The sequence below is a fragment of the Empedobacter sp. ULE_I140 genome, assembly GCF_053482575.1.
Genome location: NZ_JBQMTX010000001.1, coordinates 576,713 through 634,383, shown reverse-complemented (window position 1 = coordinate 634,383; position 57,671 = coordinate 576,713). Strand labels below are relative to the sequence as shown.

Annotated in this window: 59 protein-coding genes, 6 tRNA genes, 1 pseudogene and 1 riboswitch (2 of these 67 running past the window's edge); of the genes and pseudogenes, 26 read left to right on the top strand and 40 right to left on the bottom strand. The window is 31.6% G+C overall.

The features are described 5' to 3' along the window. The 6 genes from ACTS9J_RS03015 to ACTS9J_RS02990 all read left to right on the top strand — a co-directional run. On the top strand, positions 1–173 hold the 3' end of the coding sequence (locus ACTS9J_RS03015) for a Rossmann-like and DUF2520 domain-containing protein (protein ID WP_291096015.1). Its footprint begins 592 nt before the window's first position; 173 of the gene's 765 nt are visible here — the last part of the coding sequence; its start codon lies off the left edge, out of view; it ends in the stop codon at positions 171–173. Continuing rightward, on the top strand, positions 170–694 hold the full coding sequence (locus ACTS9J_RS03010; RefSeq protein WP_114998734.1) for a KdsC family phosphatase: 525 nt from the start codon (positions 170–172) through the stop codon (positions 692–694). Before ACTS9J_RS03015 ends, ACTS9J_RS03010 begins: the two co-directional genes overlap by 4 nt. 11 nt (positions 695–705) lie before the next feature. After that, positions 706–1,290, top strand: coding sequence for a Maf family nucleotide pyrophosphatase (locus ACTS9J_RS03005; RefSeq protein WP_038336384.1), 585 nt, complete (start codon positions 706–708; stop codon positions 1,288–1,290). Positions 1,291–1,365: 75 nt separating this feature from the next. Then, positions 1,366–1,932, top strand: coding sequence for a nicotinate (nicotinamide) nucleotide adenylyltransferase (nadD, locus tag ACTS9J_RS03000; RefSeq protein ID WP_286495146.1), 567 nt, complete (start codon positions 1,366–1,368; stop codon positions 1,930–1,932). A 63-nt stretch (positions 1,933–1,995) separates the two neighbouring features. Then, a complete protein-coding gene (locus tag ACTS9J_RS02995) occupies positions 1,996–2,499 on the top strand; it encodes a hypothetical protein (RefSeq protein WP_291077323.1) in 504 nt (167 codons plus the stop codon). Beyond that, positions 2,474–2,914, top strand: a complete 441-nt coding sequence (locus ACTS9J_RS02990; protein ID WP_286495147.1) for a GNAT family N-acetyltransferase — start codon at positions 2,474–2,476, stop codon at positions 2,912–2,914. The genes ACTS9J_RS02995 and ACTS9J_RS02990 overlap by 26 nt, the downstream gene beginning before the upstream one ends. On the opposite strand, the gene ACTS9J_RS02985 is transcribed toward ACTS9J_RS02990, so the two are convergent. The 3 genes from ACTS9J_RS02985 to pth are packed head-to-tail and all read right to left on the bottom strand — an operon-like array spanning position 2,911 to position 4,110. Continuing rightward, positions 2,911–3,141, bottom strand: coding sequence for a DUF3820 family protein (locus tag ACTS9J_RS02985; RefSeq protein ID WP_038336390.1), 231 nt, complete (start codon positions 3,139–3,141; stop codon positions 2,911–2,913). The two genes, ACTS9J_RS02990 and ACTS9J_RS02985, sit on opposite strands and share 4 nt — an antisense overlap. Continuing rightward, positions 3,141–3,554, bottom strand: coding sequence for a rhodanese-like domain-containing protein (locus tag ACTS9J_RS02980; RefSeq protein WP_291053088.1), 414 nt, complete (start codon positions 3,552–3,554; stop codon positions 3,141–3,143). The genes ACTS9J_RS02985 and ACTS9J_RS02980 overlap by 1 nt, the downstream gene beginning before the upstream one ends. Further along, complete coding sequence (gene pth / locus ACTS9J_RS02975) at positions 3,544–4,110, bottom strand: aminoacyl-tRNA hydrolase (RefSeq protein WP_038336392.1); 567 nt, start codon at positions 4,108–4,110, stop codon at positions 3,544–3,546. Before pth ends, ACTS9J_RS02980 begins: the two co-directional genes overlap by 11 nt. 112 nt (positions 4,111–4,222) lie before the next feature. Between pth and ACTS9J_RS02970 the strand changes: the two genes are divergently transcribed. The 3 genes from ACTS9J_RS02970 to ACTS9J_RS02960 all read left to right on the top strand — a co-directional run bounded on the left by ACTS9J_RS02970 (position 4,223) and on the right by ACTS9J_RS02960 (position 7,906). Further along, entirely contained in the window at positions 4,223–4,738 is a 516-nt protein-coding gene (locus ACTS9J_RS02970) for a TlpA family protein disulfide reductase (protein WP_221855624.1), read from the top strand. Between the two features lie 184 nt (positions 4,739–4,922). Next, the gene (gshB, locus tag ACTS9J_RS02965; RefSeq protein WP_291063595.1) at positions 4,923–5,903 is read left to right on the top strand and encodes a glutathione synthase; all 981 of its coding nucleotides are present in this window, start codon (positions 4,923–4,925) and stop codon (positions 5,901–5,903) included. Beyond that, complete coding sequence (locus tag ACTS9J_RS02960) at positions 5,900–7,906, top strand: flavohemoglobin expression-modulating QEGLA motif protein (RefSeq protein WP_291096019.1); 2,007 nt, start codon at positions 5,900–5,902, stop codon at positions 7,904–7,906. Before gshB ends, ACTS9J_RS02960 begins: the two co-directional genes overlap by 4 nt. A gap of 38 nt (positions 7,907–7,944) precedes the next feature. Here the strand turns inward: ACTS9J_RS02960 and ACTS9J_RS02955 are convergent, their stop codons facing one another. From ACTS9J_RS02955 to ACTS9J_RS02935, 5 genes are all read right to left on the bottom strand, one after another. After that, positions 7,945–9,231, bottom strand: a complete 1,287-nt coding sequence (locus ACTS9J_RS02955) for an APC family permease (protein ID WP_219033802.1) — start codon at positions 9,229–9,231, stop codon at positions 7,945–7,947. 69 nt (positions 9,232–9,300) lie between these two features. Further along, complete coding sequence (locus ACTS9J_RS02950; protein WP_448352829.1) at positions 9,301–11,688, bottom strand: TonB-dependent receptor plug domain-containing protein; 2,388 nt, start codon at positions 11,686–11,688, stop codon at positions 9,301–9,303. A 53-nt stretch (positions 11,689–11,741) separates the two neighbouring features. Beyond that, a riboswitch (SAM riboswitch) is annotated at positions 11,742–11,845 on the bottom strand. Positions 11,846–11,903: 58 nt separating this feature from the next. Then, positions 11,904–12,503: an aminotransferase class IV gene (locus ACTS9J_RS02945; protein ID WP_114998715.1), complete on the bottom strand. Its 600-nt coding sequence runs from the start codon at positions 12,501–12,503 to the stop codon at positions 11,904–11,906. After that, on the bottom strand, positions 12,487–13,446 hold the full coding sequence (locus ACTS9J_RS02940) for an aminodeoxychorismate synthase component I (RefSeq protein WP_221855634.1): 960 nt from the start codon (positions 13,444–13,446) through the stop codon (positions 12,487–12,489). The genes ACTS9J_RS02945 and ACTS9J_RS02940 overlap by 17 nt, the downstream gene beginning before the upstream one ends. A gap of 15 nt (positions 13,447–13,461) precedes the next feature. Next, positions 13,462–14,223, bottom strand: a complete 762-nt coding sequence (locus tag ACTS9J_RS02935) for a hypothetical protein (RefSeq protein WP_291047797.1) — start codon at positions 14,221–14,223, stop codon at positions 13,462–13,464. 72 nt (positions 14,224–14,295) lie between these two features. On the opposite strand from ACTS9J_RS02935, the gene ACTS9J_RS02930 reads away from it, so the two are divergent. Together ACTS9J_RS02930 and ACTS9J_RS02925 are read left to right on the top strand one after the other, a co-directional pair. Then, entirely contained in the window at positions 14,296–14,868 is a 573-nt protein-coding gene (locus tag ACTS9J_RS02930; protein WP_291047799.1) for a nitroreductase family protein, read from the top strand. 109 nt (positions 14,869–14,977) lie between these two features. Then, positions 14,978–15,811, top strand: a complete 834-nt coding sequence (locus tag ACTS9J_RS02925; protein ID WP_448352828.1) for an alpha/beta hydrolase — start codon at positions 14,978–14,980, stop codon at positions 15,809–15,811. Between the two features lie 50 nt (positions 15,812–15,861). On the opposite strand, the gene ACTS9J_RS02920 is transcribed toward ACTS9J_RS02925, so the two are convergent. Both ACTS9J_RS02920 and ACTS9J_RS02915 read right to left on the bottom strand, forming a co-directional pair. Further along, a complete protein-coding gene (locus tag ACTS9J_RS02920) occupies positions 15,862–16,359 on the bottom strand; it encodes a GNAT family N-acetyltransferase (RefSeq protein WP_171622578.1) in 498 nt (165 codons plus the stop codon). Positions 16,360–16,391: 32 nt separating this feature from the next. Then, entirely contained in the window at positions 16,392–16,853 is a 462-nt protein-coding gene (locus tag ACTS9J_RS02915) for a DinB family protein (protein WP_038336414.1), read from the bottom strand. Between the two features lie 134 nt (positions 16,854–16,987). Here ACTS9J_RS02915 and ACTS9J_RS02910 point away from each other — a divergent pair, with 134 nt between their 5' ends. From ACTS9J_RS02910 to ACTS9J_RS02900, 3 genes are all read left to right on the top strand, one after another. Further along, positions 16,988–18,088 (top strand): Mrp/NBP35 family ATP-binding protein, encoded by a 1,101-nt coding sequence (locus tag ACTS9J_RS02910; RefSeq protein WP_114998705.1) that lies wholly within the window; start codon positions 16,988–16,990, stop codon positions 18,086–18,088. A gap of 15 nt (positions 18,089–18,103) precedes the next feature. Then, positions 18,104–18,394 (top strand): NifU family protein, encoded by a 291-nt coding sequence (locus ACTS9J_RS02905; protein WP_114998704.1) that lies wholly within the window; start codon positions 18,104–18,106, stop codon positions 18,392–18,394. 109 nt (positions 18,395–18,503) lie between these two features. After that, positions 18,504–19,274 carry a DUF3108 domain-containing protein gene (locus tag ACTS9J_RS02900; protein WP_286495162.1) on the top strand — a complete coding sequence of 257 codons (771 nt, stop codon included), beginning with the start codon at positions 18,504–18,506 and terminating at the stop codon, positions 19,272–19,274. A gap of 53 nt (positions 19,275–19,327) precedes the next feature. On the opposite strand, the gene aat is transcribed toward ACTS9J_RS02900, so the two are convergent. Further along, the gene (gene aat, locus ACTS9J_RS02895; RefSeq protein ID WP_448352827.1) at positions 19,328–19,960 is read right to left on the bottom strand and encodes a leucyl/phenylalanyl-tRNA--protein transferase; all 633 of its coding nucleotides are present in this window, start codon (positions 19,958–19,960) and stop codon (positions 19,328–19,330) included. Between the two features lie 82 nt (positions 19,961–20,042). Further along, positions 20,043–20,414, bottom strand: a complete 372-nt coding sequence (locus ACTS9J_RS02890; protein WP_291063575.1) for a DUF3127 domain-containing protein — start codon at positions 20,412–20,414, stop codon at positions 20,043–20,045. Between the two features lie 117 nt (positions 20,415–20,531). Between ACTS9J_RS02890 and ACTS9J_RS02885 the strand changes: the two genes are divergently transcribed. Continuing rightward, a tRNA-Leu gene (locus tag ACTS9J_RS02885) sits at positions 20,532–20,613 on the top strand. Positions 20,614–21,030: 417 nt separating this feature from the next. Here the strand turns inward: ACTS9J_RS02885 and ACTS9J_RS02880 are convergent. The 15 genes from ACTS9J_RS02880 to ACTS9J_RS02810 all read right to left on the bottom strand — a co-directional run bounded on the left by ACTS9J_RS02880 (position 21,031) and on the right by ACTS9J_RS02810 (position 38,083). Continuing rightward, positions 21,031–22,155 carry a GNAT family N-acetyltransferase gene (locus ACTS9J_RS02880; RefSeq protein ID WP_286495690.1) on the bottom strand — a complete coding sequence of 375 codons (1,125 nt, stop codon included), beginning with the start codon at positions 22,153–22,155 and terminating at the stop codon, positions 21,031–21,033. Positions 22,156–22,201: 46 nt separating this feature from the next. Beyond that, entirely contained in the window at positions 22,202–22,723 is a 522-nt protein-coding gene (locus tag ACTS9J_RS02875; RefSeq protein ID WP_291074965.1) for a DUF4833 domain-containing protein, read from the bottom strand. A gap of 48 nt (positions 22,724–22,771) precedes the next feature. Next, positions 22,772–23,371, bottom strand: coding sequence for a hypothetical protein (locus ACTS9J_RS02870; protein ID WP_448352826.1), 600 nt, complete (start codon positions 23,369–23,371; stop codon positions 22,772–22,774). Then, positions 23,371–24,015 (bottom strand): DedA family protein, encoded by a 645-nt coding sequence (locus ACTS9J_RS02865; protein ID WP_448352825.1) that lies wholly within the window; start codon positions 24,013–24,015, stop codon positions 23,371–23,373. The genes ACTS9J_RS02870 and ACTS9J_RS02865 overlap by 1 nt, the downstream gene beginning before the upstream one ends. Before the next feature lie 44 nt (positions 24,016–24,059). Next, positions 24,060–24,737, bottom strand: coding sequence for a DedA family protein (locus tag ACTS9J_RS02860; protein WP_448352824.1), 678 nt, complete (start codon positions 24,735–24,737; stop codon positions 24,060–24,062). A gap of 9 nt (positions 24,738–24,746) precedes the next feature. Continuing rightward, a complete protein-coding gene (locus tag ACTS9J_RS02855; protein ID WP_448352823.1) occupies positions 24,747–25,112 on the bottom strand; it encodes a YraN family protein in 366 nt (121 codons plus the stop codon). A 9-nt stretch (positions 25,113–25,121) separates the two neighbouring features. Next, a complete protein-coding gene (upp, locus tag ACTS9J_RS02850) occupies positions 25,122–25,757 on the bottom strand; it encodes a uracil phosphoribosyltransferase (RefSeq protein ID WP_448352822.1) in 636 nt (211 codons plus the stop codon). Further along, entirely contained in the window at positions 25,744–26,700 is a 957-nt protein-coding gene (locus ACTS9J_RS02845) for a S66 peptidase family protein (RefSeq protein WP_448352821.1), read from the bottom strand. Before ACTS9J_RS02845 ends, upp begins: the two co-directional genes overlap by 14 nt. Positions 26,701–26,787: 87 nt before the next feature. Beyond that, on the bottom strand, positions 26,788–29,304 hold the full coding sequence (locus ACTS9J_RS02840) for a TonB-dependent receptor (protein WP_448352820.1): 2,517 nt from the start codon (positions 29,302–29,304) through the stop codon (positions 26,788–26,790). Positions 29,305–29,728: 424 nt separating this feature from the next. Then, positions 29,729–32,164: a TonB-dependent receptor gene (locus tag ACTS9J_RS02835; protein WP_448352819.1), complete on the bottom strand. Its 2,436-nt coding sequence runs from the start codon at positions 32,162–32,164 to the stop codon at positions 29,729–29,731. Between the two features lie 465 nt (positions 32,165–32,629). After that, a complete protein-coding gene (gene nadC / locus ACTS9J_RS02830) occupies positions 32,630–33,493 on the bottom strand; it encodes a carboxylating nicotinate-nucleotide diphosphorylase (protein WP_291047819.1) in 864 nt (287 codons plus the stop codon). Continuing rightward, entirely contained in the window at positions 33,493–34,383 is an 891-nt protein-coding gene (locus ACTS9J_RS02825) for a hypothetical protein (protein ID WP_291096036.1), read from the bottom strand. Before ACTS9J_RS02825 ends, nadC begins: the two co-directional genes overlap by 1 nt. Further along, a complete protein-coding gene (gene nadB / locus ACTS9J_RS02820) occupies positions 34,383–35,948 on the bottom strand; it encodes an L-aspartate oxidase (protein ID WP_291063558.1) in 1,566 nt (521 codons plus the stop codon). Before nadB ends, ACTS9J_RS02825 begins: the two co-directional genes overlap by 1 nt. Continuing rightward, on the bottom strand, positions 35,948–36,952 hold the full coding sequence (gene nadA, locus ACTS9J_RS02815; protein ID WP_286495703.1) for a quinolinate synthase NadA: 1,005 nt from the start codon (positions 36,950–36,952) through the stop codon (positions 35,948–35,950). The genes nadB and nadA overlap by 1 nt, the downstream gene beginning before the upstream one ends. A gap of 12 nt (positions 36,953–36,964) precedes the next feature. Next, complete coding sequence (locus tag ACTS9J_RS02810) at positions 36,965–38,083, bottom strand: C1 family peptidase (RefSeq protein WP_448352818.1); 1,119 nt, start codon at positions 38,081–38,083, stop codon at positions 36,965–36,967. Positions 38,084–38,209: 126 nt separating this feature from the next. Between ACTS9J_RS02810 and ACTS9J_RS02805 the strand changes: the two genes are divergently transcribed. Together ACTS9J_RS02805 and ACTS9J_RS02800 are read left to right on the top strand one after the other, a co-directional pair. Then, positions 38,210–38,674 (top strand): hypothetical protein, encoded by a 465-nt coding sequence (locus ACTS9J_RS02805; protein WP_286495705.1) that lies wholly within the window; start codon positions 38,210–38,212, stop codon positions 38,672–38,674. A gap of 159 nt (positions 38,675–38,833) precedes the next feature. After that, positions 38,834–40,189 (top strand): orotate phosphoribosyltransferase, encoded by a 1,356-nt coding sequence (locus tag ACTS9J_RS02800; protein ID WP_448352817.1) that lies wholly within the window; start codon positions 38,834–38,836, stop codon positions 40,187–40,189. A 73-nt stretch (positions 40,190–40,262) separates the two neighbouring features. Here ACTS9J_RS02800 and ACTS9J_RS02795 read toward each other — a convergent pair whose 3' ends face one another. Further along, positions 40,263–41,714: a M20/M25/M40 family metallo-hydrolase gene (locus ACTS9J_RS02795; protein WP_312208200.1), complete on the bottom strand. Its 1,452-nt coding sequence runs from the start codon at positions 41,712–41,714 to the stop codon at positions 40,263–40,265. Positions 41,715–41,808: 94 nt separating this feature from the next. Then, positions 41,809–42,486 carry a tRNA (guanosine(46)-N7)-methyltransferase TrmB gene (trmB, locus tag ACTS9J_RS02790; RefSeq protein WP_219033815.1) on the bottom strand — a complete coding sequence of 226 codons (678 nt, stop codon included), beginning with the start codon at positions 42,484–42,486 and terminating at the stop codon, positions 41,809–41,811. 135 nt (positions 42,487–42,621) lie between these two features. Here trmB and ACTS9J_RS02785 point away from each other — a divergent pair, with 135 nt between their 5' ends. Then, complete coding sequence (locus ACTS9J_RS02785; protein WP_114998669.1) at positions 42,622–43,050, top strand: hypothetical protein; 429 nt, start codon at positions 42,622–42,624, stop codon at positions 43,048–43,050. 179 nt (positions 43,051–43,229) lie between these two features. Continuing rightward, positions 43,230–43,703: a DUF6702 family protein gene (locus ACTS9J_RS02780; protein ID WP_114998668.1), complete on the top strand. Its 474-nt coding sequence runs from the start codon at positions 43,230–43,232 to the stop codon at positions 43,701–43,703. A 49-nt stretch (positions 43,704–43,752) separates the two neighbouring features. Here ACTS9J_RS02780 and ACTS9J_RS02775 read toward each other — a convergent pair whose 3' ends face one another. Both ACTS9J_RS02775 and ACTS9J_RS02770 read right to left on the bottom strand, forming a co-directional pair. Next, positions 43,753–45,009 (bottom strand): D-alanyl-D-alanine carboxypeptidase, encoded by a 1,257-nt coding sequence (locus ACTS9J_RS02775; RefSeq protein WP_219033816.1) that lies wholly within the window; start codon positions 45,007–45,009, stop codon positions 43,753–43,755. Next, the gene (locus ACTS9J_RS02770; protein ID WP_221856081.1) at positions 45,009–45,911 is read right to left on the bottom strand and encodes a mechanosensitive ion channel family protein; all 903 of its coding nucleotides are present in this window, start codon (positions 45,909–45,911) and stop codon (positions 45,009–45,011) included. Before ACTS9J_RS02770 ends, ACTS9J_RS02775 begins: the two co-directional genes overlap by 1 nt. A 178-nt stretch (positions 45,912–46,089) precedes the next feature. Between ACTS9J_RS02770 and ACTS9J_RS02765 the strand changes: the two genes are divergently transcribed. The 4 genes from ACTS9J_RS02765 (at position 46,090) to ACTS9J_RS02750 (ending at position 51,158) form a co-directional block, all read left to right on the top strand. Then, a complete protein-coding gene (locus ACTS9J_RS02765) occupies positions 46,090–47,391 on the top strand; it encodes a DUF937 domain-containing protein (protein WP_448352816.1) in 1,302 nt (433 codons plus the stop codon). Positions 47,392–47,502: 111 nt separating this feature from the next. After that, the gene (tgt, locus tag ACTS9J_RS02760; protein ID WP_291047836.1) at positions 47,503–48,633 is read left to right on the top strand and encodes a tRNA guanosine(34) transglycosylase Tgt; all 1,131 of its coding nucleotides are present in this window, start codon (positions 47,503–47,505) and stop codon (positions 48,631–48,633) included. A gap of 1 nt (position 48,634) precedes the next feature. Continuing rightward, positions 48,635–49,729, top strand: coding sequence for an LptF/LptG family permease (locus tag ACTS9J_RS02755; RefSeq protein ID WP_291047838.1), 1,095 nt, complete (start codon positions 48,635–48,637; stop codon positions 49,727–49,729). A gap of 178 nt (positions 49,730–49,907) precedes the next feature. After that, on the top strand, positions 49,908–51,158 hold the full coding sequence (locus tag ACTS9J_RS02750; RefSeq protein ID WP_448352815.1) for an endonuclease/exonuclease/phosphatase family protein: 1,251 nt from the start codon (positions 49,908–49,910) through the stop codon (positions 51,156–51,158). A 239-nt stretch (positions 51,159–51,397) separates the two neighbouring features. Here the strand turns inward: ACTS9J_RS02750 and ACTS9J_RS02745 are convergent. After that, positions 51,398–52,278: pseudogene (locus tag ACTS9J_RS02745) on the bottom strand (IS982 family transposase). Between the two features lie 227 nt (positions 52,279–52,505). Next, positions 52,506–53,483, bottom strand: a complete 978-nt coding sequence (locus tag ACTS9J_RS02740) for an IS110 family transposase (protein WP_038337380.1) — start codon at positions 53,481–53,483, stop codon at positions 52,506–52,508. Positions 53,484–53,711: 228 nt separating this feature from the next. On the opposite strand from ACTS9J_RS02740, the gene ACTS9J_RS02735 reads away from it, so the two are divergent. The 3 genes from ACTS9J_RS02735 (at position 53,712) to ACTS9J_RS02725 (ending at position 55,617) form a co-directional block, all read left to right on the top strand. Then, positions 53,712–54,140 carry a hypothetical protein gene (locus ACTS9J_RS02735; RefSeq protein ID WP_448352814.1) on the top strand — a complete coding sequence of 143 codons (429 nt, stop codon included), beginning with the start codon at positions 53,712–53,714 and terminating at the stop codon, positions 54,138–54,140. After that, on the top strand, positions 54,137–54,625 hold the full coding sequence (locus tag ACTS9J_RS02730) for a hypothetical protein (protein WP_448352813.1): 489 nt from the start codon (positions 54,137–54,139) through the stop codon (positions 54,623–54,625). Before ACTS9J_RS02735 ends, ACTS9J_RS02730 begins: the two co-directional genes overlap by 4 nt. An 89-nt stretch (positions 54,626–54,714) precedes the next feature. Next, the gene (locus ACTS9J_RS02725) at positions 54,715–55,617 is read left to right on the top strand and encodes a ketopantoate reductase family protein (protein WP_125349990.1); all 903 of its coding nucleotides are present in this window, start codon (positions 54,715–54,717) and stop codon (positions 55,615–55,617) included. Between the two features lie 36 nt (positions 55,618–55,653). Here ACTS9J_RS02725 and ACTS9J_RS02720 read toward each other — a convergent pair whose 3' ends face one another. The 7 genes from ACTS9J_RS02720 to trpB form a co-directional block, all read right to left on the bottom strand. After that, positions 55,654–56,568, bottom strand: a complete 915-nt coding sequence (locus tag ACTS9J_RS02720; RefSeq protein WP_125349989.1) for a hypothetical protein — start codon at positions 56,566–56,568, stop codon at positions 55,654–55,656. Positions 56,569–56,615: 47 nt separating this feature from the next. Next, a tRNA-Pro gene (locus ACTS9J_RS02715) sits at positions 56,616–56,690 on the bottom strand. Positions 56,691–56,712: 22 nt separating this feature from the next. Further along, a tRNA-Ser gene (locus ACTS9J_RS02710) sits at positions 56,713–56,796 on the bottom strand. Positions 56,797–56,815: 19 nt separating this feature from the next. Continuing rightward, positions 56,816–56,889, bottom strand: a tRNA-Arg gene (locus ACTS9J_RS02705). Positions 56,890–56,913: 24 nt separating this feature from the next. Next, positions 56,914–56,988 (bottom strand) — tRNA-Pro (locus tag ACTS9J_RS02700). A gap of 51 nt (positions 56,989–57,039) precedes the next feature. After that, positions 57,040–57,114: transfer RNA gene (locus ACTS9J_RS02695), tRNA-Pro, on the bottom strand. A 60-nt stretch (positions 57,115–57,174) separates the two neighbouring features. Next, on the bottom strand, positions 57,175–57,671 hold the 3' end of the coding sequence (gene trpB, locus ACTS9J_RS02690; protein WP_125349944.1) for a tryptophan synthase subunit beta. It continues 688 nt past the right edge of the window; 497 of the gene's 1,185 nt are visible here — the last part of the coding sequence; the start codon falls outside the window, past its right edge — the gene reads right to left on this strand; the stop codon is at positions 57,175–57,177.

Genomic DNA, 57,671 nt, shown 5'->3' with positions numbered 1-57,671 from the left:
AAACTGCCAACAAAGTAATTGAAATGAATCCAAAAGATGCACAAACTGGACCAGCAAAACGCGGAGATCAAGTCATTATTGATCGTCATTTAGAGGCCTTACAAGATGATTCGAGATTATTACAGATTTACCAAATATTGACAGATTCAATCAAACGAGTTTACGAAAAATGATAAGTTATAAAGAAAAACTAAATAACATTAAAACCGTTATTTTAGATGTAGATGGAGTTTTGACAGATGGAAATTTAATTTTATTACCAACTGGCGAAATGGTGAGAACAATGAATACGCGTGATGGTTATGCGATGCAATTAGCCATCAAACAAGGAATTCGTATTGCGGTGATTACAGGCGGAAGAGATGAAGCTGTTGTAAATCGTTTAAAATATTTAGGCTTAACTGATATTTATGTAAACAAACGTGATAAAGTAGAAGCTTTCGAAGATTTACTTTTTTCTTATGGATTAGATCCTGATGAAATTGCTTATATGGGCGATGATTATCCAGATTTAGCTGTGATGAATTTAGTTGGATTATCAGCTTGTCCTAACGATGCTTGTATGGATGTACGCAAAGCTTCAGAATATATTTCGCCAGAAAATGGAGGGAAAGGTTGCGTTCGCGATTTATTAGAACAAATTTTGAAAGTTCAAAACAAGTGGTATAATGCAGAAGAAATTGCTTCTGTATAAAAGAATTTGAAATGTTATTAACAGAAAAACTAAAAGATACCAATATCATTTTGGCATCACAATCGCCAAGAAGAAAAGAACTTTTAGCTGGATTAGGATTGCAATTTTCGACAATTTCATTGGATATTGACGAAACATTTGATCGCAACGAATTCAAGAAAGAACAAATCACCGAATATCTTTCCGCTAAAAAAGCAAAAGCTTATACAGATATTCAACCAAATGATTTGATTATTACGTCGGATACAACTGTTTGGGTGGATGATGATTCGTTAGAAAAAGCTTCGAATAGAGAAGAAGCGTACGAAATGATTAAAAAATTAAGCGGAAAAACACATTCTGTTTATACATCAGTTACAATTCGTTCTTTAGAAAAAGAAGTTACTTTTTCAGACGAAACGCAAGTTACTTTCGCAGATTTAACAGATGAAGAAATTTATTTCTACATTGATAATTACAAACCTTTCGATAAAGCGGGCGCTTATGGAGTTCAGGAATGGATTGGTTACATTGGTGTGGAGAATATGAATGGAAGTTATTTCAATGTAATGGGACTTCCAACGCACAAACTATATAAAGAATTAGTAAAATTCTAAACATATAATCCAGCTCCGGCTGGATTTTTTTATTCTACAATTATCGTATTTTTGTTTTTCTAAAAAATCAATTTTATGAAGGTCGGTTTATATTTTGGATCATTCAATCCTATTCATGTCGGACATTTAATTATTGCCAATCATTTTCAACAATTCACCGATTTAGATCAGGTTTGGTTTGTGGTTTCGCCTCAAAATCCATTGAAGAAAAAAAGTTCTTTAGCAAATGAATATGATCGATTAGAAATGGTAGAATTAGCGATTAAAGATTATCCTAATCTTCGTGCTTCTAACATCGAATTTACGTTACCGAAACCTTCTTACACGATTGATACCTTAATTCATCTGAACGAAAAATTTCCTGAGCATGACTTTGCGTTGATTATGGGTTCTGATAATTTGGATGGAATTTCGAAATGGAAAAACGCTGAGATTTTAATGCGCGATTATCAATTGTATGTTTATCCGCGTCCTGGTTATTCGCAAAAAGAAAATTTGGATAATGTAGAAATGGTTGAAGCGCCTTTGATGGAAATTTCTTCTACATTTATTCGAAATGCAATAAAAGATGAAAAAAATATAAAACCTATGTTACCTCCAAAAGTTTGGGAATATTTGGATGGAAGTAATTTGTATGGATGATTTTAATTTGGAAATTTGAAGATTATGATTTGGATTAATTTTAGTAATTTGGTATAAAACTATATGTCTAAATTCATTTCGATTTTATTACTCATATTTTTATCATCTTGTCAAACTCAAGATAAATTATATTATAATTTTTATAAACTCAATACAAATTCATTTGAAAAAAACGCATCAAGTAAATATCAAAATATAATTTATATTCGTTCATTTTATAATAATGTAGTTAAAAAAAAGGTAAATGGATTTAAAAGTCTTACCTATAATTATTCAACAAAAGAAAAAACATACATTAAAACAGAAAAATATAATCGAAAAAAATTTGAAACTTCTAATATTGAATTAACAAATTTCAAAGAATTTGACTTCATATTAGAAAATTATTTAAATGGGAATATTGAATATTTGCAATCTTTACAAGATTCTTTTATTAGTGCTGAGATGGGATCTTACTTCTATATTTTTGATTTTGGAAATAAAAAAGTCTTCAAAATAAATGCAATAATTTTTGACTCCAACAATAATTTAATTCAACACCATGACAAAACAAGCTACTATAAATAATTTAGAAGAATTAGTTCATTTATTTGATGCGTATCGTCAATTTTATGATAAGGAATCTGATGTAAAAGCAGCGGAAAAATTTCTAGAAGCAAGAATTGTAAATGACGAATCGGTTATCTTTTTAGCTTATAACAAAGACGAAAAAGCAGTTGGTTTCGTACAATTATTTCCTTCATTTTCATCTACTCGAATGAAACGTTTCTGGATTTTGAATGATTTATTTGTTTCACCAGAATTTCGCGGACAAGGTTTTTCAAGAGAATTGATAGAAGAAGCAAAAAATCTGTGTCGCAAAACAGATGCTTGTGCAATGTTGTTAGAAACAAGTGTTACGAATGATATTGGAAATTCATTATATCCAAGTGCTGGATTTCAATTGCGTGATGATGCAAATTTTTATGAATGGGAAGTTTAACCAAATTGACGTTTCAATTCGTAGATAATATCTTCTAAACCATTTAATTTTATTTCATAAACAGTGGATAAAAGAATTCCTAATTTCCCTTTCGGAAAACCACCTTTACCAACAAACCATTCCAAATAAGAAACAGGTAAATCGCACAACAATCGCCCTTCGTATTTACCGAAAGGCATTTTAGTTGTGACAATTTCTTTTAATATTTCGGGACGAAATCCTTCCATTATTTTGTTACAGTTCCTTTGTACGTTGACATTCCATCTTTGAAATTCTTGGCATTTTTGAAACCTTTTTCTTGCATTTTTTCTGTTGCTAATTTTGCTCTAACACCAGATTTGCAATAAATGAAATAATTCTTTTTTGTATCTAATTTCTGAATTTCTTCTTCGAAATTTGGATTTTTCACGTCTATATTTACCGCTCCAGGAACATGACCTTCAGCAAACTCTTTAGGTGTACGAACGTCTAACAAAACATTCTTTTTACTCTTGAAATTAATTTCATTTACATTATCTAATGTCGAAGTTATTTCTTCTATTTTCGCTTCTTTTCCTTCTAAACTTGACGAATTGCTTGCACAAGAACCTAAAAAAAGTGTTCCTGCAATCATTGCAACTCCTAAAATTTTATTTACCATTATATTGATTCATTGTATTACCTAATCCTTGAAAAATAAACGACAAAACTGCATCAGCAGCCAAATTCAATCGTTCATTCATTTTTTCATTTTCTTCTGCCGACCAATCGCCTAACACATAATCCACTTGTTTACCTTCCGAAAACTCATTTCCTACACCAAAGCGTAATCGCGCATAATTTTGTCCGCCAACTTTATTTTGAATATCCTTCAAACCATTGTGTCCACCATCGCTACCTTTTCCACGCATACGAATTGTTCCGAAAGGCAAGTTCAAATCATCTGTAATGACAAAAATATTTTCTAACGAAATATTTTCTTTTTTCATCCAAAAACGAACCGCATCTCCACTCAAATTCATGTATGTATTTGGTTTTAACAACGTAACTGGACGCGCTTTATATTTAAACTGTGCTACTTCACCAAAATTTGATGGTGAAAATTTAGCATCAACTTTTTTAGCAACTTCTTCAACAACCTTGAAACCAATATTATGACGAGTATTTTCGTATTGAGCACCAATATTACCAAGCCCAATAATCAGATATTTTTGCATGAAACAAAATTACATCTTTTTGCAATGATTAGAAATAAATATTTACCTTTGCTTTAAAGTCTACTGAATTGGTATAGATTTTGTAAATACATGAAATCGATAAAAATTTATCATGAGAAAAATAATTAGCGTTTTAATATTATTTGTCGGAATTAATGCATTTTCGCAAAAAATTCCGTCAGTGATGAAAACTGAATTTCCCGCAACAGCTTTGCAAGATAGCGTAGTTGATTTAGAAGGAAATTCGGCAACCATCGAAAAAGTTTTTTCGAACTATAAAGGAAAAATTGTCTTGTTGGATTTATGGGCAACTTGGTGTGGAGATTGTATCAAAAACATGCCAGCTTTGAAATCTTTGCACGAAAAAAATCCTGACGTAACCTTTGTTTACCTTTCAATGGACAAGAATGAGGAAGCTTGGAAAAATGGTATTAAAAAATATCAGATTGAAGGTCAACACTTTTACTTAGGAAACAACTGGAAAGGCAATTTTGGCACAGGGATTGATTTAAATTGGATACCAAGATATTTGGTTCTTGATCAAAATGGAAAAATTGCAGATTATTACAGCGTAAAAGCTGATGATCCTAAAGTTCAAGAAACAATTGATCGTTTAAGAAATAAATAGTTTATAGTTTACCAACCAAATGGTGATTGAAATTAAAAAATCAATCACCATTTTCTTTTATTAATCATTAGAAATCAATATCTTTCATAGAATAAAAATAAATATTCTATAATTTTTTATAGATCATTTTTTGTATCAAACTTTTAGTTATTATTGCATTGATTTTAATACCCTTTTTATTTATATGAAAATATGCTTCGTAATGTATCCTTGGGACAAGGTTGAACCAGGAAAAGACACCACTATGCGAATTATTAAAGAATGCGTAGATCGTGGATTTGAAGTATCCTATTTAACAAAAAAAGATATCTCTATTGCCAAAGGCAAAGTTGTAGGAAACTGCAAAAAGATGATAACTACAGAAACAAATGATTGTGTTGAATTTTATCACACCATGAAATTTGAAAGTAGTATAAAAGATTTGACCGAATTTGACATAATTTTTATGAGAGCCGATCCACCAATTGATCCGCTTTTGTTGAATATGTTAGAATTAATCGAAGATAAAGTTTTCTTCGTGAATAAAATTTCGGGATTACGTAAAGCAAATAATAAAATATACGCCGCTTCTTTTGATGATGGTCTAGAAACAATTGTTCCTCAAACACTTATTACAAAAGATATTGATTTGATAAAATCGTTTGTAGAAGAAAATAATTTCGAGAAATTTATCATCAAACCTTTAGACGGAATGGGTGGTAAAGGTGTTATACTTTTCGAACGAAAAAATATTGGTAACTTAAGCTCGATTTGCGATTTTTATATCAATCATACCGGATATTCTCAGCCTATTATTTGTCAAAATTATATAGAAGGTGCAGAAAAAGGTGATGTTCGCGCCATTGTGATTAATGGTGAACCGATTGGTGCAATTATGCGTGTTCCTGCAGAAGGCGATCATCGTTCTAATATTTCGGCTGGTGGTTCTGCGATTAGACACGAAATGAGTGAACATGAGTTAGAATTGTGCCGTAAAATAGGAAAACAATTAAATGAAGATGGAATTTATTTTTGTGGTATCGATTTGATTAACGGAAAAATGGTTGAGCTAAATGTAGTAAGTCCTGGAGGAATTGTTCCTCACAATAATGTAAACAATAACAACGAAATTCAGAAACAAATCGTGTCGATGTTATTGGAGAAATATAAAGAATTTAAAGCATGAAATCCATAAGTATACAGCAAATTTTAGAGAATATTGAGAACGAAATTGTATTTGAAGCTTATGCAGAAGACGAATCATTCAAAATAAAAATCGACGAATACATTCCTTACGTTTGTGCTGCCATTCATGATGGTGGACAAATGCGCGAAGATATTCGCGAAAAATGTTTATTAAGCAATTATGAACGTTGGTACGAGGAAGATCCGCATACTGCTGAGTTTGTAGAAACTTTTCCAATCTTAATTCAAGGTTGTGATTCTCGATTTGAATACGATCTAAATCGTGGTCCAGAAACTGCTGTGTACGAAGAAGCTTGGGGAAAACAGGTTTGGAAAGAGCCTTTGTCGGTTTCTCAAAAACAAAAAAGTATTGCAAAACATCACGCTTTTTATGAAGTTTTAGAAGCTTTAATCAACAAGCTTGAAACTAAATTTAAGTCATGTTTGGTTTATGATATTCATTCGTACAATTGGAAACGTTGGGATCGTCCGGTTCCTGTCTTCAACATTGGTGCGGAGCGAATTGACAACGAACGTTACGGAAACTATGTAGAAAGTTGGCGCGATGAATTGGCGAATATTGAGTTAGAAAATATTCACAATTATTCAGCGATTAACGATGTATTTTATGGACGCGGTTATTTGTTAGAATTTGTTACAAATCGATTCAAAAATACGTTGGTTTTAGCGACAGAAGTTTCAAAAATTTATTGTGATGAATTAACAGGAGAATCTTTTCCAGAAATTATTAACCAAATTAAAGAAGGTTTTAAATCAGCGATTCTTAACCACGCTTATGAGTTTGTAAAAACGGAAACAACGTACAAAGTAGGTTCTAAGCAAGTAAATATTTTGCACAATGAATTAGAATCTGACTTGGTTAAAATTGATAAACAATTGTGCCAATTGGTTCAGAATTTTGAATTGTTAAGTGTTATCAATCCGATCAATTTAGAATTTGAAAAGAAGAAATTTTTAGCTTCAAAATATACATACGAACCACAATTTAAATACAATCCGCTTAACATTGATCCATTCGAATTTAAACGAAAATTATCGAATATTAAAGTCGAAAAAATCAATGATATTAGTATTCAAAATATGTATGTTAACACGATTAACGCTTATTTTGATAAGGTCGATTTATTAGCCAATCTTGGTACGGATAAATTTTTATACAATTCGTTGCGTTACTTTGGCGAACCATCCAAAAAAGATATCGAAAACGCGAACTTTATCCTTTATTGTCCTGAATTTAGAATGGATAAACAAGGAAATTATACAGAGGAAGAAGTGGTTAATCTTTTTAGAAATGCTACGAATGATTATGGTTTCAAATTTGACATCGAAGTTTCGGATGATATCGCATCAAAAGCACTTGTAATCAATAGCAAGAGAAAAGTTGTGATTAAACGTGGCGTTAAGTTTGACAAACGTTTTACAAATGGTTTAATTGAGCACGAAATTGGAGTTCACATGGTGACAACCATGAATGCGTTGGATCAACCATTAAAAATCTTTAGTATTGGTTTACCTGTAAATACATTAACGCAAGAAGGTTTAGCGATTTTAAGTGAATATTATTCTGATTCTATTAATCATAGCCGACTAAGAGAACTTGGTTTACGCGTTATGGCAGTTCATATGTTGACAAATGGAAAATCATTCAACGAAACATTTATGACCTTGATGGAAGAATACAAAATGCAACCAGAAGATGCATTTTATCTGACAACTCGCGTTTATCGTGGTGGTGGTTTTACAAAAGATGCACTTTACTTGAAAGGTTTGAAAACAATTTTGAATTATGTCGATCAAGGACGTTCTTTGGATAATTTATTGATTGGAAAAACTTCAGTTGAATACATTGATACAATTGACGAATTAGTTGAACGTAAAATGATTAATAAACCAAAATATCATACCAAAATTTTCAAAAAACATCTTGAAAATCCAGAAATCAACCCTATTTTACAATATATTTTTAACGGAATAAAAGATTAAAAAATAAAAACCCACTCAAATTTGAGTGGGTTTTGTGATTAATTCTCTTTCTCAATTCTTTTATCAAAATAGAATAATACAATTCCTAATGCAATAATACCTAAACCAAATAAACTTTCTTTTGGTTTTTGCATCAAAACGAAATAACAGATATATAAACTAAATGCTAAAAATATAGCAGGCAAGATATAAAAGAATTTACTTTTGATAATAGTTAATTGATCTTGTTTGATAAAGAAAGCTGTACAAACTGCTAATGTTGCTAATATTTGTAAAACAAACGATGTATAGGTAAAAATCACTTCAAAATCTCCTGAAAAAATTAGCAAAATACTAATTGCTGTATGCACCCAAATTGCACGAACTGGAATTCTATTTTTGTTCTCTTTCGCCATAAAATTCCACAATTTATTTTCGCGCGCTGTGGCTTGCGTCAAACGAGAACCAATCCACAAATAACCGCTAATCGTCGCAATTAATTGTAAAGCAATAAAGCAACTCACCCATTTTACATTATTTCCAAGCAGATTACCGAACGAAATATTTGCAACATTTTCTTGTCCAGCCAAAGTTCCTGCTGATGCATGTTTCAAGAAAACATAATTTAGCAAAACATAAGAAATCGTGACAAAAATAACGCCTATAAATAGTGCTTTTGGTAAGTTTTGTTTTGGTTGCTCAATTTCTTCTACGATGTATGAAGCCGAATTCCAACCTGTATAAGCAAAAGTAACATAAACCAAAGACGTCGCAAATGCAGGAAGTAACAATTCATTTTTCCAAGTCGAATCAAAAACTACCGCATTTGGCTCAACTGCTGGAGCAAAATAAAAACCTAAAACAATTAAAACAACAATAAATACAACTTTTAGAATAGTAAAAATATTCTGAAATTTACTACTCAAATTTAGACTGAATGATTGAAAAACGGCAACAATCAAAATCATGGCTATTGCAAATTCTTTTCCTAAATCAAACCCGAAAACATTCAAGTATTTTCCCATTGCCAAAGCCGCTAAAGAAATCGGCGCTGAGAAACCAACGAATAAAGAAATCCAACTTGATAAATAACCAAAAACGGGATGAAATGTCCGAGATAAATAAATATAATCTCCTCCTGATTGTTTAAATTTTGAAGCTAATTCCGAATAAATAAATGCGCCAATCAACGCTAACAATCCTCCTATTGACCACAATAATAAGATAGAAGTTGTATTTTTTAAATCAGAAATTTGATAACCCAAACTGGTAAAAACACCTGTTCCGATCATATTCGAAATCACTAAAGCTGCTGCGGTTTTCCAACCAATTTTTGAATGTGCCATACACAAAAAAGTGCCAATTGAATGTTTGAATTTACATTAAAATTGACACTTTGAATATTTTATTATTGATTAAAATTTAAAACTTGCACGTGCAAAATAATACGCTCCTGTCATCCCCATTTGAACTGGCGCATACGGAAAAATTCCATAATAAGAATTCTCATAAACTTGCTTGTCTGGGAAAACATCAAACAAATTATTTGCACCAATTGTAAAGTTGAAATTCTTTGTAATATCATAACCAATCGAAGCATCCGTCACCGCTTTTCCCGTATGTTCTTGGATACTTCCCCAAGGATATCCATCTTTTGTCACTTTTCCGAAATACGTGTTACGCACCATAAAATTGAATCCAGAAATTGCATAATTCAATCCTAAAGTTGCTTTTGTTTTTGGACTTAATGATTCGATAATATTGACTTGATCAGGACCAAAAAATTCTTCCGTTGGAATTGTTAAAGCTGTTGGAAAATGATAACCGACAATTTTTGTTTCGTTGATATTTCCTGATAAACTTGCATTCAATTTTCCTCGACCTAAACGAGTATCATAGGAAATTACTAAATCCAAACCTTTGGTTTCTGTATCAATTGCATTCGTAAAAATACGCGCTGTCGCTACATTATATTTTTCTAAAGCAGGATCTGTGATATCAGAAGTTAAGACAATTCGGTCATCAACTTTTATAAAATATCCATCCAATGTGATAAATAATTTTGAAGTCGGACGAAATGTTAAACCTAAACTTGCATTGATTGATTTTTCTTCTTTTAATTTATCCAAACCAATTTCTTTCGACAATTCAGACTCATTTCGAATAATTCCTTTTGTTACCAAAACTTGATCACCATTATCATTCAAGAATAAATCGGTATACGAATTACTGAAATATTTTTGTTGTAAAGAAGGTGCTCTAAATCCTGTCGAAATCGCTCCACGAACCGAATATCCTTTTGCGTATTCATATCGCATCGCTAATTTTCCGTTGATTGTACTTCCAAAATCTGAGTAATTTTCAAATCGTCCAGCTAAATCAGCCGTAAAATCTCCAAATTTCAATTCTCCATCTACATAAGCCGCAACTGAGTGACGATCACCTTTTACAACATTCAATGGAGAAAACCCTACAAAAGATTCAGATCCAGAACCTGAATAAGACGCTTCATCTCCAGCTTCAATTTTATATTGTTCAAAACGATATTCTCCTCCAAACGCTAAACTAACATTTTGATTGATTCGTTTCGAAAAATCTAAATTGACTGTATTTTGTAAAAATTGATGTTTCCCAGCGTAAAAATCGGTTGGAGAATTTAAGCCTAATGATTGATTAATTGAATTTTCTAAATCATACTTGAATGAATTTAATCCAAAAGTATTGCTCAAGTCAACTTTCCATCCATCATATGAATAACGTAATCCTGTAGAATTTGAATAATCATTTACATTAGATTTTAACGTTGCTTGAAAACCATTTGGATAAATTTTTAACGCATCTTCAGACAATTCACTTGGCAATCTTCTAAAACCAAATCCATTACCTTGGCGCAACGAAACTCCTCCAAATGAATAAAAATCTAATCGATCATTAATCGCCGTTTCAGCATTTACAAAAAATTGTTGATTCTTGATTGCCACATCTCCAATTTGAAATCTAAAATCTTTTCTCGAAAGCCCTAAAGCAGCAATTTTAGCGTCATCCACAGCTCTTGCTACATCTGGATCATCTGCAAAATCGTACGCGAAATTATCTCCAAAAATATCTAAATTATGATCTTTCGAGCGATTTGTTTTTTTACGTTCACTTACAACAGCCGAAAAAACAATCGAACCCGATTGTCCTAGTTTCGTTCCATAACTTCCGTTAAAATTGTACGTTTCTCCATCATTTCGAGAAGTCTGACCATACGTCAAAGACGCGTCACCACCTGGTTTAGATTTCAAAACAATATTTACAACTCCCGCAATTGCATCAGAACCATATTGCGCAGCCGCACCATCACGTAAAACTTCAATTTTATCAATTGCTGAAATCGGAATTGCGCCTAAATCTGTTCCTACAGAACCATTTCCAACTGTATTTTGGTAATTCACCAACGAAGTTGTGTGACGTCGTTTTCCATTAATCAAAACCAAAACCTGATCTGGTCCCATTCCACGCAATGTCACAGGATCGATATGCTCCGTTCCATCGGCAGATGATTGACGAACAGAATTAAAAGAAGGAATAACCACATTCAAAATATCATTCACACTCAATTGAGGAGAAGACGTTTTCAATTTCTCAACATCGATAATATCGACAGGAACTGACGAATTAACCACCGTTCTTTCTGATGTACGACCACCGATTAAAATAACTTCGTTAAGATTTGTTTCCTCCTTTTCAACTTCTTGAGCAAAAAGTGTAGATGCGCAAATAAATGCGAATGAAGCAAGTAAAAATTTGTTTCTTTTCATTTTTAATTATCATAAAACTTTCAAGAAACCAACAGATAAAAGTGAAATACTTTTACTCATCTTTCCCTCTAATAGGTTGGATTTAGCACCTTAGATTATAAGTCATCTGGTTGCTAAGGTTTCACAGGGCCAATCCCTCCACCTTTCTTGATAAGTTATGCAAAGGTAATGTTAAAAAATGAAAACGCAAACAATACTCTATCAATTTCATAGAGTTATTGAATTAACAACGAAATATCCAATTCTTGGCTTTCGTCTAAATTCATCATCGCATTGATTCGTTTGAATGATTTAAAATTAACTAAATCTGAAACTTTTATATTTTTCTGAATGATTTCGCCTGATTGTAACAAAGCTTCTCGCATTGTCCCTTTCAACAGAAAAGTTCGTGGCGTGATCCATTGAGAACCGTCAAAAAAAACAATATTCGAATAAATACAATCTGTAATATAATTTGATTTTACCAAGACCAAATCATCTGTTTTTGACTCTTTTAAATATTCATCAAAAAACCAACGATCTAAATATTTGTAGGAATAATCAATTTTATTTTCGATCTCAAAAAGTTGAATACTTTCAATGGGTTTGATTTGATACGATTGAAATTCTACCGATTGAATTTCACGATCATAAACAATTCTAACTTTATATTTTTCGTCCGTTAAATCTGTCGGAAACTTAATAATTTCGTCCAATAAAATCGGATTGATTTCAGTAAAATTATCATTTCTTGTTCGATCAAATCTCGCTTGATGAAATTCTAAATTTCGAAGTTGTTTGTTTACACAACAAATCGATTCAATAAATTGGAACATACACTTTTTGTATTAATTCTTCGTACTCTGCTTTTGCCTTACTTTTTGCTGTTATTCCTCCTCCACTCTTGAAAAATAATTCACCTTGATTATTTTCGATGAAACGAATCATCACAGCACTATCAAGATTTTCGCCATCAAAAACACCAAAAACTCCTGTATAAAAATTTCGATGATACTTCTCGGCTTCTAAAATAATTTCAACGGTTTTCTTTTTGGGCGCACCGCAAATAGAACCAGCAGGTAAAAGTTGATCGAAAATCGTTCCTAAATTTTGATAATAATCATCATTCAAATCGCCTTTTATCTCAGAACTCACTTGCAAAAGTGTTGCATCATTTGTCTTCACCTCATCCATGTAGCGATAATTTATCACCTCAACATTTTCGGAAACAAGACTCAAATCATTTCTGATTAAATCGACAATTGTTGCATGTTCGGCAGCTTCTTTTTCATCATTCAAAATAAGTTGCTTCGCATTTAGAATCGAGGCATCAATGGTTCCTTTCATTGGATTTGAAAAGATTTTTTGATCTTCAATTTTCACAAAACGTTCGGGAGAAAAACAAACAAATTCGTTTTTATATTTCAGTTTATATTTTGCTTCAGAAAACTGAAAAATTTCGTGTAAAGTCAAATCAGTTTCAATTTTTGTTGGAAGCGTTAAATTCGTTAAATATGAATTTCCAAACAAAAGATTATCGTGAACATAATTGAATTTTGGCAAATATTCGTCGAAAGAAATCGGGAATTTATTGAATTTAAAATCTTTCTGAAAAGATTCTTTTTTTGTTGAATCTACTTCAAATTTTATCTCATCAGGTAATTCATTTAACGGAACTACTTCTCCATTTTCTTTCAAAAAATCGATCATAAAAAAAAAGGGAACTTTTGCAGCTCCCAATTCATTCATTTTCGTAAAAATCGAATGCTTTGCTAACATTCGATAAAATTAATATTATTCTTGGTTTGTACCAAGTAGATCAATTTCTGTTTTTTCATCATCTGTCAAAATCATATCTTTTAACATAAAATAAACCATCATATAGCCAATTGGATAAGTTGCTAACGCACCTACATAACAAGCAATAGCTCCTATTGAAGCAACCAGACTAACAACAATAGCTATTAGAACCATCCACCAAAAATTCTTTTTTACGATTGCATAAGAAGTTTTCATTGCGTCAATAGCGCTCATATTTCCATAATGAATAAGATACGGAGCCAGATAAATACACGCTTGTAAGAACAATAAAAATACTGTCGCCACTAAGATGTATAACATACCAAAAAGCGATGAACCAATCATTAATGCTGGGTTTACATTTTCGGGATCATTAAACATAAGTGGTAAAAAAGAAAAAATAATGTATGGTAACATTACAACTATTGCGACTCCCATTACGATAAGTGTTAAAAGGAAATAGCTTCCTATATTTTTGAAACCTCCAAAAAAGTCACCTAGCTCTAACGACATTTTGTTTTCGGCACGTTCTGCACCAATCATAAATCCCATTATAAGTGGATACATCACAAAAAGCAATCCGATTATAGTGAAGGAAGTAAACATATAAATAATAGCTGCAACAAGAGCATAAATAACAAATGGCTGCCAATTATTTTGAAAAAGTTCTAATGATTGATTGAAATATTTCCCGATATCAAATTGGAATTTATTGTTTTTGTAATATTCAATTTTGTTGTAGTCTAATGTTTTCATCTTAACGTTGGTTTAATTGAAATTAATGTAAATTTGCTTGATTAGTAGAATAAAATTAATAATTGGTACAACATGAATGCAAACGATTTATTATCAATCATAAAAAATAGACGCTCTATATTTCCTCCGCAATACAATCAAGAAGAAATTACGCGCGAAGAATTGAATCAAATTTTTGATGCAGCAAATTGGGCGCCATCTCATAAAAAAACAGAACCTTGGCGTTTTGTCGTTTTAGAAGGGCCTGCAAAAGACCGTTTCCGCGAATACGTAAAGCGTGTTTATGTGCAAGGAACGCCAACAGATCAATTGAGCGACAGAAAAATAAATGCATTAATTGAGAAATGTGATAAGTCGAATAAAATTGTATTAATCAATTTTATCAACACAGAAAAAAATCCTGAATGGGAAGAATTAGCTGCTACTTCTATGGCAGTTCAGAATATGTGGTTAATGGCAAGTGCGCTAAAGATTGGTGCATATTGGTCTTCTCCAGCAAATATTATCGCCAATGTTGATGAGTTTACAACTATGGAAGAAGGTGAAAAATGTGTTGGTGTTTTCTATATGGGAAAATTTGATGGAGAAATCCCAGAAGCTATTCGTCAACCAATCGAAGATAAAGTGAGATTTTTAGAATATTAAAAATCTTCTGAAAATAATTTGAGAAAGACTACTATTTTTTAGTGGTCTTTTTTATTAAATAGAAAATCAACTCTTTATGATTTTTGTATATTTGAATAAATACTTTAATATGAAATACATGAAATCGATTTTTAACTACTTATTAGTTGTAATCTCTATTAGTTTTTTTACATCTTGCAAAAACTCTAATCTGCCTGTTTACAACGATCCAATCCCGAAACACGAAACATTTACAATTGATTCTAAAATTCTAAATGAAAAACGAGTTATTAATGTTTGGGTTCCAATAGAATATTCGACTTCTCAGGATTCGTTATCCGTTTTGTATATGCCAGATGGCGGAACAAAAGAGGATTTTCCACATATTGCAAACACATTGGATAGCTTAATTACTTCGAAAAAAATAAAACCAGTTATTTTGGTTGGAATAGAAAATATACAACGTCGCAAAGATTTGAGTCCACCAACTGAAAATGAAGAAGATAAAAAAATAGCCGATGTTGTGGGAGGTTCTAATGAATTTAGAAGCTTTGTCAAGGATGAGTTATTTCCTGAAATCACGAAAAAGTATCGCACTAAAAATAATAAAGGAATTATTGGCGAATCGTTGGCTGGATTATTTATCATGGAAACTTTTCTGAAACAACCCGAAATGTTTGATTATTATATTGCAATTGATCCTTCACTTTGGTGGAACGATCAAAAAATGTTATTGAATTCAAAAAATGATTTAGCTAAATTTCCTTCAACTCCAAAAAAGTTATGGTTTGCAGGATCTGGAGCAAGTGATATTTTACCTTATACAGATGATTTGAAGAATATTTTAACGCAAGAAAAACTTCCAAATCTACAATGGAATTATTCTCCAGAACCTAAAGAAGAACATGCTACAATTTACAGAGCAACTAAAGAAAAAGCATTGATTTGGAGTATTGGTAAATAAAATTTATCTGATAAATAAAAAACCCTCACTTCAAATGAAGTGAGGGTTTTTTATGCGATTCGTTTTCCTAAAATAGTTAAACTTCTTTCTATTCCGTCTAAAATTGCAATATTGGGATAATTTCCCCAATCTTCGAAACCAAAATGCTTGAATAATTTCAAGCTCGGTTCATTATGCGAAAAAATAAAACCTAAAATCGTTTTGATTCCAAATTCTGGTGCTTTCGTAATGCTATATTCCAACACTTGTTTTCCTAAACCTTTTCCACGTTGCATAGCATCTAAATAAATGCTAATTTCTACAGTTGCATCATAAGCTGGTCTTCCATAAAAAGATTGAAAACTTACCCAACCTACAATGTCTTTCGATTCATTTTCTACAACCCAAAGTGGTCTTTTTTCAGGTGAATGTTCTTCGAACCATTTTACTTTACTTTCAACTGAAACTGGTTCTGTATCGGCAGTTACTAATCGCGAAGCTATTGTAGAATTATAAATTTCTGTTATTTTTTCTAAATCGCTTCGTTTAGCATCTCTGTATGTTAACATCTAAATTTTTAAATTTTATTCTCTTTTTGATTTTAAAAAGGAATATTCTTTTTCATCGCCATCATATAGCCCAAATGCATTGCTTCGTGAATATTGTTGTACAAAATTGCATCTTCAATCGATTCTAACGTCATACCAAAACTTGTTTTATATGATCGATAATACGATAGTTTTTCCGAACGATAATCCTTGAACATCTGCATTGGTGTACTTTCCAACATTTCCTTCAATTCTGTCACATCTTCTTCCGTTACTTCCGTATTTCCGATTGTTCCTTTTTTATACTTCTGAATAAACTGAATATCGACCAACATCCTATTATCGGTTAAATAATAATGGATCAATTGCTGAGTTGCCAAAACATGAGCCGCATTCCAAAACAAATTGTTTTTATAGCCAACAGGTATATAAAGTAGTTGCTTTAGAGAGTGTTGTTCAAGCTCATCAATAATCTGTTTTCTTATATTCGTCAGATAAATAATATGCTCTTCCATAGTCAGATTTAAAGTTTAAATATACATCAAATTAAGTCTATTTATCAAATTATAAAGCAAAACAATTAAAATCACGTTTTTAGATTATTTAAAGTCTTTGATTCTTCGTAATTTTGTCTCATTAAAATTAAAAGATGGCTTACACAAGAGATCAAATATATCAAGTATTAGAAGAATTAGGTATTCGCAATTGGATGCGTAACGCTCAAGTGATGGGAAATGATATTATATTGGATATTGTTTCTCCTTCGCCTGCAATGCACGAACGCAAGCGTTTGGAAATTGCGTTGAAAAATGCATTTAAAGAAAATTTACCTGAGTCAAATCTTAAACTTAACATTTCTGTTGAAGTTGAAGAAAAAAATCCGAACGAAATCAAAGGTTCTGAATTGCCAGGTGTTAAAAATATTATCGCTGTAGCATCAGGTAAAGGTGGTGTTGGTAAATCTACTGTTTCATCAAACTTAGCAATAAGTTTAGCAAACATGGGATTCAAGGTAGGTTTATTAGATGCTGATATCTACGGACCTTCTATGCCAATTATGTTCGATTGTCAAGATGCTCGTCCATATTCTGTAGAAGTTAATGGAAAAACGAAAATAAAACCAGTAGAAGCTTACGGAATTAAATTATTATCAATTGGATTCTTTGCTGATACAGATCAAGCAATTGTTTGGAGAGGACCGATGGCTGCAAAAGCATTGAATCAAATGATTCGTGATGCACATTGGGGAGAATTAGATTTCTTATTAATCGACTTACCTCCAGGAACAGGTGACATTCATTTATCTATCGTTCAACAAGTTCCAATTACAGGAGCTGTTGTAGTTTCTACGCCTCAAAATATTGCATTAGCAGATGCAAAAAAAGGAGTTGGAATGTTCCAAATGGAAGCGATTAATGTTCCAGTTTTAGGAATTGTAGAAAATATGGCGTATTTTACACCAGAAGAATTACCTAACAACAAATATTATATCTTTGGACAAAATGGTGCAAAGAACTTAGCAGAACAAATTGGTGTTCCTTTCTTAGGCGAAATTCCAATTGTACAATCTATTCGCGAAGCTGCTGACGTTGGTCGTCCAGCTGCAATGCAAGAAGATACTGTTGTAGCTAATGTTTACAAAGAAATTGCACGTAACGCAGTACAAAGTTTAGTAGAACGTAACAATACTTTGCCTCCAACAGAAGCCGTTCGTATTACAACGATGGCAGGTTGTTCGGCAAAAAATTAAAAAAAGTAAAAGATCATGACTCCAGAAGAAAAATATTCAGAAGTTGAAAAGGCCTTAACTGAAATTAGACCATTCTTAAATTCAGATGGAGGCGATATCGAATTAGTATCTGTAGAAGATAATATTGTAAAAGTTCGCCTTACAGGTGCATGTATAGCATGTTCTGTCAACCAAATGACCTTAAAGTCTGGTGTTGAAATGACCATCAAAAAATATGTTCCAGAAATAGTTTCGGTTATCAATGTTTCAGATTTTGAAACTTCAACTGAAGCAGATCAAATATCTTCCTTAAAAGAAGAAAATTAGAATATCATTAGATTCTCATAAATTAAAACGCCTTTATATCAATTTATAAAGGCGTTTTATTATTTTTGGCAAACAATTTGAATCTTAACCTCAAAACCAAAAATTCAAAATGAAAAAATATATTTTATTTTTTACTTTTATTGTCCTTTCATTTGCATTGCCTTTAAATGCTCAAAACAACTACAAAGTTGGCGAAAATCTAAAATTTAGAGTTCATTATTCTGGATTGAATGCAGGTTTTGCTTCAATTGATGTAAGAGAAGCTACATTGAACGGAAAAAGCCATTATCACATCGTAGGAAAAGGAACTTCTACTGGTGCGGTACGTGCTTTTTTTAAGGTAGATGATAATTACGAATCGTATATTGATAAAACAGATTTGAAACCGACAAAATTTGTTCGAAATATTGTAGAAGGAAGTTACAAACGTCATCAAATCTATTATTTTGATCACGCCAATAGAAAAGCAAAAGTTGAAAATAAACGAGATGGAAAAGTAACAACAGAAACAATTCCGTACGATGCACAAGATTTACTTTCTGCTTTTTACAGCTTACGTAATGCCAATCATTCCACTCTTAAAACAGGAAATTATTTGAACGAAAATATTTTTCTTGGTGACGAAACATTAAAGTTTCGATTAAAAGTTTTGGGACGTGAAACCTTAAAAACAAAATTCGGAAAAATTGCAGCAATAAAAATTCGTCCTTACGTACAATCTGGTCGCGTTTTCAAAGAATCAGAATCGGTTACGATGTGGATTTCTGACGATGATAACTTAGTTCCGCTAAAAATAAAAGCGGGATTATTAGTTGGATCGTTAAATGCAGATCTAAATGAATATAAAAATTTAAAATATCCAATCAATTTTACAAAGTAAAGTGATTAGTAAATCATTAAAAAATCCGACAAAATTAATATTGTCGGATTTTTTTATTTCTCTAAATATTCCAAAAAAACATCACTCGGAATTTCCATTGCACCCAGACTCGCTAAATGTTCGGTATAAACTTGACAATCGATCAACTTATATTTTTTATGATATTTTGCTACAAATTGTATAAAACCAGCTTTGGAAGCATTGCTCACTTTCGCAAACATACTTTCTCCACAAAAAACATCGCCCATATCAACTCCATAAAAACCACCAACCAATTCGTCGTTTTGCCAAACTTCAATACTTTTAGCAATTCTCATTTCATGTAACGTACAATATGCTTCAATCATATCATTTGTAATCCATGTTCCGTCCTGATCTTTTCTATAAACCTGCGAACAATTTGTAATCACTTCCCGAAACGCTTTATTTTCTGAATACGTAAATGTTTGATCTCGAAAAACTTTCTTCATCGATTTCGAAACATGTAAATTTTCTGGAAATAAAACAAATCGATCTTGAGGAAACCACCAAATAATTGGATCTTCTTCATTAAACCAAGGAAAAATTCCTTTCTGATAAGCCAAAATTAGGCGTTCTGGCGAAAGATCTCCTCCAACAGCTATAATTCCCTCGCTATTCACTTCATCGTAATCAGGAAAGATTAAATCAGAACTTAACCAATACATATCGTTTTGTGTATAATTTATATAAAATTAAAAAAACGTGTCCAATAAAGAACACGTTTAGTATTAATTGATGTTTTTTTCCTTAGAATGGTAAATCATCATCATCTCCATTAGAAAAAGTATCTACTGGAGGCGCTGGTTCAAAATTATCGTAACCTTGAGGTGCTTGTGCAGCTGCATTCGCCATATTCTCAATTCTCCACGCTTGGATTGTATTAAAATATCTTGCTACTCCTTCTGGATTAATCCACTCACGACCACGAATATTGATAGAAACTTTCACTTCATCACCAGGTTTGTAAGCATTCAACACATCAGTCTTATCTTGTGTAAGCTCAATTAAAATATCTTGTGGATATTGTTCTTGCGTTGTAACAACAAATTCTCTTTTCTTGAAACTTGCAGTAATATTTTGAGTTTCAAATACTTTCTTAATTCTTCCTGTAATTTCCATTTTTGTAAAAGCTTTGTACAAATTTAGAATGTAAAAAAAGATTAAAAAAATTTTATTTCGAAATTTTGTTAGAAAGAAAACTTGTGTATATTTGCAATCCAAATCGGTGAGATTTTAGCGGGCGTGGTGGAATTGGTAGACACGCTAGACTTAGGATCTAGTGCCGCAAGGTGTGGGAGTTCGAGTCTCCCCGCCCGTACAACAGCAAAGACTTTGAAAAATATTTCAAAGTCTTTTTTTATGATTTATTGTTTTCTAATGATTTATAATATTTTTCATAAATTTAGATCATTATTTGGTTATAAGTTGGTTTGGTATGTATTCGAAAAGAAATTTGAAATCTGGTGGAAGAACTATTCCCATTTTTGAATTTATAGTGGTTGTGATTATCATCATTATTTTGATTTACTTCGCAGTTTTCTAAGGAAATTATTCTTCATTTTTTTAAACATTAATTTATAATTATTTAGAAGAAAAATAGAATCAAATCAAAGAATCTGTTAAGCAAAAATTTGGAGATTAGTTTGATGATGATGCTGAAGATAATGCGAAAAATTATCAGCCACAACCTTAATTGATATAGAAAATGGTTAGAATTTAGATTCTAACCATTTTTTTATGCTTCTATATCTTTATAAAATGTTTTTCTACGTTTATGGATAACCGGATCAAAGTTTTTCCATAATTGTTGCACTTTTGTATTCTCCTCTAGCAAAGGATTGGTCTCTAAAGTTTTAATTCCTCTCGCTATAAATCGATCATAAAGCTCTTTAAAAATCAAGGCGTTAACACCTTTATTTTGATAATGAGGATGAATTCCAATCAAATAAAATTCGACATGATCGTTCTTTTTTTGCGCTTGCATCAAATGCCACCAACCAAATGGGAACAATTTTCCTTTCGTTTTCTGAAAAGCTTTTGAAAATGAAGGCATCGTAATCGCAAAAGCAATCATTTTGTTGTTTTTATCTTTTACACATGAAATAAAATCGGGATGAAGAAATTTTAGATATTTCTTTTTGTAATGCTCAACCTGAAATTTTTCTATCGGAACAAAACTTTGCAATTCTGCATACGTCACATTCAACAAATCAAACATTTCGTCTACATAAGGTAACATTTCGTTAATTGTATCAAATTTATACGTATCTATTTCGTAACGTTTTTTGAGCATTTCACACAATTTATCCATTTGCTTTACCTTGCCCAAATTCGCAATATCAATAGAATATTCTAACCACTCGGCTTTTGGTTGATAACCTAATTCTTGCAAATATATTGGATAATATTCGTAATTATATAAACCGATCAAAGTGGCAACTTTATCAAATCCTTCTGTTAATAATCCAGCTTTATCCATATTCGAAAATCCCATCGGACCTTCTATATAACTCAGTTTATTATTTTTAGCAATGTTTTCAACAGTTGTTAATAAAGCTTTTAAAATGTTGATATCATCTTTAAAAACTAACCAACCAAAACGAATTTTAGTCTTTCCAATTTCTTTTACTTCGGTCCAATTAATAATCGAAACAATTCGTCCAACTACTTCTTTTCCTTTGTAAGCTAAAAAATAGTTAGCTTCAACCGTCTCAAAAATTGCATTATTTTTATCAAAACTTGCGAGTTCATCTTTCTTTAAAGAAGGCACCCAATACGGATTATCTTTATACACTTCAAAAGGTAAATCGACAAATTTCTTCATTTCACTTGGCGTATTCACCTCTCTTACTTCGATCATATGCTATTAAATTGCGTCTTACAGATTCTAATTTAGGGAGATTTTTTTAGAGAACAATTTTCTCTTCTACAGATTTTCCGTTTTTATCTTTTCCGTAAAATAAAATATAATCAAGCTTTACGGAGATTCCAGCCGTTCCTTTCTTCTGTTTTAAGAAAACACGATTCAGTGTTATCAACTTGTTATTAACAGTTGTTTGAACAATTGGATTTTTTTGAGAATCAAGCTTAAGCGTTAATTTTTGAGTTGGATAAGAAACCAATGTCAACTGAAAAACATTCTTTTCAATTTTCTTAATATCTAAACCATATGCCAATTTCTTTTGTATAGAAGTCAAGGGCTTTTTTGAACCATCTTCGGCATAAAGAATACGATAAATATCAACTGGATTATCATCATCTAAAATTCCTTTGCTCGAAAAAATAGCATCGTAAACAAACGTATTTTTATTGTCGTTGTGTTGAATGTAAAATAATCTATTTTCTGATTTTGGAGGAACAGGATAACCTTGTTGTGCATTTACAACAAAAGAAAAAAGGATAGAACAAATAATTAATAGGTTTTTCATTGATTGATATTTTTAAAAATAGAAGATAGGAATTATTTGAATGATTATCTAAATCCAAATAAAAAGTTTCGAAACTTTTACTTGTTCAATATTATTTTGATCAAGAAAATCTTGCGGAAATTTGATTAAATCTGAAACTTCAATTGTTTCGTTATCCTTACTAAATGCGTATTTGCTATGAAATGAATTTGATCTTCTCCAATTCGTGAAAGTAATATGTTCAATTTGAAGAGCTGAATCATTTAAATCAATCTTTTTGACAATCTCTTTTTCTTTAATTAATAAATAATTTTCTTTTCTATTGTAATAAATCGCTCTTTTAAACTCTTTCCAATAATGATTATACGAGTTAAGAAGTGGGAAAATAAAAATAGTTCCAAAAAATAAAGCGACAATTCCAACTAAAAAATTAGTCAAAGAAAAGCTTCCAAATAACATTGTAAAAGAGATAAATAAAAAAACTAAACTTAACCCGAAAAACATCAACGAATTGATGATAAAGAAGTAATCTAAAAATCCAATTTTTAATCTTAAAACTTCATCATCAATGTGTTTATTCTCTCTTTGTGAAGATATTATTAATAGTAAAATAGGGAGAAATATAATGCAAAAAAGTAGGGAGAGTACAATTATATTTTCTGTACTCATTATACTTTTCTCTTACTTTTTTCTTTGACAAATTCTACAATAATCGGAACTAAAGAAAACACAATAATTGCCATGACAACGATTTCGAAATTGTTTTTGATAATTGGAATTGTACCAAGAAAATAGCCAGCCAATGTAATTCCGATAACCCAAATTGTTCCACCAATAAAATTGTATTTGATAAATGTGCCATAATGCATTTTAGAAATTCCTGCAACAAAAGGCGCTAATGTTCTTACAATAGGTACAAAACGAGCAATTACAATCGTTTTAGAGCCATATTTTGTGAAAAAATCTTCGGTTTTTTGAATGGCAGAATCTTGAATGATTCGTCTTCCAAAAATTTTGGCTGTTACCAATCTTGTTCCCAAGGTTTTCCCTATCGTATAATTAACTGTATCACCTGCAATTGCAGCAACCCAAAGCAACGCTAAAACGATGTAAATATTAAGTTGATCTGGAAATGCTGCAGCCAACATACCTGCTGCAAATAAAAGCGAATCGCCAGGTAAAAAAGGCATCACAACCAAACCTGTTTCGATAAAAATTAAGAGAAATAAAATTAAATAAAACCAATTTTGATAGTCGTTCAAAATGGTTTCTAAATATTTATCGATATGTAATATATAATCTAAAATTTCCATGATTTAAAGGTATAAAAAAACTCGACCGAAGTCGAGTTAAATTTTTATTCTTGTTCTTGTTCGGCTATCTTTTTTTTGCCGAACTTTTCTTTTATTACTTCAATTACAATTGGAAGAACTGAGGCAATTGTGATTCCTAAAATTACTTTAGAAAAATTGTTTTGCACCCATTCTATATTTCCTAAAAAGTATCCAATAAGTGTTAAACCTACAACCCATAAAATAGCTCCGATCACGTTATAAGTGATAAAAATAGAATATCCCATGCGTCCAATTCCTGCTACGAAAGGTGCTAAAGTTCTTACAATTGGTACAAAACGTGCAATAACGATGGTTTTTGAACCATATTTCTCGTAAAATGCGTGTGTTTTGTTGATATGTTCTTCGTGAATGAAATTTTTTCCAAAAATCTTTACTTTAGTCGCTTTGTAACCAACTTTCTTTCCGATGGTATAATTTAGCGTATCACCAAGTATAGCGGCCACCAAAAGAATTGCAATCATAATCCAAACATTCATATCATTTGTTTCTTGCGCAGCTAACATACCTGCGGCAAACAATAACGAATCGCCAGGTAAAAAAGGCATAACAACCACACCTGTTTCCACAAAAATGATTAAAAATAGAATGGCATAAAGCCACAAACCATATTCGTTCGCAAACTCTGCTAAATGCTGATCGATATGCATAATAAAGTCAAAAAGACTCACAAATACTTCCATAAAAGTTGATTAAATTTCTGAAGCATTAAACGCATTTTTGATATGATTTACGCTCCAAGATTGTTGTTTTTTTAAAAGTGCTAAAATATCAAATCTTACCTCAGAAATAAAATTATTTTTCTGAATAAAATCATCTGCGGCAAGAATTAACAATTTCTTCTTCTTTGTGTTAACAGAACTTTCTGGTTCGGCAACATAATTAGAAGAACGACTCTTGACCTCTATAATTACAATCTCATTTTGAATTTGAGCAATAATGTCGATTTCGGCTTTTCTGAAAAAATAATTTCGAGCCAATATTTTGTATCCATTTTGGATTAAATAATTGACTGCAAAATCTTCTGCTTCTCTTCCGAAATCATAACTAATACTCATTCAAAAAAATTATTTTGTTCCGTACAAACGATCTCCAGCATCACCTAAACCAGGAACGATATATCCGTTTTCGTCTAATCTTTCGTCCAAAGCAGCTAAGAAAATTGGAACTTCAGGATAAATATTCTGTACAGCTTCTACACCTTCTGGGCAACCAACTAAGCAAGCTAAACGTACAGATTTTGCTCCTCTGTCTTTTAAAATTTCGATTGCTTTGATTGCAGAACCTCCTGTTGCTAACATTGGATCTACCAAAATTACATCGCGCGAATCTAAATCGGTTGGTAATTTACACAAATACTCAACAGGTTGTAACGTATCATGATCACGATAAAGCCCAATATGACCAACTTTAGCGGTAGGAATTAATTGATGAATTCCTTTTACCATTCCCAATCCGGCACGTAAAATAGGAACGATAGCCATATCATTTCCTTTGATTTTAAAACCGATTGTTTTTGTAATTGGCGTTTCAACTTCAATTTCTTCTAACTCAAGATTACGCGTAATTTCGTAACACATTAAGCCAGAAATTTCGTCAACTAATTCTCCAAATTCTTTGGTTGTCGTATTTTTATCACGCATTTGAGTGATTTTAGCTTTCACTAACGGGTGATTGATGACGTTTAAATTATCTGTTTTCATATTTGTTTGTATAATGTTGCAAAGTTACATTTTTTGAGGTTACATTAAGCTGAACTTTCGCACCCATTTTTAAAGAAATATTATGTCCTGTATGTCCTGCCGGAAAACCAAAAGCTACCGGAACATTTAAGTTTTTAGTAAAACTATGAATGACTTCGTAAGTTTTTGGATCGAATGGAAGATTGTAATTTTCTGCATTTTCTTCTTCGGTATCCATGTGTGTAAAACTTCCGAGAATGATTCCTTTTACTTGAGTAAGAATATTGTTACGTTTCAGGTTCATTAACATTCGGTCGACTGCATACCAATTCTCAAACCAATCTTCCAAAAACAAAATCTTATCCGAAGGATTTGTAATCGCAGATTCGCTCCCCAAAAGTGAATACACGATTGAAAGATTTCCTCCAACTAATTCTCCTTCCGCTTCGCCTAAATTATTGTAGGCATGTGATTGAATTTCGTAATCAAGTTCGTTTCCAAACAACGCTTCGTAAACACTTTGGTAAGATGATGGGTGATATTCGGTATTTGCTAATTTCTTCGCTGTAACAGCGTGCAAAGTCTGAAATCCTAATCGATTGAAATGATTGTGAAAAACAGTGATATCAGAATAACCAATAATCCATTTTGGTGATTTTTTGAAATGAGTTAAATCTAACTCATCAATAATTTTGACGGAACCGTATCCACCACGCGCGCACCAAACGGCTTTGATTTCAGGATCATCTAAAGCCCACTGAAAATCTTCGGTTCTGATTTCGTCTGTTCCAGCATATTTGTAGCCAAAATCATATTCAGCATAAATATTTTTTCCTAAAACAGGAATCAATTTCCATGATTTTATTAAATCTATTGCTTCATCCAATTCGCCTTGTAACATTCGTTTTGCTGGCGCAACAATTGCTATTTTATCACCTTCTTTTAGAAAATCGGGTTGAATCATTTTTCTATAAAATTTTAGTAAAGGTAAACACAAAAAAAAAGACGAACTACAAGCGTTCGTCTTTTTGTTATGATAATGAAATATTTCTTAGAAATTGTAAGTTACACCTGCATTCCAAGTTCTTCCATTCCCCCAGAAGTAACCGTAGTTATCTTTACGAGAAATGTATTGATCATTGAATAAGTTTTTGATGTTACCTCTAAATTTAATAGATTGACTATTTGTAATTTTAAAGTTGTAAGACATTCCTAAATCTACTGTAGCAAATGGGCTAATACTTGCATTTTTGTAGACTTGTCCATTAATATTTGCTTTTGCAACATCAGCAACGTTTACGTTTTCGTATAAACGAGCATAGTAGTTAAAATCTGTATCAAAAGATAAAGCTTTTGTTACTTTAACTTTAGTACCCATACCAAATGTAAATTGAGCTGCATTACCTACTCTTACACCGTCTAAGTTACCTTTACCATTCTCTGTTCCAGCCACAATCTCTTGTGTATCTGTATCTTGAACTTGGTAAGTAAAATCTCCTTGGTATCTCCAATCTCCTGCAGAAGCATAACCTCTAACTGTCCAATCACGTGTTACTTTAGCATCAAAATCTACCTCTAAACCTTTGTGTACTTGAGATAAATTATTTAATAAGTAACGCACATTTTTGTGAATTTGATTATTAGAGTCTGTATAATCTTTATCGTTGTAAGTATCTGCTCTATTATCCCATTCTGTATAATAAGCATTAACATTAACTCTTAATGTACGAGTTTTGTAACGGTAACCAGCTTCAACACTTTGAATCTCTTCGTTTTTAACAGTTGGCTCAACAAAAGTAACTGTATTACGTACAAACATATTATTTAAATATGGTTGACGAGAATATTTACCTCCATTAACAAAAACACTATTTTCTTTATTTAAATTGATAGAGAAACCAGCTTTTAAATTATAACCAATTTCTGTGCGCTCACCTGAATAAGCTTTACCGTTTTTGAATTTGATACCTTGTTTTTCTGCAGATTCTGCAGTATAGTTCCAGTTATCATATTTTTCATACTCTTGCCAAGATAAAGCACCTTGAAAGAATGCTGAGAATAATTCGTTTGAGTATTCAGCTTGTCCAAAGAAACCTTGGTAATTAATTCTCTCTGAATTATCAAATCCAATTCTCTCACTATGTTTAGCTCTATTGAATAAAGAATTCCAAGGGCTTGAGCTGAAAGTTTTATCAACTACATAGTCTTTTGAACGTTGCACATTAGATGCAGCACGACCAGAAGCTCCTAATAAATTATTTAATTGTTGATAGTGTTCACCTTGGTAGAAACGTAAATCTGTACCTACATTAAATACAAAACCTTTTTTTGTATCAAAAGTTAAGTTAGAAACTCCTCCGTACCAAAAGTGGTTATTTACTGAAGAAGCTAAAACAGTTCCGTTATTTCCATTAGAAATTCCATCTTTTAATTCTTGATTCTTCGCTGCTATTACATCCCAATCAATTTCTCCATTAGATTTATAACCTCCATCAGTATATCCAGGACCATTACCTAAAGTACTTGTCCCTCCTCCTGTACCAGTAGATGCATAAATCACTGTAGACAAAGACAAGTTTTCGTTAATTGTAAAATCCCAGTTTAAGTTAGCTACTGGTTTGTGATAATAGTTTGTTTTAGCAGATAAAGATTCTCCATTATAGAAACCATAATTAGAGTTTCCTAAGCGACCCGTAATATCATAACCTGGAGTTGCAATAATACTTTTATTTACACCATTAACTTTAATATTACGATATTGAGTATCCATTGGTTTAGAATAGTTCTGACCATGTTCTTGCGGAGCACCAAAAATCATAAAGTTGAATGTATGACGTGCATTTGGTTTGAAACCTACAGAAACAAAGTAAGATTGACCTTTACCTTCTGTTCCACGTGCAAAACTTCTGTGAGCAGACCAGTTATCAAACATAAATGAAGCACCCCATTTACCTTTCATACCTGTATTATAACCAATAGTTTGTTTTTGGTATGAATCGTTACCTGTTAAGTAACGTACAAAACCACCTTCTTTTTTCTCAGTAGCTTTTGTTACGATATTTACAGTTCCTCCAACAGAAGAAATAGCTAATTTTGAAGATCCTAAACCACGTTGAGAATCAATAACATTTGCAATATCAGAAACAGACTGCCAGTTTGACCAATATAAACTACCATTATCCATTCCGTTGATTGGTTGCCCATTCAATAAGAAAGCAGTATTTGATTGATCAAAACCACGCATATACATTTTTGCATCTCCAAAACCTGAAGCTTGGTCTGCAACATAAATAGATGGCGAATTTTTTAATAATTCTGGAAATTCTACATTTCCAACTCCTTTATCAAGGATTTCCTCTCTTGTAATAACTGTAGAAGCAACAGGAGTCTTACGATTCTCTGTAACGTCGATTACACCTTTACCAATGATTAAAGTTTCACTTAAAGATACATTTTCGTCTTGTTCAACCTTTGTAGAATCTGTTGGTTCAACAACTTGAGCGAAAGATAATGATGCCGTTAAGGCAAAAGCTCCTACTAATAAAAGCTTTATTGAGTTTAACCTCATCTTATGAAATAGTTTAAATGTTTACCGCTGCAAAGTTGAGGTGTATATATGTTAAAACAACTACAAACGTTATGTTAATTAAGAATAATTATTACTTAAAAAATCAATTTTAAATAATTATAATATTATTCTTAATATTTTATGAATATGAAAATATAATTAAAATAAAATTACCAAATAATAAAATTTTTAAATCCTTATCAAAAACAGACTAAACAAACAACAATACTTAAAAAAAACAATGTGTATAATAATTCATTAATAAATGAATATTTATTCTTAAAATAAAATTATTTAGATTTATTATAAATTAAATATTAAGGTTTTATTAATTTAAGACAAATAATTCAGTCACAATACTTCAAAAAAAAAAGTGGACTTATTACTAAGCCCACTTTAATATGTTAAGAAATTTTAATTCTTATTAGAAGCTATAAGTAACACCTGCATTCCAAGTTCTACCTACTGCATATCCGTATCCATTTCTATCAATTCTACTTACGTATTGATTGTTGAATAAGTTACGAACATTCCCTCTAAATTTGATTTTTTGTTTACCAAATTTGAATTCATATGCAACACCTGTATTAACTTTTGCAAAAGGTGCAATTTTTTCAGCTTGATAAACCTCTCCTTTTAATGCACTTTTAACTACATCTACTGGATTAACTTGTCCATAAGTACGAGCATTGTACATAAAGTCTACATCCCAATATAAGTTTCTTGTAAAGTTAACTTTAGTTCCCAAACCGAAAGTAAATTGAGCAGCTTCTCCGATATAAGTTCCTGTCAAATCAACATTTCCTTTTTCGAAAATTGTATCGTCATCAGTATACATCGATTCAAATGGAGTTTTTCCATCATACTTCCAATCACCGTAAGATGCGAATCCATATAAGCTAAACATTTGAGAAACTTTAGCGTCAAAATCAACTTCAACACCTTTGTGTAATTGTGTGATATCTGTATAAGATGTATAAATAGGACGAGTTGTGTTATCTGGTTGAGTTACAGAACCTGAAATTCCTAAGAAACGATTACCCCATTTTGTAGAGTAAGCATTAATATTAACTCTTAAACCTCTTGTTTCGTATTTGTAACCAACTTCGAAACCTGTAATTTCTTCGTTATCTACATTTGGCTCACGTAAATCAACTTTGTTGTATTCGAATACATTATCTAAGAACGGTTGACGAGAATAACGTCCTGCGTTAGCAAAAACTGTATTCTCCTCGTTAATATTAACAGATAAACCTCCTTTTACATTCCATCCTGTTTTGTTTACTTTTTTAGAAGCTGTTTCTACACCTCCGTAGTTCCAAGTATCAAATTTTTGGTAGAATTGATTAGAGATTGCTCCTTGTCCAAATACTGTGAAAATATCATTAGAGTATTCAACTTGCCCAAACGCTCCTTGATAGTTAATATCTTCAGAATAATCTCTTGCTGTTCTTTGATCTTTTTTAGCCGATTTGAATAATGCAGACCAAGGATTTGTTCCAAAAGTTTCTGTTACAACAACTGTTTGATTGTTTGATTTATTTACTTCAGACCAACCTTTTAATCCAAACAAATTATTCATTTGTTGGAAGTGATTACCATGATAGAAACGGATATCAGCACCTATGTTAAAGTTCCATCCTGTTTTAGTATCAAAGTTTAAGTTTGTTACACCTCCATACCAGAAGTGATTATTAACAGATGTACGGATAGCACCATTCGATACTGTTTTTCCGTTTGCATCTTTACCTCCATTATTTCCAATACCGTCTGGATCTAATAAGTTATTGCTTTGAATTAAATCAAAATCAACTAATCCATTTTTCAATGTACTTGTTGCTTTACCAACTCCAGAAGTACCTCCTCCAGTACCTGTAGAAGCATAAAGCACTGTAGACAAATTCATGTTTTCATTAATTGTCCAGTCCCAGTTTAAGTTTGCTACTGGCTTGTGGTAAAAGTTAGTTCTTAAATTTTCTCCTTTACCGTTGAAGTATCCGTAAGTTGTATTGTATTTATTTCCGTATCCATACTTTTCTGCATCAGCCCATTGCTTAGTGTTTTTTGTAGAATAGTTTTGTCCGTGCTCTTGCGGCGCACCAAAAATCATAAAGTTAATGTTATGACGATCGTTTGGTTTATACCCTACAGAAACAAAGTATGCTTGTGAATTTGCATTTGTTCCTTGAGCCCAAGATCTGTGCATAGTTGTTTGGTTAAACAAGAAAGAAGCTCCCCATTTACCTTTCATACCTGTATTGTAAGAAATAGTAGCACTCATGTAACTATCGTTACCTGTGTTTAATCTTACAAAACCTCCTTGCTTTTTATCTGTAGCTTTTGTTACCATATTTACAGTACCACCAACAGAAGAAATAGCTAATTTAGAAGATCCTAAACCACGTTGAATCTGAACTGCATTTGCAACTTCAGTCATTGCAGACCAGTTAGACCAATACAAGTTACCATCTTCCATACCATTAATTGGTTGTCCGTTCAATAAGTAAGCTGTATTTTGACTACTAAATCCACGTAAAAACATTTGAGAATCTCCAAAACCTCCCGCTTGTCCAGAAACATATACAGATGGAGTTGTAGCGAAGATTTCTGGGAAATCTACATTTCCTACCGCTTTATCTTCGATAGCTGCCTTACTAATTGTAGATACAGCAACTGGTGTTTTACGATCCTCTACGATATCGATAACCCCTTTACCAATGATTAATGTTTCTCCTAAAGATACGTTTTCGTCCTGTTCAACCTTTGTAGAATCTGTTGGTTCAACAACTTGGGCGAAAGATAATGATGCCATTAAGGCAAAAGCTCCTACTAGTAAAAGCTTAGTTGAGTTTAACCTCATCTTTTGAAATAGTTTAAAAGTTTACTTCCGCAAATTTCTATACTTTAAATGAGATTATTGTTAAATTATGGTAAAATTTTACAAAATCAATTAACATCTTAAATATTAATTATTATATTTTATTCAAAATAGTCAATATATTATCAATATTGTAAATTAGATCTAGTATTCATGTAAAGTTTTAAAGATTATTTAACATTTTATCAAAAATTAACATAATGAAAATGTTAATTTTTAACATTAATTATCAACGTACACTGATTTTTTTTTAAAAAAAAAGTAAAAATTCAAGCAAAAAACAATTATTTAGAATCAGTATTAATAAAATATTATCCAATAACTTTTTTATTTATAAGCTGATACTAATAAATTTTCAAAATAAATTATTCAAATACAATATAGCTAACGTTAAAATCTATTATTTAGTATTCTTACTACAACAAAAAAATTAAAATGTTAAAGAAATCAAGCCTTAACAGCTTTTAAACTCAAGTCAAAGTTGGGAGCGGAATGAATAATCGCACCAGAAGAAATAAAATCAACACCCGTTTCGGCAATTGCTCGAACAGATTCTTTTGTAATTCCGCCCGAAGCTTCCGTTTTTATTCGCCCATTTATATATTGAACCGCTTCTTTCATCGTTTCAAGATCAAAATTATCCAACATAATAAAATCTACATTTGCATCCAAAGCTTCTTTTACCTCATCCATATTACGCGTTTCCACTTCTATTTTTAAATGTAAATGATGTTTTGACAAATAATCTTTGGTTTGCGCAACCGCTTTTGTAATATTTCCACAAAAATCGACATGATTATCTTTTAACATCACCATATCGTATAAACCAAAACGATGATTCTCTGCTCCTCCAATTTTAACTGCCCATTTTTCGATCATTCGGAAATTAGGTGTTGTTTTTCGTGTATCCAAAATTTTGGCATTTGTACCGCTTACCAATTCCATCATTTCGTGCGCATAAGTTGCAATTCCAGACATTCTCTGCATACAATTCAACGCTAATCGTTCGCAAGTTAAAATTGATTGTGAAGATCCTTTTACTTTGAAAGCAACATCTCCAAATTGTACTTTATCGCCATCATTTATATATTGTTCTATTTTTAAAGATGGATCAAACGTATCAAAAATAATTTTCGCTAATTCAATTCCAGCAATTATTCCGTTATCTTTCACTTTCAGTTCCGCTTCTTGAATTGCATCATACGGAACCGACGCTAACGTTGAATGGTCGCCATCGCCAACGTCTTCTAAAAAAGCTTGACGAATAAAAAGTTGTAATTTTTCTTGTGTGATATATGGAGGAAAATTCATTATCTATATGTTAAGGATGCAAATTTTGATTGATTAAATTCTTTCTTGGTTTTGTATTCGTAATACTCGGCCCAAGTACCATTTTCTTCGCGCACAACAGTAATCAACACTTGTACTGAAGGATCATTTTCGAAGAAATTTTTGATCTGAAGTTTATATTCTTTGTCATCAATTTTACCTTTTGTAATATCTATTGCTCCAGATTTGAAAGCCGCATCAAAAGCGGTTGCATAAGGATCGATAGAAGCCATTTCGAAAAGATTAGAAAACTTTCCTAAATAATATTCCCGACTTCCGTTATTACCAAAAGTTGTTAAATTAAATTCTTTATCAATTCTTACTTCAATCGTTTCTTCATCAGTTTTTAAAGTAAACAATACACGATTTTCCGAAGGGAACTTCTCAAAATCATTATTTTTTTCTGCCGATTCGTAACGTAAAGGCATTGTATATTTCATTGCAACTGCTTTTCCATCAACTCCTTTTGCAGGAGTTATTTTTAGATTAGCTCGCTCCATTTTATTATTCAACAAAACTAAACTAGACAATGCTACACTATTAAAAATTGGATTCGAACCATCAGTCGAGACATCTTCAAAATTACCATCTTCATTAATTTTAAAACCTAATTTAGATTGAGCAGTTTCGATATGAAGATAATCAGCAATATTAGAAAAGAATGAAATTTGAGTTTGAATATCTTGATTCAAATTTTTGTTCATACATGCTTGTAGCTCGCTATTTTCTTTTAGATTTTCACAACCAAAATACACAACCGCTTTCTTGGCTTCTTTACCAGAAGTCAAACTTACGTTTTGTTTTTCTTTCGAATTTTGAGCAAAAGAAAAACTCATTGCAAAACATGTAACGAACAGAAATAATTTCTTCATTAATTAAAATCTTTGTTATAAAAAGTTCCTCGATTTTCTTTTTGATTGATACTTTGCTCAATGATTAAATGTGCGACATCAACCAAATTTCGAAGTTCTAAAATTTTAGGTGAAACAATCGTAAAATAATAAATTTCTTTGACCATTTTCTCGATTTCATTGATACGATTTTGTGCAATTTGCAAACGATTATCGCTTCGTACAATTCCGACCAATTCGCTCATCATCGCTTGTAATTGTTTGCGTAAATAAGAAATCAATACTAATTCTTCTTGCACTTTCATGCCTTCTTCGTTCCATTCTGGAAACTCAAAATTATAAATCGAAAATTGATTATCATTTAATAAATCGACCGTTTTTAACGCTGCACGATGACCAAAAACCATCGCTTCTAACAACGAATTCGAAGCCAAGCGATTTGCACCATGTAAACCCGTATTAGAACATTCGCCAACCGCAAACAAATTCTCGATAGATGTTTTTCCTTCTAAATCGACGTCAATTCCACCACACAAATAATGCGAAGCAGGAACAACCGGAACCAATTCGGTAAACATATCGTAGCCTTCGGATTTACATTTTTCGTAAATATTAGGGAAATGTTCCAAGAATTTTTCTTTCTCTAAGTGTCGACAATCAATATAAACATAATCATCTCCGCGCAATTTCATTTCATTATCAATCGCACGCGCCACAATATCACGAGAAGCCAATTCTTCACGTTCATCATATTTGTGCATAAACAACTGGCCATCTTTCGTACGCAATTTCGCACCAAAACCACGAACAGCTTCCGAAATCAGAAATAACTGTCCATCAAATTCGCTGTAAAAAGCCGTTGGATGAAACTGAATAAATTGCATTCCCGAAACGGTTGCTTTCGCACGTCGAGCCAACCCAATTCCATCGCCAGTTGCAATGATTGGATTCGTCGTATTTTTATAAACATGACCAACTCCGCCTGTTGCTAACAAAGTTACTTTGGCTAAATGTTGTTCAACTTTATCTGTATTCAAATCTAAAATATATGCACCAAAACATGTTGTTTTCTCTGCTATATCACGATTCAAATGATGTTCTGTAATCAAATCTACTACAAAATGATGCGTAAAAACTTGAATATTTGGATATTCTTTGATTGCTTCTAACATCGCGCGCTCAATCTCCCAACCTGTCACATCTTTATGATGAACAATTCTGTTTTCGGTATGTCCACCTTCACGACCAAGGTCATAAATTCCTTCGTTATTTTTATCAAAACGAACGCCCCAATCTATAATTTCATTGATACGTTCTGGTGCTTCTTTTACGACAACCTCAGCCGCTTCCAACTTACACAAACCATCTCCTGCACGAAGCGTATCTTCGATATGTTTCTCGAAACTATCTTTCTCGAAATCGCTCACAACAGCTACTCCGCCTTGCGCATATTTCGTATTGGTTTCGTCTTTATTTGCTTTGGTTACAATGGTAATTTTCGCATCAGGATTTCGAATCGCGATTTTCAACGCATACGAAAGTCCAGCAATTCCAGAACCAATGACTAATACATCTTGAATAGCCATTATTTGATTTTTTCTGATAAATCTAACATTCTATTAATTGCAGCTAACGCTTTAACTCGTAATTCTTCTTCTATTTGAATTTCTGGCAATTCATATTTCATGCACAGATATAATTTTTCTAATGTTGATAATTTCATATAAAAACATTCAGAACAATTACACGATTCATCTTGAACCAAAGCTGGAATTAATGTTTTATTCGGAGCAAGTTTTTGCATTTCGTGTAAAATTCCTTCTTCCGTTGCCACAATAAATTCTTGCGCATCATTTTCTACCACATAATCTAACAAACGAGATGTTGAGCCAATGAAATGTGCGAATTTCAATAAATCTTCTTGCGCTTCTGGATGCGCAATTAATTTTGCATTTGGATGATCAGCCATTTGTTGTGCAATTCTTTCCAAAGAAAACGCCTCATGTACGATACAAGCACCGTCCCACAAAATCATTTTGCGATTACAAACTTGATTTAAGTATCGACCTAAATTACGATCTGGAGCAAAAATAATTTCTTGCTCTTCTGGCAACGAATTAATAATCGCTTCCGCATTAGAAGAAGTAACAATAATATCTGATTCCGCTTTAACACCCGCATCACAATTGATATAACTCACTACAATCGCATTTGGATGTTGCTCACGCAAACCACGTAAACCTTCTGCCGAACATGAATCTGCCAAAGAACAACCTGCTTTTGTATCTGGTAAAACCACTTTTTTAGACGGATTCAGAATCTTTGCGGCTTCCGCCATAAAATGAACACCACAAAAAACAATCATATCAGCTTCAGTTTTTGCAGCTGCACGAGCCAATTGCAATGAATCACCTAAATAATCTGCTAAATCCTGAATTTCTCCTGACTGATAATAATGTGCCAAAATCACCGCATTTTTCTCTTTACGTAATTTATTGATTTCCGCAATCAAATCAGTGCCTTTTGGAATTTCTACATCCAAATAACCTTTATAATCTAGTTTCTCTATCGCTTGTTCTAATGTATTCATTTGTGAGTGATTTTATTTTATACCTAATTGCTTTTTCACTTCTTTTGACAACGCATCTTTGTGCACTGTAAAAGCAATTGATTTCATTCTGAAAAATGGTTTCGACATATAAATATGTCCATTATTTCCTAAATCTGTTATTCCCCAAGAATTTTTTACATCATAATATTGATTTCCCAATTGATCTTTCAAAATTCCCGTAATATGCATTAAATGGTCATCTTCTGTCGAATAATCTTCAAAACCTTTTTGACGCTCATCAGCCGTCACCCATTTTTCAGGTAAAATCTGAACAAAATAATCTGATTCTAAACCTTCTGAAGGCCAAATTGCCATTCCATACTTTTTAGAAAATGTTTTTTCAGAAACATCTGTATCAAAAGCCGCTGTATATCCTTTATATAACGCTTCGTCCAAGACTTTCATGTATTCATCTAATGGTAAATTATAATATGAACCATTTGAAAAATTATCTGGCACTTGCAAAATAAATTGTGAATAATAAGGCGCTTGCTGAAAAGATGTCAAGGTTACATAATCATCAGGATTTATTTTCAAGGCTTTTGCAAATTCTTGTGGTGTATATTCTTTTCCTTCGAACTTGAATTTTGTTGGAGGAACACCTAATTTATCATTCAATTTTTGATCAAATTTTGATTTCCAATCTGCTGTTAAATATTTTTTAGGATTTTTTACAATCGAATCTAATCCAACTTTCAAATCTTTTACCAATATTTCGTGGTTATGCTTCACATCTGTTCCATTCGCAAAACCTGCATAAACTTCGTTTGGAACTAATCCATTTTTACGAACCGAATTTAAAACATCATGCGACAAACCTCCTTGACTAAACTGTGCTTTTCCTTGACGGTAAACATAATTGTATGCTTTTTCTGGATAAGTATATCGTACATTGTACATTTCCGACAAATCGACATCTTTTCCTGTCAATCGTTTTACTTCTGATTCTAAAAAAGAAGTTGTAGAAAATGACCAACAAGTTCCCGTTTTTCCTTGCGAAATAATTGGAAGCGCAGTGTTGTTAACTAATTCTGTAAATTTGAAAGGCGTTTCTTGTGCCGAAACCAACATACTTACAAAAGCAATGCTGGCAACTATATATTTTTTCATTTGTGTTTTGTATAGATTTCAAAAGTAAAGTTATTTTATGAAGTTTTATTATAAAATGTAGAACGAAAACTTCTTTTCTGAATTACATAAAAATTATATTTTTACGTAAATATTTAATTCTTATAAATGAAAGAATATATTAGTAGAAAATATAATAGTTTTTATAATGTGCTTATTATAATTGTTTTAAACATATTAATTCTATTTACTTCAGTAATTATTTTCACTTATTTAGACGAAATAATTGCAAAAAATAAATATGATGTCTTGATTTTTTGTATTTCATTTATACTAATTTTATGTGTTTTTATTCGGATTAATTATCAGATTAATGAAATAGTGTTAGATAATAACATTAACCAACTTACAATTAAAAAGGTATTTTCAAAAAAAACATTTAATCTTAATGAAGTTCAAGAAATTAATCAATTTGTACTTCCATATTTAAATTATATCAAAATAAATAACAAAAAGTTCTTTTTTATATCAAGAGCTATTGATCCTTTTGGTGATAATTTTACATTTAATAGCGAAGAAGATTTAGAAAACATAAGATGCACTATTGATTCAATAAAAAATAACATTAATTAAAAATTTTCATTTATTTTAAATACATAATATTTCACTTTTAGAACAAATTATAAATCAAATTAGTATAAATATTCAATTTTTATACATCTAAAAATTAATTTCCCTTAAAATGCCATAAATGACTCAAAAACCTATTAACTTTGCTCAAACATTACACAGATGCAACCAAGAGAAGATTTTTTATTGAAAGCTTACGAGCTGGGAATTATAAAATTTGGAAATTTTACTTTAAAAAGTGGTATAGAATCTCCTTTCTATGTCGATTTAAGACCTTTAGCTTCGAGTCCACAATTACTAAAAACTTTAGCAAATAACTTATTAGATTTAGTTGAAGATGTAGAATACGACTTGATTTGTGGTGTGCCTTATGCAGCTTTGCCAATGGCGACTACAATGAGTTTAACATCGAATATTCCTTTGATTATCAAACGTAAAGAAAACAAAGGTTACGGTACTAAACGTATGGTAGAAGGTGTTTTTACGGAAGGACAATCTTGTCTTTTGGTCGAAGATGTAATTACTTCTGGACAATCTTTATTAGAAACAATTGATCAAGTTGAGCGCGAAGGTTTACGTGTAAAAGATTTGGTGGTTGTTTTAGATCGTGCGCAAGGTGGATCTGAAAAATTGAAAGAAGAAGGTTACAATGTGAAAACGTTATTTACAATTCACGAGGTAATCGATATTTTACATAAATATCACCGTTTAAGTGATGATGAAGCGAAAAAAATCAAAGACTTTTTAGCTCTACCTCCAGAAGCGGTTCCTGCAAAACAACGTATTGCATTGGAAAACAAAAAAATTGTACATCCAGTTGGAAAACGTTTGGTTGAATTAGCATTGAAAAAACAATCTAACTTAATTGCTTCTGCAGATTTAATTACTTCTGAAGAAATTACAGATTTCGCTAAAAAGGTTGGTGATCATATTGTTGCGTTAAAATTACATTCAGATATTATTCAAGATTTTTCGGATAACTTAATTGTTGAGTTGAAAAAAATCGCACGTGAAAAAGAATTCTTATTATTCGAAGATCGCAAGTTTGGAGATATTGGAAATACGCAAGAATTACAATTTAAGAAATCGATTTACAAAATTTCTGATTGGGCAGATTTAGTAACTGTTCATCCAATTGGAGGTTTAGAATCATTAAAAGTTTTCGAAAATACCGGAGTTATCACAATTGTTGAAATGTCTTCGAAAGGAACATTGACTGATGATTATTACTTTACAAAAGCAATTAATGTTTCGGAACAATCTGGAAATGTTTTAGGAGCTGTTGCACAACGCCAAATTCCTGATAACTTGTTATTGTTTACGCCTGGTGTTAATATTTCTTCGACTGGAGATAGCAAAGGACAACAGTATAATACGCCAGAATTAGTTTTCAAAAATTACCACACAGACTTTATGATTGTTGGTCGTGGAATTTACAAAGCTGCTGATGTAAAAACTGCGGCAAAAGAATACCAAACGTTAGGTTGGGTTTCTTACCTACAAAGTTTGAATGACTAAGATTTAGATAAATTTCAAAAATATAAAAGCAAGCTATTTCAGCTTGCTTTTTGTTTTTTATTTGGTAAGAAATCTACTTCAATATAAATTTATGCGAAACACTATTTCCATTATCATCTTGAATTGTTGCGACATAAAATCCTGCTGATAAGTTAGAAAGATTTACACTTCCATTAGAATTTTCAGTATTTATCGTTTTAATCATTCGTCCTGTTGCATCAATAATTTTAATCGAAATTTGAGACTCAAAATTTAATTGATAATTCAATGTTTTGTTTGAAATATAAATTTTAGATGAATTTCTATCAACATCATTTGTCCCTAAAGTTGATGTTTTAGCAGCTTCAACCACATATTCGATTCCTAATTTTGTAAACTTCGTAGCATGCGTAGAGGTTTTCCCAAGAGTTGCATATGTATCATTTACAGAATGAATGTATGGATTGCTATCTTGCATTTTAGCCTCGAAAGGTAAAGTTGCCGCAAAACCATTATCCGACCAACTAAAATGATCTGAACATCCGTATCCACATTGTGAAGTATCATACGTGAATTGATGTAAACCAGTTTTGTTGTATTCGTCCATCAATTGCATCAAAAACGAATTGAGATTTGCATCACAATAAGCATCCGTCATCAAAATAACATCTTTCGTAGAACCTTTGTAATTCGTCATATCAAATTGTACATAACCTATTACATTTTTATTCTCCGAAGCGTATTTCTGCGCAATTTCTTTCGATCCTACTAAACCTATTTCTTCTGCTGCGTAAGCCATAATTTCGGTAGTTCGTTGCGGTTTGAAATTATTTTTTAACAACACACGCAAAACTTCGGTGATTGTTGCAATTCCAGATGCATTATCATCTGCTCCTGGTGCAAAAGTTTGATTTGCATTCCAACCAACAGTCGAATCGGCATGACCTCCAATAATCACAAATTCATCTTTCTTTTCAATTCCATTAAAAGTCAAAATCAACGACTTCATTGGCGTATTCACATGATCAACGATTCTTACAAATACGTCAGTTCGTCCTGCATCAGCAATCATTTTCACCCAAACTTCTTTCAATTTAAGAACCGCATTATTTGCTTCTTGTCGTGTATGATAACGCGTTTTGAAATCTTCTAACATCAAAATTGTTTTCTCAATTTCTTTGACATCAACATCATTCAATGCCGTAGTTATAAAAGCTTGTTCTGATATTGTATAATTGAAAGGTGCTTTTTTCTGAGATGGCTTTTCTTGAAGTGATTCTAGTGCATCTTCTTTCGAATTTCTAAAAATATAACCATGTCCATGCGCAAATTTTCCATGTAAACTTTCAGCAATTTCTGGATGAAAATAAATAGCAGAAAAATTATTTTTTGAAGAAATTATTTCAATAGAATCCGCATGATTTTTTTGTAAAAAAGCGGCATTCTCAGTCTCCATTGTCGCAAAAATGAAGTTTTCTCTGGTTTGCGCAAAAGAATAAAGCCCATTCAATAAAAATGTGGTAAGTAGTAAAAGTTTAGTTTTCATAAAAAATCATATTAGTGTAAAACAAATATATGATTAATAATGATTTATCGTATTTATCAAAACAAAAAAATCCATCTTTCGATGGATTTTTTTATTAATATTTTAATTGAAATTTTATATAGGTAATCTTTTTACCTTCTTCCAAAAATTTCGATTCATAATATGTTTGTACAGCTGTTACAATTTCTGGAATATCTGAATGATCTGGGTGATAAACATCGTGTGTAGAACGAATAACTTCGTGTCCTTCGATGTGAATAACACCATGTGTATATCCGTGTAAAAATTCAGAGTCCGTTTTTAAATTAACTGTTCCTTCAGGTTTTAAGATGGTATTGTAACGTCTCAAAAATTCAGGATCTGTTAAACGATGTTTTGTTCTTCTGTATTTGATTTGTGGATCTGGGAAAGTAATCCAAATTTCGCTCACTTCATTTTCTGCAAAAAGATGATCGATAATTTCGATTTGAGTTCGAAGAAATCCAGCATTTTCAATTCCTTCATCCAAACAAGTCTTAGCACCACGCCAAAATCTTGATCCTTTAATATCTACTCCGATAAAATTACGATCCTTGTCACGACGCGCCATTGCAACTGTATATTCTCCTTTTCCGCACCCAAGTTCTAACACAATTGGTTTGTCGTTCTTGAAAAATTCTTTGTTCCAATTTCCTTTTAATGCAAACTCGTTAATTGCCTCTTCTCGTGTTGGTTGAACAACATTCTGAAAAGTTTTATTTTCGTTAAATCTTCTGATTTTATCTTTTCCCATTTCGGATATATTTTGCGCGAAATTACGAGATTTTGATTAATCTAAAAAACTGTTCTGAAAACACATAAATATCATCAAATAGTATTTATGTAAAAAGGTTTGTTATTTTTGTATTGAAAAACTAAAATTAGAAAAATGGATTTTATCAAACAATTTCATAGTGGCTGGGCTTATCTTGTGATTTTGATGGGCGTTATCTTTGTGATTTCAACATTAATTTATGCGATTTCTAAAAAAGATACAAACGCAACAATAAAAAAAATCGGGTTATTTACAACCATTACTTTTCACGTTCAATTATTACTTGGATTAGTAAATTTAATAAAATTGGCTGTTGATGTTTCTGGGGCAGAAAACATTATGAAAAACGATATTTTAAGATTTAAGTTGATGGAACATCCATTAATTATGATTTCTGCTGTTATTTTTATGACGATTGCAAATGCAAAACTAAAACGCTCTATAACTGTACCAATGAGCGTCCCTATTTTTGCAATAGTTTCATTTCTATTAGTAGCTTTAGGAGTTTTCTTTTTATACCAAAATCAACTTTGGTTAGTTTAAAAATTAGAATAATTTCACTAAAAAGAGTATTAATAACTTAATACTCTTTTTATATTTTTATGTGATTTATAATTTTTTTATTCTAATTTCGTTATTAACAAGTCGCTAAAGCTTTCTTTTAAATTTTAAGAATCTTTGGCACTCGATTTGAAATAGACTTGTACAAACTAAGAAATAAAATGAAATACATAAAATATCTATTCTCTTTGCTTTTGGTTTTAGTAACTTTTAACCTAAACGCTCAAGATTTTCATACAGCAAATATCAAGGTTGATTACGAACAAGAAACTGGAACTTTAAATATCACTGCGCGTACATTTACCAATCAGTTGGAAAAAGCAGTTGGTGCTGATGTTTCAAACAAATCTAACTTCGAAAACAAGTTGAAAGCGTATGTAAATAGTAAAGTTGATGTAAAAGTAAATGGTAAAGCTTTGGGAACTTCTTATTATGGTTATCAGGTAAATGATAAATCGACACGAGTTTTTTTTAAGTTTGATAAAATTTCTAATATCAGCTCGATAGAACTAAAAGTAGCTTTGTTGACAGATATTTTTAATGATCAACAAAACATTGTAACTTTTGATGTCAAAAATAAAAAAGACACAAAAGTATTAACAGGAAATAACGACACCGTAAAGATGTCTTTCTAATAAAGCAAAAGCCTTCCGAAATCGGAAGGCTTTTTTATTTCAAATATGCTTAATAATTATCTCTAATAATTCGTAATAACTTTTCGTTCTCATTTCGAATCCAAGATAAATCTTTGATCGAATTATTATTCATCAAACTAAAAATTAACGTTCTTCCAGATTTCGTTTTCAAATAACCACTCAACGTTACATTATTGTTCAACGTTCCTGTTTTGGCATAAATATAAGGTTGCGCCGAATCTTTGTATCTATTTTTGATTGTTCCAGTTTTACCACCTATTGGGAAAATAGAAAACAAACGTTGCTCGGGAAATTCGTTGTACATTTTCCCCAAAACTTGAGCAAAACTTTGCGGTGTAAACAAATTATAACGCGATAATCCCGAACCGTCAAACCATTCTGGTTGTTGTTTCAAATCATTCAACAAATATCTTTTAGAAAAGGTAATCGTTTCAGAAGCGCTCAATTTTCCTGGTAAAGTACTCGAAGCTAAAATCAATAAATGTTCCGCCAAAAAATTATCGCTATTTTCCATCATTTCGCGGTAAACATCATCTGATTTCTGACTATAAAACACTTTCGGATTATTGATCATTGGCGTTTTGACCATATCAACAGGTTTACCCAAAATTTGCGACAACGATTTTTCTATCACCGTTTCATTCACTATAAAAGGAACTTTTTCTGTTCGTTTTTTATTACTGATATAAAATTTATTATCATAAAAATTCCTCGGCTCTGGCATTTCTCTAATTTCTGTTAATTCTTCAAAATATGTCGGAAATGTTTTGATTGAACTTCCATTTTTCGAAATTGAAACTAAATTTTCATGAATTGGAAATTGACTTCTTTCTGGTGCATAATCTTTTCTAAAATCGTCCCAAGTCCAACCTGGTAGAAAAGATTCTTCGTCGAAATTATTCCAATGAAAAACAATTTTAGAACCATTATTTTTCAAAAAATCTACCGCTCGTGTATTTTTATATTTTGGATGCAAAAAAGTTGGATCTCCAGTTCCTTCGATATGCAATTCGTCACCAATCAACTGATATTTGAATGCAGGGATAGAATCGTTCAACATTTTCATTGCTGTATACAACGTAAAAATTTTGGTATTTGATGCTGGAATAAAAAATTTATTCCCGTTATAATTATAGATTTCTTCTTTCGTGATTGGATCATACAAATAAAATCCTGTGAATTGAGTGGAATAGAAATCAGAATTGAGATGTTTCTCAATTAATTCGATCTGCGCAAATAGATGCACAGACGAAAAAATTGATAATATAGTAAGTAAATACTTCATTAATCTTTATTATCGAAAGGAACTGTTGGCGAATTACTATCATTCTTAATAATCATCTCTGTATGCGGATAAGGCATCGAGATATTATTATCGTCTAATGCATATTTCACCGCGCGATACAATTGCCAATAAGCCGTCCAATAATCACTATTCTTCACATAACAACGCACAGCCAAATTCACAGAACTTGCTGCAAATTCTAAAATCTCAACCGTTTTAGATTGTGTATCATCAACCAATTCATTTTTCTCTAAAACATTCAACAAAACTTCGCGCGCTTTGTCAAAATCATCATCATAAGAAATACCAACATTCACATCTAATCGACGATATTCTTTGACGGAATAATTGGTAATTGGATTATTAAACAAATTTGCATTTGGTAGCGTCACAACCTGCCCTTTTCCAGTAGCAATCACTGTATTTAATAAACTGATTGATTCGACAGTTCCTTCATTTCCTTGTGAAACAATATAATCTCCTACTTTAAACGGTTTGAAAATAATAATTAGAATTCCCGCTGCAAAATTTGACAAAGACCCTTGCAAAGCTAAACCAATTGCTAAACCAGCTCCTCCCAGTGCTGCGATTAAACCGGAAGCATCTAAACCTAATCGTGAAACAACAAACATTATCACGATCATTTTTAGAACAATATTTATAATCGGAATAAGAAAAGTACGAATAGATAGATCCACATTACGAGTAATCATACGTTTTTCAATCAATTTTTTCAATTTGCCCGCCAACCATAAACCAATTACTAACGTAAATATCGCAGAGACTAAACTCCACCCCACTTCAGACCCTTTCGTAATTAACCAGTTCGTAATATATTCTACATCTTTGATAGGTGTTGAAATCACATCTTGCAAACTATCTACCTTGTCTTGCTCTTGCATAATTATTCTTTTTTATTAGTAATTCAGTTGATAAAATTAGTTCCAATCTAACATCTTTTCAAAAAAATAGAAAAATTATCATTTTTTTTAACTAATTTTAATAAATATGAATATTGGTACAATATTCGTTAAGAACAAATTACAACTTAAAAAAGGCTATAATTAAAAATTAAAATCTATGAACATTATTGAATTAGTAAAAGGGTATATTACCCCAGATTTGATCTCGAAAACTTCATCAGAATTAGGTGAAAATGAATCGGGAATTTCTAAAGCAATCAATGCATTCATTCCTATTCTTTTAGGAGGTGTTTTAGAAAAAAAGAATTCTACTACAGGCTTATTTCATACCATCAAATCTTTTGGTGCTTCTCGTGGATTAGCAAATATTTCGACAGAACAAGAAACACCCGACACGATTAAAGAATTAATCAATGTTATTTTTGGTTCGAATGCTCAACCAATCGTTTCTAAAATTGCTGAATATGCAGGGATTTCGACAGGTTCATCTTCAAAATTATTAGACTTAACAGCTTTAACAACTTTTGGATCTATTGGAAAAGAAGCCGAATTTAACAATGTAACAGAAGCTGATTTCTTTTCATCTTTAGGAGGAATTAAAGATAAAATTTTAGGATTAATTCCAACTGGTTTAGGACTTGGAGCTTTAGGTTTAGGAACAATGTTTAATGATGCGCCTAAAATCACTGAAACAATAGATGTTGCAAAAGATCATGTAACTGAAACTATTACAGAAACAAGAAAAGTAGTTGATGTAGAACCGGAAGAAAAACCTTATGTAGCGCCAGTTGATGCTTACGCAGAAACTCATAACAACAATGGTGGCGGAGGTTTTTGGAAATGGTTAATTCCATTAATTTTAGTTGCTTTAGCGGCCTTTTTCTTATTAAAAAAATGCAATAAGAACGAAGAAAAAACTGTTGTTACAGAAGAAACTGAAATTGTGGTTGATTCATTGAATGAGGATTCTCTAAACGCTGCACCGAAAGAATTATCTGATATCGATTTAGATGGTGTTGCATTGAAAGGATATGCAAATGGATTAGAAGATCAAATTATCAAATTTATCAAAGCGCCAGATTTTGCAACAATGACAGAAGATCAATTGAAAGAAAAATGGTTCAACTTTGATAATGTTAACTTCGTTTTTGGTAAAACAGATCAATTAGAGCCAGGTTCTGACGTTCAATTAGATAATGTTGCTGCAATTTTGAAAAAATATCCAACAGCAAAAATTAAACTTGGAGCATACACAGATAAAGTTGGTGATGATGCGAAAAACAAAGAAATTTCTCAAAAAAGAGCAGATTACTTAAAAGCTGAATTAACAAAACGTGGTGTTGGTGCACAAGTTATTGCTGCCGAAGGTTACGGAGAAGAATTTGCAAAAGTAGCTGAAACAGCTTCTGACACAGAAAGAGCTTCTGACCGCAAAATGTCATTACGTTTCACAAAATAATCATTTCATAAAATTTCTAAATAAGGGTAAAGACAACTTTATCCTTATTTTTTTGTTATTTTTTTCGAAACCAACTCGCAACAAGCTAAACAATTAATATCTTTGCACACTATGAAATTTTCAATCGATAAAAAAGACGAATTTTCTAAGGCAAGAGCTGGTGTTGTAGAAACCGATCATGGTAAAATCGAAACACCTATTTTTATGCCAGTTGGTACAGTTGGTACAGTAAAATCTGTTCACCAACGTGAATTAGAAGAAGATATTAAAGCCCAAATCATTCTTGGAAATACTTATCATTTGTATTTGCGTCCAGGAACTGATATTTTGCACAGAGCGGGCGGATTACATAAATTTATGAATTGGCAAAAACCAATCTTAACAGATTCTGGAGGATTCCAAGTGTATTCTTTAGCGACAAGTCGTAAAAAATCTGAAGAAGGTGTGCGTTTCAAATCGCATATCGATGGTTCTTACCACATGTTTACGCCAGAAAAATCAATGGAAATTCAACGTTATATCGGAGCTGATATTTTTATGGCTTTTGATGAATTAACAGGAATTCCAGCAAAATATCACGATGCAAAACGTGCTATGCACATGACACATCGTTGGTTGGAGCGTTGTAGAACTTGGTTAAACAATAATCCTGAATATTACGATCACAAACAAACGCTTTTCCCAATTGTACAAGGAAATGATTTCAAAGATTTGCGTCAAGAATCAGCAAAATATATTGCGGATTTCGGTGCAGAAGGAAATGCTATTGGTGGATTATCTGTTGGTGAACCAGAACCTGTGATGTACGAAATGACGGATATCGTAACAGAAATTCTTCCGCAAGATAAACCTCGTTATTTAATGGGAGTTGGAACACCTTGGAATATCATCGAATGTATTGCTTTAGGAGTTGATATGTTCGACTGTGTTATGCCAACGCGTAATGCACGTAACGCCATGTTGTTCACGTGGAATGGTGTTATGAATATGAAAAATGCAAAATGGAAAGATTGTTTTGAACCATTAGACGAAAACGGGACTAGCTATGTGGATAGTTATTACACAAAAGCCTATGTTCGTCATTTGTTCAATGCCAACGAAGCTTTAGGAAAACAAATTGCATCTGTTCATAACCTTGCGTTTTATTTAGATTTGGTAAGAGTTGCAAGACAGCATATTTTAGCAGGAGATTTCGCTCAATGGAAAGAACAAATTGTTCCACAATTAAAACAACGTCTGTAGTTTGAAAATAATTGATAAATACATCATCCGAAACTTTATCGGAACCTTTATCTTCATGGTTTTGATTTTGTCTACTATCGCTGTTATTGTCGATCTTAGTCAAAAATTAGGACGTATTAATGATAGTGGTTCTACAGCTTTTTCGGCTTTAACCCAATTTTACCCTTATTGGTCTATTTGGATTATTAACACCTTTTTACCAATTGCCGTTTTTATCACTGTGATCTATTTTACATCACGACTGACGATGCAAACCGAAATTGTAGGTGTGCTTTCGGGTGGTATTAGTTTTTATCGATTTACACTTCCATATATTTGGGTTGCTATATTTTTAGCAATTTCCGCTTTATTAGTAGGAAATGTAGTTTTACCTTGGGCAAATATTAAAAAAAATAAATACCAATATACCCATTTATTGAGTAATAACGACAAGGAAGAATATTACAAACGACAACGTATCGGTTCGCAAATTTCTCCTGATGAGTTTGTTTTTGTGGATAGTTATGACAGAACTGAAAAATTAGGAAGTTCTTTTATGTATCAAAAATTTGATTCGACTGAGTTGAAAAAACAAATCATCGCTTCAAGTTTTAATTGGAATGATAAAGATTCTACTTATGCATTAATGAGTGTTTACACACGCGAAATTAACAAGGATAAAACTGAAAAGTTAAATTACGAAGCCAATACAAATTTGAAGTTACCAGCTTCTCCTGACGAAATTTTACCAGAAGAATATGTTGCCGAAACAATGAATACCTTCGAATTAAATGAATTTATTCAGAAACAAAAAGCAAAAGGTTCTGCCAATGTAAATACATACGAAAATGAATTAAATAACCGTTTGAGCGGTCCATTTTCAACTATTATTTTGACACTTTTGGCTCTATCGCTTTCATCTAAAAAACGTCGTGGAGGAATCGGAATCAATCTTGCAGTTGGTATTTCGTTAGCGTTTGTCTACATTTTCTTCTCGCAAACAACGTCTACGTTTTCCGAAAAAGGATATGTTTCGCCACTTGTCGCCTCGTGGATACCAAACATCGTCTTCGGATTACTAACTTTGTTTTTATATTTCAGACGAGCTCGTTCATAAAATATTTCAAAAATCCAGTTTCGAAAAGAACTGGATTTTTTATTTGATATTAAACCAATTATATTTTTAATTAAAAGAATATTTTTTTTATTCAATTGATAATAAGTAACTTTAAAATATTCTAAATTAATTTCTTAGATTTAAAAAAAGTTGAAGTGTAAAACTAAAATCAATTGATATGAAAAAAAATTTACTCCTTTTATTTTTAATCCTTTCGGTTTCTATTTTTTCACAAGAAACATTAAATACAATGTTTTATAATGTGTTCAAATTTCCGAATTCACTTCCTCAAAATCGTCAATTGATCTTAAGAGATATTTTAGACGAATACAAACCAGATATATTTATGATTTGTGAATTAGTAACAGAAAATGGCGCTGATTTAATCTTAAATACATCTTTGCAAAATCAACCTGATAAATTTGCTCGCGCACTTTTTGTGGCTGATACAACGAAATTAGATGATCCGTTACAAACAATGGTTTTTTATAATACACGTAAATTGACGTTGGTTAATCAACAAAAAATCCCAACAGTTTATCGCGACATCAATCAATATTCTTTTCAATTAAATATTACTTCAAACGATCCCATTCATTTAGAAGTTTTTGTTGCGCATCTAAAATCAAGTACAGGACCTGCAAATCGTCAAATGCGTTTGGAAATGGTGCAAGAAGTCACAAAATCCTTGAAAAAATTAACGCAACCTAATACATATGTTCTTTTTGCTGGAGATTTTAATTTTTATAATTCATCAGAACCAGCTTATCAAGAAATTATCAATCCGGCAAATGCTATTTTGATGATTGATCCATTAAATGCACTTGGAAATTGGCAAGACAATCCAGCTTTTAGTTATTTACATACACAAAGTACACGCGTTTCTAACATAGGTTTTGGAAGCGGAACTAATGCAGGGGCAAGTGGCGGTTTGGACGATCGCTTTGATTTTATTGTGATGAGTGAAAATTTCAAAAACAGCTCACGTTTTTCTTTTATAAACGATAGTTATAAAGCGTATGGAAATAATGGAGATTGTTTGAATAAAGACGTTAAAGATCCTGATTGTACGGGCATTTACTCTCAAACTCTACGAACTAATTTGTACAATATGAGTGATCATTTACCTGTTGTCATGCAATTTAAAATTCATGAGAATTTGAGCACAAAATCAATTGAATCAAAACCTTTTATCTGGTTAAAATCAGCAAATATTACGAATGATAAAATTATAATTGGTATTGATAAAACACAATTAAATACTCAAAATAATATACTTTTCATTTACAATTCAGTTGGACAAAGTGTACAATCGGTTCGTATTAATAATCAATCAAATATAACGATTGATTGTCAAAGCTTAGCTTCTGGAATTTATTATATAAAAACAAAAGAATCGAACGAAATTTTAAAGTTTATAAAAAAATAATATTTTTATAAACAATAAATCCAATATGAAATATTTTATTCTGATACTTTTTACATTTCTCTTATTTAATTCTTGTGAAAATGAACAGATAATTCACTCTAATTTAATTAAAGAAAGTGAAAAATTTTTCGAAAAAAGAAATATAAATTCTAAAGATTTTAAAACCCTATTTTATATCAAAAAAGGTGATGATTATGCTCATTATGTTTTAAAATATTATAAAGTACCCGTTGTGCATTTTAAATAATTTGAGTTTTTAGATTATTAATATTTCGATTAAAGTATGTTTTATTAATGTACTGAACCACAGTAAGTGCAGTAATTTTAGCTAAAATTCTGGTTTTAAACCCTTCGAAAGTCTTTGCATAATTTCGTCTAATCATAAACTGATCACATAGTTGAGAAAATAACGTTTCAATTCTTTTTCGATACTTTTTGAATGGATAAAACTGAGGTTTATACTCTTTTTGATTGGATCTTTTCGGTGTTTCTAATCGAATATTAGCTTCATTAAATAAGTCAATTTGAATTGTTTGTAACAAATAATCTCTGTCATCAAGTAGTATTCAATATGATAGTTGAGATTTTATATATTTCAAAAAATGAAAATCATGAACAGATGCAGGACTAATATCAATACTCTGGAAAACACCTATTAAAGAACAAACAGCATAAATTTTATAGTCTTAAAAAGACATTTGCTGAGAAGCACAAAAACCTCTATTTAGTACACTATACTGATATTCCTTTCAAATTTTTAAGCGATTAATTCTTGCTATTTTACACACTTCAAATGGTATACTATCAACGATAAAACAATTTTCAAATTCATTAAATTCTTTCGCTAATTTGAGTTGAATACTATTAATTTTCGCTGATAATCTCCCTTAAGTACTACGATTGTAAATACTTCGCTCAATTTTACACTTAGCACTATAGGAAGATTTCGAAATAAATGATTTTCACTATCAATACCCATAAATTGAGCTGTTAAGACAAGACTGATGAGTTCTAAATCAAAAAGTTTAGGTCTTCTACGTTGATAAATTAAAAGTGTATCTGTTGATATTTTTCGTAGAACTTCCAATATTCTTTCGTAATTTGCAAGTAAGTTGTTCATTGTGAATGTTTTGTGGTTAAAACAATTTGCTGATTTTCAATCAAATGAACAACTAATCAAAATGCACAACGGGTTATAAAGTGATTAACAATGACTCTTTAATCATCTATTTTACAAGAGATGATACAGCTGATTATTTTACGGAACCAAATAATCATTTTGCAAATTATTATTTACATCACTAACAAAATCATTCAAATTCAATAAAAATTAAGTCATACTGATTTCTATGACAAAACCAAGTTATTTTTATAAATATTTTGATTTTTAATTAGTGCATAAATTCTGTGAATTATTTTATTTCTGACTGCGTTTAAGACCGACATTTTATTTTTCCCTTCTTCTACCTTTCGATGATAATAAATAGCCAAGTCATTATCTAAACGAATAGCACTCATTGCAGCTAAATGCAATAGTTTCTTCAAATCTTTATCAGCCATTGATGAAACTTTCGGTTTTCGCCTTATGGAAGTTCCAGATTGAAAATCAAATGGAGCTATTCCAGCATAGCAAGCCATTTGTCTAGGTGTATTTATGGTTGTAAAACCATCTGTTTTAATCAACATATTAAATGCTAAAACTTTTCCTACACCAGGAATTGATTGTATTCTTTTATAATGATTATGAAGCTGTTCATCTTCGTTAATTAATTGATAGATTCTTTCTTCTATTTCATTAATTTGTTTCGTTAAGACATCAATAAGCTTAGTGTTTAAGCGTAATACAGCTTTATCCATAGTTGATTTTAAGAATTGTTCATCTTTTGCTTGAGCTAGTAATCCTGCTCTTATTTTAACGCGATGTTTTCTTTCAGCATTCAATAATTTTATCTTTTCAATGACTTTCGAATTAGGCTTCCACTGTTGAAGATCCATATAATTTTTAAGTAAAAATACAGCAATACGTTCGCTGTCAATTTTATCATTTTTACCTCTAACTAATCCCATACTTTTTTTCAAATGCAAAGGATTGATGACATAAACAGCAAAAGAATGTTGAATTAATACGTTGTAAAGAAGGATGTTAAATCTCCCTGTATTCTCCATTCCAATTAGAATATTTTGTCTCTTAACAAATTGTTTCAAAAAAGATTTGATAGCTTTTTCAGTATTAGCAATAGTATCAAAACGATTCACTCCATTTTCTTGAATGCAGATGTCTAAAGTTAATTTACTCACATCAATACCAATAACAATTTTTTCCATAAATTTGAATTTAATGAGAAGAGAAACTTATCAATAACTCGATTCCTTACTAATGGGTTTTTAACCCGAATTTCTATTTGAGAATTTGATAAGAAAGAGTTGAGTCTTAATCAGAATATGAGATTATATAGCTCTGAACTCGTTATAGTGTACTCAAACTCTTTTCTCTTCTTTTTATACTACAATTTAAGATTTTCAAATCTAAAGGAACTCGAAGTTTATTTTGTGGTGAATGATAATCAAAAATCATATTTTGTTGATTATAAAGAGAAATTTAAAAAGTCAGTTGGAAAGAAATTTGGAACTAAAACTCCAATCAATGAACGATTTTTAATTGCGTTGATGGATGATTACGATATAGAATCTCCTAAAGTAGAAGTATATCAAAAATTTGTTGATGAAAATCCTCAAAGTAAAACGATGCAATTTGTGAATATTTTTGCTTATAATTTTAATCTTATTTGGGATGATGATAAAAAAGATTATTCTTCTATGAATGATTTTATAGAAAAATATCAAGATAATTGTTTGCAAAATTTTGAGAGTTTTAACAACGATACTTCTGCCGATATTTTTTCTGAATTTGAAGAGATTATTGCGTTAGGATACAATTGCGATTATGCTTTGAATGTCTTGCTCCTGCAAATAATCGATTGAATATTCTGAATCAAAAAACAGGATTTACTTTAAATAAAATTGCAAATGCAGAACCAATTCCAAGAATGGTTGTGACGTCAAATGCTTCTCAAATTGGATTGTCGGCTTATGAATGGTTAGGTGAGGAAATGATGTTAATTTCAAGCTTGAAAATTTCGGATGAAGAGAAAACTCTTCTGAATTATTTTGCCGTAAATGAAACATACAATTATATCAATCATGTCAACAATCTATATGTTTTATTTGAAGCGATTCAGAAAATGCCCTCACAATTAGCGAAATCTGCGAATAATAAATCTGTTGAAAAAATTGCTGCAAAAGATAATTGGAAGAAAATAAATCAATTGTATGATGTATTGAAAAAGAATTTTCAAAAAGAGAATGAAATAGCTGTAGATTCTAGCTCAAAACTTGATGATTTGCGTAATTTGATTTATTATTTGTATCTCAATCCAAAAGAATTGTCAAAAGTTTATCAAAACTAATTATAACCGAAATATTAAATTTTTTCAAAGACTTTAATTCGTAAATGTTGTAGATTTTATTTTAAATTTATCTTCTAAATAACAAAAAAATGAAATCAATTTATTTTCTTGGATTGGGAGCTTTAGGAGCAAAATATGCAGCGAGTTTTTATGAATATAATCCAGAAATTGTAAGTGTAATTGTAGATGAGGAGCGAAAAAATCGATACGAAAAATCGCAAATTTTTGTGAATGATAAAGCGTATGATTTTAATTATGTCACAAAAATCGAGGAGAATAATTATCCAGATTATATATTTTTAGTCGTTAAAAGTTCACATTTACAGCAAGCGATAGAAGATATGAAGCCTTTTGTTGGTGAAAACACAATGATTGTAAGTTTGATGAACGGAATTTCTTCTGAACGTGTTTTGGCAGATCATTTTGGATGGGATCGTGTGGTGAATGCAGTTGCATATATGGATGCTGTAAAAGTTGATAATCGCGTGACGTTTTCGAGTATAGGAAAAATTATTTTTGGGAAAATGGATTCAATTAATCATGATAAATTAGTCGATTTACATGAATTGATGAATGTTGCTGAAATTCCAAATCAATTATCGGATGATATTCAGAAAGCGCAGTGGGCGAAATATTTGGTAAATGTTGTCGGAAATCAATTGACGTTTTTGTTGGAGTTTCCATATGGACAATTTCGTACCAATCAACATCTCGAGGTTTTAATGGATATGATTTCTAATGAAGTTCTTGCAGTTGGGAATGCACATGGAGTTGCAATTGGTCAAGAAGAAGTGGATCGAATGAAATCTACGATGAAAATTGTGGATGAATTTGGTAAAACTTCGATGTTACAAGATCGCGAAGCAAAACGATATTCGGAAGTGGATGAATTTGCAGGCGAAATTATCAGTTTAGGAAAACAATATAATATTCCGACACCTTACAACGAGTTCATTTATAATATGGTAAAATCAATCGAAGAAACATATTAAAATAGTCATAAAGTCATTCAATTTTGGATGACTTTTTTATTTGAAATCAATCGCTTTTGGATAAGCAACTTTCTGAATAATATAAATCGATAGCATAAAAAATATACTCATGATTAATGTTGCAACAGGTAAATATTTTATCGAGTCAGAAGGTAAAATCATTGGTAAAATAACCATTGCAAAAGCAGGAGGTAAGCGTAAATCTGTTAATTTCAAAATAAACATTACGATAATCAAATCGATCAAGCCAATGATTAACCAATTATCAAGATAATGCATTGTTAAACAACCAGCCATTGTAGCCATGAACATTACAAGAATACGTTTTAGACGTACGGTTAATTTTAATGTTGGATTATTTAAAGATTCAAAAGAAATTACGATAATAGGTGGAATAGCAGAGAAATGTGCAAAACCGCTAAAATAACAAGCTGTAAACCAAACTACACATAATCCGATTAACCATCTGTTATGGCTTGTATAAATCATTGGAACCGCATTTTCAGTTGGTTTTAGTTTGAATATTTTTATTGATAGAAAAAGTAAAAAGACAAATAGAAATATCGCATATAGAAATACAAAAGATTCTGTATTTGTAACAATTGGTAATAATCCCGTAGCTAATGCTGGCGCAAGTTGACTTTTAAAAATTTTCAGGACAATTAACATTGCAACCAATACCAATGCTAATTTGAATGATAATATAATCGGTAAAAAATTAATCCCAAATCCTAAAATAGCAGTTATGGATGGAAGTAAAAAAATATGAAATGGTCGTTGTAGCCATTTATTTTCTCGAAACGTTAAAATTCCGACAGATAATGCAGCAACTTCTGGTAAAATAATTTCTTTATCATCATAAATCATTGCTGTTCCAATCATGATTAAAATAAATAGAAAAGCGACAGAGTATGAGACAAAAGATTCTTTATTACCTAAGATAGATTTCATGAAATAAATGTATAAAAAAAACCTTTGCAAATATACAAAGGTTTTTGTCGGGGTGGCAGGATTCGAACCTGCGACCTCCTGCTCCCAAAGCAGGCGCGATGACCGGGCTACGCTACACCCCGATTCGGTCATTCAAAAAAAATGCGGAGAGACAGGGACTCGAACCCTGGCATCGGTTTCCCGATGACAGATTAGCAATCTGCTCCATTACCGCTCTGGCACCTCTCCTGGTTTTTAATAAAACGTGTGATCCAGTCAGGATTCGAACCTGAGACCTACTGCTTAGAAGGCAGTTGCTCTATCCAGCTGAGCTACTGGACCGATCCAAAAATTCATTGAATTTTGTCGGGGTGGCAGGATTCGAACCTGCGACCTCCTGCTCCCAAAGCAGGCGCGATGACCGGGCTACGCTACACCCCGATTCGGTCATTCTTTTACGATAAATCTTTCTATTTTCGGATGAAAATTTTGTCGGGGTGGCAGGATTCGAACCTGCGACCTCCTGCTCCCAAAGCAGGCGCGATGACCGGGCTACGCTACACCCCGATAGATTTCATTATCGTGGGTGCAAATGTAAGGTGATTTTTGAAAATTAACCAAATATTTTTAAGAATATTTTTCGGAAACTTTCATATATGTTTCTAAATCTTTATCTCCTCTTCCTGAAAGATTCAGAATCACAATGTCTTGCGGTTTAAAATTAATTTTTTCTAAAGCAGCTAAAGCGTGAGAAGATTCTAATGCAGGAATGATTCCTTCCTCTTTTGTCAACATAAAAGCAGCTTCCAAGGCTTCATCATCTGTTGCATTTAAGAATTCAGCACGTCCAGTTTTGAACAAATGCGCATGTAAAGGACCAACGCCAGGATAATCTAATCCAGCCGAAATTGAATAAGGTTCAACAATTTGTCCATCTTTATCTTGCATCAATAATGTTCGACTTCCGTGAATAATTCCTTCTGTTCCTTTGATAGTTGTAGCAGCAGTTTCTCCAGATTCTACGCCCAAACCTGCCGCTTCAACCGCGATTAATTTGACAGAATCATCATTTAAAAAATGATAAAAAGCTCCCGCAGCATTACTTCCGCCACCAACACAAGCAA

Bases quoted from the DNA above. Each gene is read 5' to 3' on its own strand.
- ACTS9J_RS03010 (WP_114998734.1), top strand. From the start codon at position 170: ATGATAAGTTATAAAGAAAAACTAAATAACATTAAAACCGTTATTTTA.
- ACTS9J_RS03005 (WP_038336384.1), top strand. From the start codon at position 706: ATGTTATTAACAGAAAAACTAAAAGATACCAATATCATTTTGGCATCA.
- nadD (WP_286495146.1), top strand. From the start codon at position 1,366: ATGAAGGTCGGTTTATATTTTGGATCATTCAATCCTATTCATGTCGGA.
- ACTS9J_RS02995 (WP_291077323.1), top strand. From the start codon at position 1,996: ATGTCTAAATTCATTTCGATTTTATTACTCATATTTTTATCATCTTGT.
- ACTS9J_RS02990 (WP_286495147.1), top strand. From the start codon at position 2,474: ATGACAAAACAAGCTACTATAAATAATTTAGAAGAATTAGTTCATTTA.
- ACTS9J_RS02985 (WP_038336390.1), bottom strand. From the start codon at position 3,141: ATGGAAGGATTTCGTCCCGAAATATTAAAAGAAATTGTCACAACTAAA.
- ACTS9J_RS02980 (WP_291053088.1), bottom strand. From the start codon at position 3,554: ATGGTAAATAAAATTTTAGGAGTTGCAATGATTGCAGGAACACTTTTT.
- pth (WP_038336392.1), bottom strand. From the start codon at position 4,110: ATGCAAAAATATCTGATTATTGGGCTTGGTAATATTGGTGCTCAATAC.
- ACTS9J_RS02970 (WP_221855624.1), top strand. From the start codon at position 4,223: ATGAGAAAAATAATTAGCGTTTTAATATTATTTGTCGGAATTAATGCA.
- gshB (WP_291063595.1), top strand. From the start codon at position 4,923: ATGAAAATATGCTTCGTAATGTATCCTTGGGACAAGGTTGAACCAGGA.
- ACTS9J_RS02960 (WP_291096019.1), top strand. From the start codon at position 5,900: ATGAAATCCATAAGTATACAGCAAATTTTAGAGAATATTGAGAACGAA.
- ACTS9J_RS02955 (WP_219033802.1), bottom strand. From the start codon at position 9,231: ATGGCACATTCAAAAATTGGTTGGAAAACCGCAGCAGCTTTAGTGATT.
- ACTS9J_RS02950 (WP_448352829.1), bottom strand. From the start codon at position 11,688: ATGAAAAGAAACAAATTTTTACTTGCTTCATTCGCATTTATTTGCGCA.
- ACTS9J_RS02945 (WP_114998715.1), bottom strand. From the start codon at position 12,503: ATGTTCCAATTTATTGAATCGATTTGTTGTGTAAACAAACAACTTCGA.
- ACTS9J_RS02940 (WP_221855634.1), bottom strand. From the start codon at position 13,446: ATGTTAGCAAAGCATTCGATTTTTACGAAAATGAATGAATTGGGAGCT.
- ACTS9J_RS02935 (WP_291047797.1), bottom strand. From the start codon at position 14,223: ATGAAAACATTAGACTACAACAAAATTGAATATTACAAAAACAATAAA.
- ACTS9J_RS02930 (WP_291047799.1), top strand. From the start codon at position 14,296: ATGAATGCAAACGATTTATTATCAATCATAAAAAATAGACGCTCTATA.
- ACTS9J_RS02925 (WP_448352828.1), top strand. From the start codon at position 14,978: ATGAAATACATGAAATCGATTTTTAACTACTTATTAGTTGTAATCTCT.
- ACTS9J_RS02920 (WP_171622578.1), bottom strand. From the start codon at position 16,359: ATGTTAACATACAGAGATGCTAAACGAAGCGATTTAGAAAAAATAACA.
- ACTS9J_RS02915 (WP_038336414.1), bottom strand. From the start codon at position 16,853: ATGGAAGAGCATATTATTTATCTGACGAATATAAGAAAACAGATTATT.
- ACTS9J_RS02910 (WP_114998705.1), top strand. From the start codon at position 16,988: ATGGCTTACACAAGAGATCAAATATATCAAGTATTAGAAGAATTAGGT.
- ACTS9J_RS02905 (WP_114998704.1), top strand. From the start codon at position 18,104: ATGACTCCAGAAGAAAAATATTCAGAAGTTGAAAAGGCCTTAACTGAA.
- ACTS9J_RS02900 (WP_286495162.1), top strand. From the start codon at position 18,504: ATGAAAAAATATATTTTATTTTTTACTTTTATTGTCCTTTCATTTGCA.
- aat (WP_448352827.1), bottom strand. From the start codon at position 19,960: ATGTATTGGTTAAGTTCTGATTTAATCTTTCCTGATTACGATGAAGTG.
- ACTS9J_RS02890 (WP_291063575.1), bottom strand. From the start codon at position 20,414: ATGGAAATTACAGGAAGAATTAAGAAAGTATTTGAAACTCAAAATATT.
- ACTS9J_RS02880 (WP_286495690.1), bottom strand. From the start codon at position 22,155: ATGATCGAAGTAAGAGAGGTGAATACGCCAAGTGAAATGAAGAAATTT.
- ACTS9J_RS02875 (WP_291074965.1), bottom strand. From the start codon at position 22,723: ATGAAAAACCTATTAATTATTTGTTCTATCCTTTTTTCTTTTGTTGTA.
- ACTS9J_RS02870 (WP_448352826.1), bottom strand. From the start codon at position 23,371: ATGAGTACAGAAAATATAATTGTACTCTCCCTACTTTTTTGCATTATA.
- ACTS9J_RS02865 (WP_448352825.1), bottom strand. From the start codon at position 24,015: ATGGAAATTTTAGATTATATATTACATATCGATAAATATTTAGAAACC.
- ACTS9J_RS02860 (WP_448352824.1), bottom strand. From the start codon at position 24,737: ATGGAAGTATTTGTGAGTCTTTTTGACTTTATTATGCATATCGATCAG.
- ACTS9J_RS02855 (WP_448352823.1), bottom strand. From the start codon at position 25,112: ATGAGTATTAGTTATGATTTCGGAAGAGAAGCAGAAGATTTTGCAGTC.
- upp (WP_448352822.1), bottom strand. From the start codon at position 25,757: ATGAAAACAGATAATTTAAACGTCATCAATCACCCGTTAGTGAAAGCT.
- ACTS9J_RS02845 (WP_448352821.1), bottom strand. From the start codon at position 26,700: ATGATTCAACCCGATTTTCTAAAAGAAGGTGATAAAATAGCAATTGTT.
- ACTS9J_RS02840 (WP_448352820.1), bottom strand. From the start codon at position 29,304: ATGAGGTTAAACTCAATAAAGCTTTTATTAGTAGGAGCTTTTGCCTTA.
- ACTS9J_RS02835 (WP_448352819.1), bottom strand. From the start codon at position 32,164: ATGAGGTTAAACTCAACTAAGCTTTTACTAGTAGGAGCTTTTGCCTTA.
- nadC (WP_291047819.1), bottom strand. From the start codon at position 33,493: ATGAATTTTCCTCCATATATCACACAAGAAAAATTACAACTTTTTATT.
- ACTS9J_RS02825 (WP_291096036.1), bottom strand. From the start codon at position 34,383: ATGAAGAAATTATTTCTGTTCGTTACATGTTTTGCAATGAGTTTTTCT.
- nadB (WP_291063558.1), bottom strand. From the start codon at position 35,948: ATGGCTATTCAAGATGTATTAGTCATTGGTTCTGGAATTGCTGGACTT.
- nadA (WP_286495703.1), bottom strand. From the start codon at position 36,952: ATGAATACATTAGAACAAGCGATAGAGAAACTAGATTATAAAGGTTAT.
- ACTS9J_RS02810 (WP_448352818.1), bottom strand. From the start codon at position 38,083: ATGAAAAAATATATAGTTGCCAGCATTGCTTTTGTAAGTATGTTGGTT.
- ACTS9J_RS02805 (WP_286495705.1), top strand. From the start codon at position 38,210: ATGAAAGAATATATTAGTAGAAAATATAATAGTTTTTATAATGTGCTT.
- ACTS9J_RS02800 (WP_448352817.1), top strand. From the start codon at position 38,834: ATGCAACCAAGAGAAGATTTTTTATTGAAAGCTTACGAGCTGGGAATT.
- ACTS9J_RS02795 (WP_312208200.1), bottom strand. From the start codon at position 41,714: ATGAAAACTAAACTTTTACTACTTACCACATTTTTATTGAATGGGCTT.
- trmB (WP_219033815.1), bottom strand. From the start codon at position 42,486: ATGGGAAAAGATAAAATCAGAAGATTTAACGAAAATAAAACTTTTCAG.
- ACTS9J_RS02785 (WP_114998669.1), top strand. From the start codon at position 42,622: ATGGATTTTATCAAACAATTTCATAGTGGCTGGGCTTATCTTGTGATT.
- ACTS9J_RS02780 (WP_114998668.1), top strand. From the start codon at position 43,230: ATGAAATACATAAAATATCTATTCTCTTTGCTTTTGGTTTTAGTAACT.
- ACTS9J_RS02775 (WP_219033816.1), bottom strand. From the start codon at position 45,009: ATGAAGTATTTACTTACTATATTATCAATTTTTTCGTCTGTGCATCTA.
- ACTS9J_RS02770 (WP_221856081.1), bottom strand. From the start codon at position 45,911: ATGCAAGAGCAAGACAAGGTAGATAGTTTGCAAGATGTGATTTCAACA.
- ACTS9J_RS02765 (WP_448352816.1), top strand. From the start codon at position 46,090: ATGAACATTATTGAATTAGTAAAAGGGTATATTACCCCAGATTTGATC.
- tgt (WP_291047836.1), top strand. From the start codon at position 47,503: ATGAAATTTTCAATCGATAAAAAAGACGAATTTTCTAAGGCAAGAGCT.
- ACTS9J_RS02750 (WP_448352815.1), top strand. From the start codon at position 49,908: ATGAAAAAAAATTTACTCCTTTTATTTTTAATCCTTTCGGTTTCTATT.
- ACTS9J_RS02740 (WP_038337380.1), bottom strand. From the start codon at position 53,483: ATGGAAAAAATTGTTATTGGTATTGATGTGAGTAAATTAACTTTAGAC.
- ACTS9J_RS02725 (WP_125349990.1), top strand. From the start codon at position 54,715: ATGAAATCAATTTATTTTCTTGGATTGGGAGCTTTAGGAGCAAAATAT.
- ACTS9J_RS02720 (WP_125349989.1), bottom strand. From the start codon at position 56,568: ATGAAATCTATCTTAGGTAATAAAGAATCTTTTGTCTCATACTCTGTC.